Genomic DNA, 47,239 nt, shown 5'->3' with positions numbered 1-47,239 from the left:
CGGTCACTGACATTCAGTGTCAAGCTCTTCCGTAATCTGGAAGCGAAGCGCTCCGTAACCCAAAACAACAAGCGTCAAACTCACCATTAAACACAGTAGTTTCAACAACTTAACCAAGAACCCAGGGCCTTTCTTTTCCCTAGGACCTTCTCTGTATTCTAGAAGCGTAGCGCTCCGTATTCCCAAACCAAAAGTGCCAAACTTCCCCGTTTGGCACAATAGTTTCAACAACCTCATCTAGGACCTAGGACCTTTCTTTTACCTAGAACCTAACATCCCTAGGTCCTATATTCCTATTCCGTTCCACCTACCGTCAACGAGTCTAGCTTCAACGTTGGCTGGCCTACGCCAACAGGGACACTTTGCCCTGCTTTGCCACACACTCCGACGCCTTTATCAATGCTGAGGTCATTGCCGACCATAGAGACTTGCTGCATCGCTTCAATACCCGAGCCTATCAGTGTTGCACCTTTGACTGGGCGGGTGATTTTGCCATTTTCAATCAAGTAAGCTTCTGAAGCCGAAAACACAAACTTGCCTGAAGTGATATCCACCTGACCACCACCGAAGTTTGGCGCATACAACCCCTTTTCAACCGTAGAAATGATCTCTTCTGGCGTATGCTCACCCGGAAGCATGTAGGTATTGGTCATACGCGGCATCGGCAAGTGTGCGTAAGATTCACGACGACCGTTACCGGTTGGGTTAACGCCCATTAAACGCGCGTTCAGCTTATCTTGCATGTACCCTTTCAGCACACCATTTTCGATAAGCGTGTTGTATTGACCGTTCACACCTTCGTCGTCCACGTTAAGTGAGCCACGAAGATCTTTTAATGTACCATCATCGACGATCGTACATAGTGAAGACGTAACTTGTTGACCCATTTTGCCAGAAAAAACAGATGACTCCTTACGATTGAAGTCCCCCTCCAGGCCATGACCAACAGCCTCATGCAGCAACACACCAGGCCAGCCTGAACCTAGCACCACGGGCATCATACCCGCAGGAGCAGCTTCGGCTTGTAAGTTCACTAACGCCATACGAATCGCTTCATCAGCGTAATGAAACGCTTGCTTCACACCTTCCGTTTCAGACAAGAAAAAGTCGTAGCCAAAGCGGCCACCGCCACCAGCGCTACCGCGCTCACGACGTTCGCCTTTTTGTGCAAGCACACTAATAGACAAACGCACCAGAGGACGAACATCACCCGCATAGGTACCATCGGTTGCTGCAACTAGCATTTGTTCATATACGCCGCTGATACTGATCGAGACTTCTTTGACAAGTGGCTCTTTGGTACGGATATACGCATCAAGAGACTTAAGTAATTCGGTTTTTTGCTGCTTTTCCCACTCTGCTAACGGGTTAACATCAGCGTAGTAAGCTTGGTTGTCGGTGCGCTTAAACGCTTGAACTTTGCCACTTTGCCCTTTTTGAGCAATACCACGCGCAGCCATTGCACTCTGCTTCAGCCTTCCGGCTGGATTTGATCAGAGTAAGCGAAACCTGTTTTCTCACCAGTTATCGCACGTACACCAACACCACAATCAATGTTAAAAGAGCCATCTTTGATGATGCTGTCTTCTAGAACCAGAGACTCGTGCCAGCTGGACTGAAAGTAAATGTCCGCATAATCGATCTGGCGTGTCGCGATGCTGGCAAGAGTGTCAGCAATATCTTGTTCTGTCAGACCATTGGGGGCAAGGAGTGCCTGTTCTATTTGGTTTGTGCTCATAGTTAGCTCTTTTATTTCCGTCTCATTTCGTTGTGAAAGCGACTGTGTTGAGTCAGCGGCATATTCTGCCTTACTTGCTGGCATTGTGACAAATCTATATCAGCAACCAACAAACCCGTTTGGTCTGCCAACTGGCTGTGGATTCGTCCCCATAGGTCAATCACCATCGAATGTCCCCAGGTTTTGCGACCACAAGGATGAGTGCCAGTTTGATTACTGGCCAGCACCCAACACTGGGTTTCAATTGCACGGGCACGCAGCAGGACTTCCCAGTGTGCTTCACCAGTAACAGCAGTAAACGCGGCGGGTACTACAATGATGGTCGCCCCCTCCAAACGCAGTTGTTTGTATAATTCAGGAAAACGCAGGTCATAGCAAATACTCAATCCCACACTGCCGATATCGGTTTCGGTCACCACCATTTGATTGCCTGGCGTAAACGTATCAGACTCTCGGTAGCTACCATGTCCATCAGCAACCTCAACGTCAAACATATGCAGTTTTTCATAGTGGGCAATGCACTTACCATGGGGGGATAACACCAACGTCGTTGTCGTCACGCCTCGCGCGGTTTGGATCGGCATGCTACCGACAATCAGCGTGATTTGATACTGTTTGGCAATCTTGGCTAAACGCTGCTGAATCGCGCCACTCCCTAACGGCTCTGCATAGTGATGATACGCGTCACGGTCGGCAAACAGCACCGAGTTTTCAGGGGTCAAAACTAGCTTCACGCCTTGCTGCGCAGCTTGGGCACACTGTTTATCGATAAACTCCAGGTTCGTTTCAACATCCGGACCCGATGTCATTTGAATAATGCCAACACGCTCCATGTGTTTCTCCTTTATTCTGTTGTCGCTGATAGAGTGAATTATTTCGCCTGTTCACGCAGCTTTTCTGGCAACTTATACTCGCCTTTGCTTCGTGAAATTTCTTTGACCGTTGGGGCATCTAATGGGCCTTTCACTTCATAGTTAACTTGCGTAAAGACCTCAACCACAGGAGAAATCACCGTCGAAATCGCTAGCACATACAATGCGGCTTGCGGAGCAACCGCGAATGCTGTCAACATGGGCAACCCAGAGGTAATATCTGGTGTGAATCGCACCTCAGCATCCACGAGTCGCGTATTAATATTGGCGATACCACGTAAACGCATTTCCCCAGCTAACGCATCCATAACGATGTCATTGGTAATGAATACGCCATCTTGAATCTTGCCCGTTCCCTTAATCGAGTTAAAGGCCATACCCTTGTCAAATACGTCGGTAAAATCGAGCTGCATTTTACGAATGATCGAGTCCAAGCTGAACAAACCTAACAATCGAGCAGCACCACTAACTTGACTGACGACGCCTTTGCCAAACTCAGTGGAGAGCTCACCTTGAAGTGTGTGAGTTTTCATAGACCAAGGTGCACCATCCCACTCTGCGCTGGTGTTAATTTCAAATGGTGCCTGCTGAATGCCTGACGTAACACCAAAACGCTCCATCAAGTCAGTGTTGTTCTCACCGCTCATTTTTATGCTGACTGCAGAATGACTGCATTCTTTTGTCAACGCCCACCATCCGCTCATATTAATGCGGTTTTTTCCGCTGCTGAAGGTAACGTCATCCCATACCAGTCGGTTATCTTGCCGCTGCAGATCAACGTTGACCTTACCCACTTTGTAACCTTGCAACCAAAAATCGTCGATATTGAGTGTTAAGTTTGGCATCTGTGCGTGAAGCTGACGATCAAAGTCGGTGATCAATGGTGCACTTTGATCATCACGAATGAACAGTGAGCTACGCTGGTCTGGGGCTTGTTCTAAGTCTGGAAGATAAAGGTGCAGATTGTCCAGTGAGATCGATAAGCGATCTGGCTGAGCATAGGTGGCCTTACCCTTCGCCTCCTGGCTATTGATGTCAACTTGCCAGCTACGCGCTTTTTTATTCACTTTCACATCAACATCATGAAACTCGATATTTCCGAGTTTGAGCGTTTGTACCCCCACGTCAACCTTAGTAGGCAGTGGGACGCTTGGTACTTTCATTCCAGCCAGTGCTGATGACTTGTCATCACTTGGCGGCACTTTGATCAAGTCAATCCAGCGCCCAATATCAAATTCATCAAGTCGAATCGATGCATCATGACCAACGATAGGGCTCATTTTGAATCCTCCCGACCCCACCGCCAAATGAGTAGCACTTAATACAGGAGTATCTCCAGAGATATCGATTTCAGCTTGATATTTAGCATTGGGGATTTGGAGTTGCGCGGAGATACTCTCCTGATTTCCTGAAGCCTGCAGCTTCGCTTGTCCTGCTTCACCCACTTTTTTATCTAACGGGTAAGGATACTGACTCTCAACGCGATTTAACTGAGCTAAAACGTCGACTTGGTAGGTAAAGCCCACATCATTAAGTTGCAGATCAATGTCCATCTGCCACGGCGCATGTCCGGATAATAGCCCTAACCAACGTTCGCCAACATAAGGTTTGAGTGGCTCTACGTCCCAATCGCCTAACGTATCAATGGTCACGTTGTAGCCTTGTTCGGCACTTTCCCCGCTAAAGTCGAGCGAAATGGGTTGGCCTAACAATTCTGCGGCAAGCCCAGATGTTGCCACCACATCGTTATCAAACGTAATCCGCCCCGTGGCTTTTTCCAACGTCATCGGCGGAGCATCGATATCGACACGATTATCGTTGAGTTCTGCAAATCCCCATGCTCGCGATGTTTTGTCTGAGTCGAACGGGATAGTAAGCTGAAACTCAGAATAAACAGGCCCACTGACCTGAAGCGCAGTCAATACGGCGCCAACAGAGTCAACTAAGGGAGTCGACATCATATAATCACGCACTTCATTACCTGGCGCGCTGGCTTTGGCTTCAATTTCGATGTGTCCATCTTCTGCCAGTTGAGGAATTCGTCCCGTGATGCGCTCCGCTTTTACGCCATTGAGAATGGCGGATTTAGAGTCCAAGTACATGGCGTCATTTTCAAATAGGAGATCAAGCTGTAGATCAGTAATGGTAGGCCAAGAGGTTTCAAAGCTAAATTTGGCGTCTTTTAATCCAACCCACGCTTGGAACATGCCGTTGTGTTGTTGGTAAGGAAAGTCATTTAATGCACCATACCAAAGCAATTTCGCGGTATTGACTTTACCGCCTTGAATTGCAGCAGAAAGATAGTCGGTCAGGTCTTGCCCTAACGCCAGTGTCGGCAAATATCGCCACGTTTCGCCTGCGTTGTAGAGATCCGCTTCGGCATAAAAGGACAAGAATGGACTTTGGTTTTTAGGAAAATCTAAACGAAATGCACCTAACACTTGTAGATCAGGCGTTGCAACCGTCACTTTATCAGCCCACAAACGCCAGCCGAGTTCGTCTTGCTGCCAGACAATATCGACTTCACCTTGCTTGATGTTTAATGGCGCTTGAAAGACATCACCGTAAGGAAGAATCTCGTCAATGACTGTTACTTTGGCTTTCGCTTGGTGGATATTGCCAGAAACGCGCCCTTGAACATGTTGGAAGCCCGGCAAAAGTTGCCATTGCGTTAATCCCAATTCAGTCAATTCCGCTGAATAACGTAGAGATTCCCACTCACCGTTCATCGACAAGCGCATGTCTTCGATTCGACCTTGCGGTTCAAGCTTAGTAAGCAACTCCGTCGTGTTTTCGGACTCCGGAGCCAATTTGATTAAGGGAATTAACGCTGCGATATCTAGCTGAGAAAGGTTCAACCGCCATCCAGAGTCTTGCCAATCTAAGGCAACATCCAGTTCAGGCCAGAGCTGATTATCAGTACGAACAGTCAGTGAGTGACCATTTACTTTCCAGCCTTGATTGTCTGGTTGTAACTTCAAAATGCCCGACTCAATAAACAGTGTATGACGGCCCTCTTCATTCCACACGAGTTCAGAAGGCTGAAGCTGTACATAAGCCTCTTCTGGCCGGCTGTGTTCCAGGTTTAGCCAGGTGTTTACGCTCACTTTCCCTGATTCAATCCCCGACTCTCTTTTGATATCAGCGGTAAGCCAAGGGGCAACAGAGACGTCTTGAGCGCTGACATAAAATTCTCCCGATACATCTCGCAGAGAGCCGTGGTCAATAAAGTCAGCGCTTACTAACAATGAGTTGAGGCTAGCATCGGCAATACTGACTGTGCCTTGCGCTAAATGTCGTTGACCTTGATTACTCCAACGCAGTTGCTCGATGTCGAGTCGACGAGTTTCACCGGATACCGATTTATACCAAATACGTGAGTTGGTAATCGTGAAGTCTTCAAACTGGCGTAGGAACAATGAGTCCAACTGGTCAATCAGTTCAACTTCATTGCTTTCTGCTCGAGGGGCATGTTCTTCACTACTGGACGTCGGCATCAGATCCAAAGAACGCATATCCAGTGCTAGATTGTGGATTGTGAGGTCCGCGACGACCGGTTTGAACTGGAGAATAGACTGGATTAAATCAAATTCAATTTGCAGCTTTTCGACCGCAAATCGCACGTCCTGGTTGTTGGGTAAGTTTGCCTCTAATCCTGTTAAATCTATGGATGGATGACTGTTACGCCATGCTCCAGCAACGCTGGTAATAGAAAAATCAAAACCTGTGTCTTGTTTAACCCAAGTTTTGATTTCATCTTGGAAGTGGTCAAGTTGTGGCAATGTGATGCGTAAAGTCGTGACCATGATGGCGACAACCACCAATACAATCGCTAAGCTCCACGCACAACAACGCCAAAAACGGTTAAAACCTGAAATCACAAATGTTCCACTTACATCATCACAACGTCAAACTGCTCCTGAATATATAGGGGCTCAGCCTGAATACGCACTTGCTTTCCAATAAAGACTTCGAGTTCCGCCATCGCATGCGACTCATCGTCTAACAATGCAGCCGCGACAAACGGTGATGCATAAACGACGAAGTTATCGGCATCGTAGGCGCGGTTCACTCGAGTGATCTCACGCAGAATCTCAAAGCACACCGTTTCGACCGTTTTCACTGTGCCTCGTCCTTCACAGGTAGGACAGCTAGAACAAAGAATATGCTCAATGCTCTCTCGAGTACGCTTACGAGTCATCTCAACTAACCCCAACTGGGTGAAGCCGTTGATGTTGGTTTTCACTCGATCTTTTGACAACGCACCTTCTAGTGACGTGAGTACTCGCTTACGATGTTCTTCAGACGACATATCGATAAAGTCGATAATGATAATCCCACCTAAATTACGTAAGCGAAGCTGGCGAGCAATCGCTTGTGTCGCTTCCACGTTGGTATTAAAGATCGTCTCTTCTAAATTACGACGGCCAACAAACGCTCCCGTGTTAATGTCGATCGTAGTCATCGCTTCGGTTTGGTCGATAATCAGATAACCACCAGACTTGAGTTCGACCTTACGCTCCAAAGAACGTTGAATTTCGTTCTCCGTGTCGTACATATCAAAGATCGGTTTGTCGCCTTCATAAAGCTCAAGTTTATCCGTCAATTCAGGAACAAATTCAGAAGTAAATTCATGCAAAGTATCGAACACGAGGCGCGAGTCGACCATGATTTTATCCAACTCAGTACCAACAAAATCACGCAGAATACGCTGTGCAAGCCCCAGCTCACCATACAGCGTAGAGCGCGTTTTATACTTACTGCGACGCTCCATGATTTTTATCCACAAACGCTTCAGAAACGCAGCGTCTTGAGCCAGTTCTTTCTCATCCGCCCCTTCTGCGGCAGTACGAATGATAAAGCCACCATTTTCGTCACAGTATTGATTGACGACTTTTTTTAGTCGATCGCGTTCGCATTCACTCTCGATACGCTGAGAAACGCCGACATGACTTGCGCCAGGCATAAAAACTAAGTATCGAGAAGGGAGGGTAATATCGGTCGTTAAGCGTGCGCCTTTTGTACCCAGCGGGTCTTTAACGACTTGAACAACAATGTCTTGCCCCTGGCGAACCAGTTCAGAAATATCACGTACCTGAAATTGCTGCTTCTCGTTTTCCGCAACACACTCGGTATGCGGAACAATATCAGACGCATGCAGGAATGCCGCTTTGTCCAAACCGATGTCAACAAAAGCCGCTTGCATGCCGGGTAGCACACGACTCACTTTACCTTTGTATATATTACCTACAATCCCACGACGGGACTCACGTTCTATATGGACTTCTTGTAGTACTCCACCTTCAATCATGGCCACACGAGTTTCACTCGGGGTCACGTTTAACAGCAACTCTGCACTCATGTGCGCACCTCAAAACAAATTATAAGAATTCTTGAATTAGCTGATCGGTTTCGAACAAAGGTAAGCCTACAACGGCGTGATAACTGCCTTCGATTCGGGTGACGAAACGCCCTCCGAGTCCTTGAATACCATAACTTCCAGCTTTATCGCATGGCTCTCCTGAATGCCAGTATTGCTCGATTTCCTCGAGAGTCAGTTGCTTGAACCAGACGTCGGTAGTCACCACAATTGAGCGCTGCTGCTGCGATGACACAACACTGACCGCGTCATCACTTGATGACGACGACTAGATAACTTGGTCAACATGCGCTTGGAATCTTCAAAACAGAGTGGCTTTTCTAGCACCTGTTCATCGCAAACAACGACTGTGTCAGAGCCCAATACAACGGAGTCAGGCTTAGCCATTGCTAAGCCTGCCTGAGCTTTTTCCAAAGAAAGGCGCAACACATAATCTTGCGCGCGCTCATGATCTTGCTTGGCTTCTTCAATATCGGGTAAAACAATATCAAAACGATAGCCAAGCTGGGTCAGCAACTCTTTCCTTCTCGGTGAACCCGAGGCTAGAACGAGCGGTAAGTATTGATTCATCCGCTTACCTGACGTGCCATGCGCGACGTATTCGTCGCATCAGTAAAAACATCCATGGCCAAAGTATACAGTTTATTGCCGCCGTCCACAGGGATAATGGATTAAATACTACGTCTTGGTTCAAATATTCCCCACAGAATATCAAAAGCTCCAATAACACGGTAAAAAAGGCAATTAAAATCGCCTGTTGCCACAAGGCCATATTACGAATTAACAAAAAGTTCAACGCAACGAGATAAATCACAATCGACATCATCATCCCGCGGATACCCAGCGTCGAGCCAATCAGAATATCCCATATCAAGCCCAGAATTAACGCCGAGCCGACATTAACTCGATTCGGTAGCGCCAACACCCAGTAGCACGTTACCAAGAACAGCCAAGACGGACGAAACAACTCTAAAACACCTGGCCACGGAATGGTTTGCAATACCAGCGCGACAAAGAATGTCACGGCGATTACCATTCTGCTGCGCAATACACTACTGGCCATCCGCTACCTCTTGTTCCTGTTGCACCTCTATTCCTTCTTCAGAATTAGACTGTTGTACTTTTTGTTGGCGATCTTCATTCGGCCAAATTAACAACAAGTATCGTAAACGCTCAAACTCCACCACAGGCTCTGCTTTGATGGCGGCAAACTCCTGGTGAGTGTCGTGCTCAACTGACGTGACATTCGCCACCGGATAGCCCTCAGGGTAGATACCACCAAGCCCTGATGTCACCAGTAGATCACCGACAACAATATCAGTGCTGGTTGGGATGTACTCGAGCTGAATTTCATCCATTTCACCATTTCCAGAAGCAATAACGCGGATATCATTACGGATAACCTGAACGGGAATGGCATTTTTAGCGTCGGTAAGCAGCAGCACACGAGCATTATGAGCGGCCACGAAGGTGACTTGACCCACGATACCTTTCTCGTTAATCACTGGCTGCCCCACATACACACCATCGATTTTGCCTTTATCGATGACAACTTGGTGACGATACGGCGACGTGTCCACTGCCATGACTTCCGTCACGACTTTTTTCTCGTCACGGACAAAAGATGACCCCAAGAGCTTACGTAAGCGTTGGTTTTCTTCTTTGTATTGATCGAGCAAGATCATTTCGCTTTTTAAGCGCAGGACTTCTCGCTTTAAATTACGATTTCCCTCAACTAAAGTTTGATGAGTATTAAAACGCTCAAAGGCGTCATCAAACAAGCTGCGGGGTAAGTTAGCTGCGTACTGAATCGGCGCAACCATACTGTTTAAAAGATATCGGACGTTGGAAAACGTATCTAGACGACTATCAGCCAGCATCAAGCTCGCTGATACAATGACAGCAAAAAACAGACGTAATTGCAGAGATGGGCCTCTGCCAAAAATCGGATTCATCTTGTTTTTGACCTGATTGCTTCCATGATTGTTACCCTTACTTGGCAACCTGCCATCTGTCCAGAGAGCAGATTCAGATATGGAGCATAATTTGAAATTACAGAGAGAGCAGAAATGAAGGTGAAGCTCAACTTGAGCCTCACCTTACGCAACGTTTATTCTTCAGAGAAGAGATCGCCACCGTGCATGTCGATCATCTCGAGTGCTTTACCACCACCACGAGCCACACAAGTCAGCGGATCTTCAGCGATGACAACCGGGATGCCCGTTTCTTCCATCAATAGACGATCAAGATCTTTCAGTAGTGCACCACCGCCTGTCAGTACCATGCCGTTTTCAGAAATGTCTGAAGCAAGCTCTGGCGGACACTGCTCAAGCGCAACCATAACCGCAGAAACAATGCCTGATAGCGGTTCTTGCAACGCTTCTAGGATTTCATTGGAGTTTAAGCTAAAGCTGCGCGGCACGCCTTCGGCAAGGTTACGACCACGAACTTCAATTTCCATCACCTCGTCACCTGGGTAAGCAGAGCCGATTTCGTGTTTGATTTTTTCAGCCGTCGCTTCACCGATCAAGCTGCCGTAGTTACGACGCACATAATTAATGACCGCTTCATCAAAACGGTCACCACCAATGCGGACAGACGATGAATAAACCACGCCGTTTAGTGAGATAACCGCCACTTCCGTCGTACCACCACCGATATCGACCACCATTGATCCCGTAGGCTCTGAAACGCGCAGACCTGCACCGATTGCCGCCGCCATCGGCTCATCAATCAGATACACTTCACGTGCGCCAGCACCCAGTGCCGATTCACGAATCGCGCGGCGCTCAACTTGCGTTGAACCACAAGGTACGCAAACCAATACACGAGGGCTTGGTTTTAAGATGCTGTTATCGTGCACTTGCTTAATAAAGTGCTGAAGCATTTTTTCGGTGACGTAAAAGTCAGCAATCACGCCGTCTTTCATCGGACGAATCGCAGAGATATTCCCCGGTGTACGACCAAGCATTTGCTTTGCTGCGTGACCGACGGCAGCAACGCTTTTTGCAGAACCTACACGATCTTGACGAATAGCAACTACAGAAGGTTCATCAAGGACAATGCCTTGCCCTTTTACGTAAATTAGTGTGTTGGCAGTACCCAAATCGATAGATAGGTCATTAGAAAACATGCCACGAAGTTTTTTAAACATATTCTTCGTTCATCCTGCAAAAATATAGAAGACAAAAATTGTCCTAAATGTACCAACGCCTCGCGGTCACAGCAAGCTATTGGTACATAAACATGGGCGGAAAGCCCCAATTTCTTGCAGTTTCTTAACTTAAGCCCAAAAACCGACGACAGTTACTGCCCAGTAAGTCCCGGCTCACCGCGATAAATCACCCGATCGTTACCACGATGAATACCAAAGGTAACCACAGAAGATGGGTTTTCTTCCGAACCATCATTGTCCCAATCGTATTTGAGCCAAGGTAAACCATTTTCAGAGTCATCAAGATCTAACCAAACTTGTGATTGCTGTCGAACTTCATTATCACAACCTTGTACAGCGGTTAAACGCTCTCTATTTGCATTTGGTAATATGCCCCCGGTAACTTTAGCACTGGATGTTTCATTGTCTGCTGAATCAAGAATTTGAATATTGATATCACAGGCAGTAACACCATCTGGACTGCTCCAAATCAGTTTATCATCGCCTTGCTCTACAGCAGAAACGGCCGTTCGGTTGTCCTTAGAATTGACAACAAATCGGTTCTTACTCCAGTACTCAACTTTAAGAGGAATGCTGAGTGTATCCCCTTGTCTTCCGCCAATATCATCTAAAACCATACGCCCATACCTGACATCAGGTTGCGATAGTAGCTGTTGCGAAACCACTCTCTCTTCAGTGCCATCGGACTGTTCATCTAAGAACATAGTAGGGTCAACATAGCCAGATATTTTCGTTCCATCATTATTTAATGAAAGCGAAATAAACGTTTCGGTGGAATTATCTTTGTCTGACGGTGCTTTTGAATTAAATGGACCATCTGGACGCGACAGAGGTAAATCTTTGCCCCAATTAACAGAGTCCACCCAGGTTTTGCTCCATACAGCTCCCGACCAATTGTTGCTCGTCAAATCGGAATCTGAAATGCTAAGTCTATCTGAGTAACTCCCCGCCAAGTGTAAGTTTGCTTTCAATTGATCCAAAAAATCGCCATAGTTTTGAGTTGCCCCGCCTACCGCGTTGTACGCTGTTACTTCAAAGTTAACAGACTCAAACTTCTGTCCCATGTACACTGAATCATTTTGATTATCAGGGTAGAGCCATTCAGTACCCGTTACTTTAAAATAATCAGGATAAAAACGGCCAACCGTCAGATTACCATCTTTGATTTTAAACGCGCTGCTACCAAGGTACACAGATGTGCCTAAATCACCGCCATTCGCATCCGCTGCAATCGGTGCGCTCGCCTTCAACTCAAAAGCTCCCACTTCAGATACTGACTGCTTGAATTCAACACGACCACTAGACCAATGACTCGAATCAGGTACCTTATCATTCAAAAGTTGGGCTGATGCTCCAGTTGATGGGTACTTAACCTTGTTGCTGATTGCAATCGTCTGTTCTTGGTAGTTTTTCGCTAGAGAGCCATCATCTTGATAAGCGGTAATGGTCATATCAAACTCTTCACCCGCAGCTACAAATCCTACTGAACAGCCATCATCACTGTTGTTGCAAGTGCCATCTTTGGCAGTAGTACTAGTTGCAGCCACTTCAAGGTAAGCTGGGAAGCTAACAAAATTATTTTCACCCTTGGAGTCATTATCGCCCTGAAGCTGGGCACGAAACTTAACCTTACCTACCTCTGGATAACGTAGATTAAACAAAGCTTTACCATCGTTATCAAAATAAACATTATCTACATCGACAGTAGCGCTAGGAGCGATTGCAACTTCATTACTAAACGCACCAGATTGCTGTTTGAATGCCACATAAACCGGAACATTCACGTCAGGCGCAAGTGGATCTACGTGCTCCATCGACAGTGTAATGTTACGAGTCTCTCCGGTATCGCCGGCTTGTTTTGTGCTCGTCGCACCACAAAAATCTAAATATGGAAGCGTACTATAACCAGAATTCAGCTGACTCTGACTGTCCAAGAAAGGTCTACCCGCGATTTTATCTGGCGTGTTGACACCCAACGCAGCGGAGTTAAACGTAATATTGCAGTTCTCTTCCGTTAAATCGCCACCCGAAATACGGCATCGCGTGCCAGTAAACCCAAATTGCGTTACCGAACTGCTTGCGATCCCCAATTTGGCTGAACCCGATTGATTAGCACGTAATTTCAACGCAACTGAATCAGAGAAGGTCACGCTGTCGCCATCTTCCCAAGTGACAGCAGAAGATGATACAGGCAGTAGTGATACCGTTACTGGGTCAAGACTTGAACCTGACGTGCCACCCGTTATCGAAGATGGATAAGTTTCAGTACACGATTCATTCATACAAGCTCTTAACGTCACATCAGAGGCCTGACAAATGCTCCCGGTTCCCGCGTAATCAAATTCAAAGTGGTGAATCCCTTCCGTGATTTTTTGATATTTGTCCGCGCAGACTTGGAAGTTATCAATGTCATGCGTATTGGTAAGCATACCTGTGGATGCCGTTACCGACAGACGGAAGTTATCTGGAATATAGTTAAAACCACCTTTTTTCAAAACGTTAAACTCTTCGATAACAGGATTCCATCCGCCATTTTTTCCGACTTTTCGAAATACAGCCAGCGTTATCGTATCGGCGTTGCGCGAATTTAAAACTACTTTATAACGATGCAGTTTCTCTTTACCTTTTCGATTATCCAACGAGCTGCTGTATTTTTTACCAGTGATATACGGATAACCTTTCAACCACTTACCATTCGCATCTTTGACGCCCTGTCCACGCACCCCAACATTATCAGCAACACTATTTGAAACGATTTTCTCGCTCCCTTCACGAATGTAGTTACCAAACTCATCTATACCAATACCTAGCCAACCACCAGCAAAGCCTTCTACATCTTTAGAGACTTCAGGGTAGTGATTCTTTAGAAGCTTCATCCCGTAACCAAGCGGACCACCAAATGCCCCGGTTTGAGGAGGGACACTCGCATCAGAAATCACCAGCGCAACACCGTCAGCACCATTCCCACCATATGCATTGTGATCAAACTCAATCTCTAAATAGTTCTGATCTGACGGAAAAATATAGTTATATGCAGAGGCTGTTGCCTGCTCTGGTTTATTTGAGTTTAAGATGAAACGTCCATCAGAGATATGGGGCTCGTCACTGGTACCAAAGCCCATCACCGACCAGTTTGACAATGAACCTGAATTGAAGTTTTCTTCTGGTAATAGTGAACATTGCTGTGTTGGCGGAATAACAGGAACTAATTCAGGACAAAGTGAGGCTACAGCCTCTATTGGGCACTCTCCGGTCTGGGGGGGCTGACAGTTGGGATCATCAACTCCACAATAAATGGCACTGTCATTGAAATCGTAAGAATTTGATAGCGAGTTAACTGAACCACAGACGGTTGAGCTTTTTACTGTGGCTTTCCCGTGGGACTGAATCGCTTCACTAAGAGTATAAACACCTCGATTTTGATCGAGTTTAGAGTTAGTCAACGATACTTCGCTACCTGTTGATTCTACCCGGCCACAAACCAATGAGTTTTTAATATCGACTTTATGTAGAGCGAGAATATTTCCGTGTACTTGGTTATTGGCTTCTAAAATAACCTCTAAGCCCTTACTGGTAACGTCACCCGTAACCTTTGTTTCATTTAATGTAACCCGGCTTGATGCAGAAATATTACCTTGAATTTCATTCCCGCTTTGCTCAGTTTTCACCTCACCACCGATACTTGTCACGCTACCTTCGACATGGGTTTGCTTCAATGTAACCGTTCCAGCAGCTTCAACGTTACCGCGAATGATATTGTCGCTTTGTTCGGTTTTTATCGTGCTCGTTTTACTCGTAACATTTCCTTCAATAACCGCTTGAGAAAGAATAACCTCCCCATGCGTGGACAAGATCGAACCATAAACATGCGATCGGTTCTTAAGTTGAATTTTACCGTGCGACTCAATATCACCATAAATATCATAGCCACCGTTATCTCCGATAACATCGCTGGTCTCGTTAATAAGGTCAATATGAGCATTAGATTTACCGATCTGGTTGTTGCCAGCGAGTTGAATAGTACCTCGTACACGAATCGTCATTTTACTATCAGACACAATAGTATCGCCGTTTTTCAACGTGAGTCCGTTCGGGCATACGTAAGTTGTAGGCACAGGGTTCTCAGAGTCCTTACCCTCTAGGTAGCCGTTATTACATAAATTATCCGCATTTTTCGGAGTCCATCCATCAAAATATTTAACAATCCACCACCTGCTGTAATTTGCTTCCGGCGTAATATCGTACTCTTTTGCTAGGACGGTCGCCGTACTCATCATCCATATCAAGGCTAAGAAAATCAGTTTTTTCATTCTTGTTATTACTCCCGAACCCAAATCTCTTGCTGGCGCTGAACTTTTGATAAGCCCGAGCCACAAACGGCCGTAGCTTGCACCCTAAATAATGACTCTGCTGCAGACGTATCTTTGTTCAGAGTTCCTAAATCTACACAACTCATTGATTTAAGCGTGCATCCTGTCCCTTGTGTGACATTTGGCATTGCACCACTTACCTCGTCAGTACAGAGCGTCGAAACGCTATCACTCGAACCATTGAGTGGATATAACTTGGTCAGTGCCCATTCATTCGCAGATTGAGCAACAAACCAAGCTTGTGTACCCAAAAATTCGCGGGTGACGCCACTTTGGTTGGACCAAGTCACGCGCATTAGTGACGCAGCTAAATACCCCATCACAACGATGACGAACAACACAATGATTAAAACGTTTCCTTGTTGCTGTTTTTTACGGAACATTCAGCACCTGCACGTCTTGTTGGTAAGCACTGCGCTCTCCATCTTGTTCAAACACAAAGTCCATATGGACAATGCCACCCGATTGAAGGGCACGAAGCTGAAATTCAAAGGCAGCTGAGCTAACGTTGGCTGAAATGGTTTTCACATCGACCATATCATCATGACTGCTAACAGATATGTTGCCCCGCTCAATCACTTTATTTTGTTCTTTCCAACAGTAACGAACACCAAGGTTTGGATGGAACAAATAAAAACGAGAACTAACAGAATCACTACTGAATGCGCTTCCTTTGTTAATAGTAAATACATCAGTTGAACTGTTTTTTTCTTCCCCGCCAACATCCATATCACTCGTAGAGTTATAAAAGTCATCAGCGTAGGAAGGATTGATAATCATTCTTAAATCATCAGGAACTCTATCGTAAGAAGAGTTATCTGCTTTTATATTTCCGATGAGAAATTCAATAGTGTCAACGCCTTGTCTACTATAGAAGCCAGCTAGTGAGGTAGGAAAAAAAGAAAGACAACGGCCTCCTTGTGTCACCTCAAAACTATTCGGCACCGCATGGCGAATCTCTCGCGACATTTTCTCAATAACAAACTGAGCCTGAGTTTGTAATCGCTGTCTATCAATGGTATCTGAGTAACCTTTAAAGCCAAGGCGTACATAACCTGCAATACCGAGCATAATCACACTACCAATCACGATAGTAATGATCATTTCCATTAAGGTAAAACCACGTATTTTCATTAGTAGTTTCCTTTGATGGCAGAAAGTTTCAATGATTGCGTTCGCCCTGCGTGAATGGTCAGAGTGACACGTTTATAGTCTTCAATGTCGTTTGACACTGAACCACTCTCGTTAACATACACGACATCCACTTCAACTCTGAAGTTGGTGTAATCACTTTCAATCGACGTTCCAAGAACATTACTCAGTTCGTACTGTGGCGTGGAATTACAACTGGTCTGTGTACTTTGGGTATACCAACAGCCAATATAATCATCAACGTCATCAAAGCTTGCAATCGACCCCTCTTCTGCACCTAAACTACCGCTTACGGTACATGTTTCTTGCTCACTACCCACTACCCCCTCACCACATCGGGTCTCGCCACCAGCCAAATCACTATTTTCATCAAAACCACGCGCTAGAATTTGCGACATAAAGCTTTGGCTCAGTGCTGCGGCACGGGTTTGGTAGTGAGACGTTGCTGAATCTCTTAACTGTGGGACTAAAAAAGAGGTGAAAGCGACCATCGCAATCCCCATCAAGACGATCGCGATGATCATTTCTATTAAGGTCATGCCTCGGATCTTGTTCATGAGCACGATCCTTTGGAAACATAGCCTTGGTTGTTGATCGCTACTCGGCATTGGCTTTGACCATTAACGTCTTGAATCAATATAGAAACGCCTGAGGAGACCGCATCTTTGGGGTTACCCAGCAGATCAAAACTTATTGGGCTGGTTACTCCGACGACACTGAAGATGGCAGAAGAATCAACAACACGATCACTTCGAGTACTATCACTTAAGGCGCATGCTGCCACTGAGCCAATACAATCACCAGAAACTTGCAAACGAAAATCATCACCTAAATTTGCTTCATCAATGTTCGATTGCATGCGGTTAACCTGCACTTGGCGAATCACAGAAATCACTTGGTCTTGAAGGACGTAGGCAGAGAAGCTGCTCTTACCGATAAATCGACTGGCGGCAAACAGAGAGAGAATGGAAAGGAGAACAATCACCAGGATCAGCTCCATTAACGTGAATCCTAATGCAGAGCTGCGAATTTTCATAACCCAACCTTAGGCTTCTGTAAGCAAAACAAAAACATGATGCAATGATGAGAATAATGATAGAGTTATCGCGCTAATTAGCCAACCAAAAGTAGCAGACCATATGCAAACTTATTGACGATCTTCGCCTTTTGAACGTTCTAGTTCTTCTTCAATCCGATCGTAGGTGGCTTTATTGCTCAGTGACTCAGAAACATGTTCCGCTTTCTGCTTAGTTTCTTGCCACGTGGCTTCGTAGGTTTCTGGCTCAAAGCTGATAAATCTTGGTAATACCACATAACCGACAACACCAAGGATGATAAGAACAATAACCAATTCAATTGAACTAAGACCTTGTGATTTACGCATAGGAAGCATTCCGAGATTGACCAAAAGCGAGGCTTACAAAAAGAGATAAAAGCCAGACAGACTGGCTTTTAGTAGCTAATTAACAGTCAGTATCCACGACTGTTGTTGTAGGTTCAGCTGCTGATGTCGCTTCTGTGTATCTCACAAAACAGTTACCACCTGTAATATCAGTAGCTGTGTTGGCAGCATCAAGACCAGGCTGTAAATCACCACTGATAAACGTCGCAACCAATGTTTCAGGAGTATTACCTTCGTTCGCAAGTGCCCAATCAGCGCTTAAACCTGTAACAGCATTTTCTAAACCGTTTTCCGCAGCTACTGGGTAACCGAAACCTACAAGAATATCGTCAACTAAAACTGTAGCGCCTGGTGCTGTGTTTTCAATGCCGTTAATCGCAGCTTTACCATAAGTAATGCCAGCAGCTCCTTCAATAGCGCCTTTAAGCCCCTGCAGAGAAGAAGCGCGAGCATCAGATTGCAAGTTCAAGAAACGTGGTGCTGCCGTTACGGCTAGAATGCCTAGAATAACAATAACCACAACCAATTCGATAAGGGTGAAGCCACCTTGTCTTTTCATTATTAACTCTCTCTATTGTAAATATGCAGCCGTACTGCACGGTTTCATTTGGCACACGGCCATTGTATTTTAGCTAAGCGATAGAAGACGATAACCCAACAAAAATATAGTGTGTCATGGTGATCGCATCAAACGTTTAAGTGGAATAGTGATTAGCCAGTATGGGTTTGGGCTGTATTAGTAATAGCATGAATATGCTTACGTTTTTTTACAACCTTTGGCCTATGATATTGTACGCATTATACTGACTTTTCATTATATATGTAATAGTTGGTGTCAAATATTTTTGTGTCACTTTGTCGAGAATTTGACGATAATTTCAGTCTGCTCTGCCGTCATATTAACAACAATTTCCTGCCCATTTTTATAGATGTAGTGGCATATTCTATGTTTAGCTTGCATCGTACCATCTATATCGATCAATGCACTGCCCATGATATTTCGCTGCGGATAGTGCACCGCCAGCCAGTAACCGCAATCCAGTTGGCCATGCGAGTTAAACGGGGAGACTAAGCCTCCCTGCGTCATCTTAAGATCAAACCCATCCATGGTGATGTGTTCTGGCTCACCATGGGTTAACCAGATTTGGCGATAGCGTTGCACACTGTCAAGCATCCACACCTTCGCAAGTTTAGCGCCTGTTGTTTGCGCCTCTTCACTTACGGGCTGCAGTGAAATGGCCAAGGCAATACACACAATAATAGCCACAAGGCCAACAAGAATAAGCCGTGCAACGCTTTGATTTTCAACCACGAGTTAGCCGCCTTTGATGATATCCAGCATGCCCCACATTGGCAGGAAAATACCAAGGGCAAGCACCATCACCATACCCGCAACAATGACCAACAATAACGGTTCAATTCTCGCTGTCAGCGTTTTTAAATCGTAATCCACTTCGCGGTCATAGAAATCAGAGACTTCCAACAACAGTTCGTCAATTCGACCGGTCTCTTCACCTACCGCGATCATTTGTATGACCAACGGGGTAAAAATCTTACTGTTAATCGCGGTGACAGAAATGGTACTCCCCGCTTCGATGGCCGACTTCATCTCTATGATCCGGTTTTCCAAAAACCGGTTTCCCAAGGCTTCGCCCGCCAGTGCCAATGATTGGTTAAGCGGCACACCCGACTTAAGCATCAGAGAAAACGTTCTGGCAAAACGGGACAACTGAGCACGGTTAACGATATCACCGACGATAGGTAACCTTAATCGAAACTTGTCGAATTTCTCTCGACCATCGGCCGTGGCCACCCACGCTCTAAAGGCAAAGAAGGCGCCGATCATCGCGACGATCAACAATACCCAATAATTGACAAAGAAATTCGACGTAGCGATCAATATACGAGTTGGCAACGGCAGCTCCACCCCAAAGCGCGTGAACATCGAAGCGAACTCTGGGATCACCAACACATTCAGAATAAACATGGCAATCGTGATAAAAACGATAACAAACGTCGGATAACGCATGGCCGCTTTGATGCGCTTGCGCGTTTCCAACTCTTGCTCGTAATAATTGGCCAGTTGCAGCAACGCCTGATCAAGACGACCCGTGTTCTCGCCCACGCTAATCATAGAAACGAACAGCGGACTAAACACCTTGGAATGTTGCTGCATGGCAGAGGATAGACCTCGGCCATTACTCAACTCCGCTACCACATCTTCCAGCGCGTCTCTGAGTTGCTTGTTCTCACAGTTTTGCAGCAAGCCACGCATTGAGCGCAACAACGGTACACCCGCTTTGGTTAAACTAAACAGCTGACGAGAAAAAAGAATAATGACTTCGAGAGGGATAGCCGGAACCAACAACTTAGTGAGACTAAATTGATTTTTTACCCCTTCTTTTTCTAGACGAATATTAAGCGGGATCACCCCTTTGTTCATCAGCGCTTCCGCAGCCGACTCTGAGTTAACCGCTTCGATTTTGCCGCTGGTGGAGGAACCTTCTAACGTTCGCCCTTGATAACGAAAAGTTGGCATTCACTTACCTACATAAAAATTGGATCAGCTTTTCCAGAAGCATCGCCCTCTCCAAGCGCCATCACTTCATCTAAGCTTACTGTACCGTGCAGTGCGAGTTCCATCGCAGAGGCAAGGAGTGGCTTATAACTGTCGGAACGTCGAGCGGCTTGTGCGAAACCAACGGCGTCATTAGCACGCAGTTTGTCCATCATCTCATCCTCTAGTTCCAGCATTTCAAACACACCAACTCGGCCGCGATATCCGGTTAAATTGCAGGTCTGACAGCCTGTGCCTTTATAAAAAGTGGCGCTAACTTGATTCGGGAAACGTCCTGCCAACCACTGTCGAGTCGATTCATCCAACGTATGTTCCGTTTTGCACTCTGGGCAGATTCGTCGTACAAGGCGCTGCGCCACCACAGCTCGCACCGCACTGGCAACCAAATAACCCGGTGCGCCCATATCAATCATGCGCAACGCACTATCAACGGCATCGTTGGTGTGTAACGTACTAAGAACCAAGTGACCAGTGAGAGCAGCCCGCAAACCTATTTCTACGGTTTCTTGGTCACGCATCTCCCCGACTAGAATGATATCCGGGTCTTGACGCAAAAACGTCCGTAAAACTCGAGCAAACGTCAGGTCTATTCGGCTGTTGATTTGCACCTGGGTAATACGAGGCAGGCGGTACTCGACTGGATCTTCTGCGGTAATGATCTTTTTACTCGAGTCGTTCAGCTCACTCAATGCGCCGTATAGCGTGGTGGTTTTACCCGAACCCGTTGGTCCCGTCACCAAAATCATGCCATGTGGCCGCGAAAGCTGACGACGTAAACGGGCAAGCAGCTCAGGCGGTAAACCAGACTTTTCCAACGGGCGCAAACCAGCTGATTGGTTGAGCAAGCGCATCACGACGGACTCACCGTATTGGGTCGGTAACGTCGACATACGAATATCAATCGATTGACCACGTACTTTGATATTAAAACGACCATCCTGCGGGAGACGTTTTTCAGAAATATCCAGTTGCGCCATAAGCTTAAGACGCAACACCAGCGCGGAGGCAATATTGACTTCATTTAACAGCGTTTCATGCAACACACCATCAATACGCTGGCGCAAACGTAAAACTTTGTCATCCGGCTCAATATGGATGTCGGATGCGTTGACTTGTACCGCATCTTCAAACATCGAGTTAATGAGTTTGACTACCGTCACTTCTTCGCTGTCGGCTTCGTCAATGCCGTATTCGAAGCTTTGCACGTCCTGGTGTTCCGCCTGTAGCTGCTCAGCAAAAGAAGCGATTTCTTTGGTGCGTCGGTAATAGCGGTCAAAGCTTTCGATCAACTGACGCTCAGAAGCAATGATGAACTCTAGATTGTATTCACCAAGCAAGTTCATCAGCGACTCTTGCGTGAATAAGTCGGCGGGATCACTCATTGCTACACGTAATGTATCACCACTTCTCGCAACGACCATCGCACGCAAGCGACGCGCATGCACCTCTGGAAGAATTTGCACCGCGTCAGCATCGACAGGCGCTCGACCCAGATCAATCAAAGGCAACCCAAGCTGATGGGATAAGAATTCCAGCATTTGCTTCTCGGTAATGAAGCCGAGATCGATCAGCGCATCGCCTAACTTTTGACCGGTATTACGCTGTGTATTCAACGCCTGTTGAATTTGCTCTTCCGATACGATCCCCTCTTCAACGAGTAGATCCCCAAGACGTTTTCTTAATTTAATTTTCATTGCGCTTCCTCCAGTTGCTCAAGAAGCGTTAGACGATCGCGAATAAAGGCCTGAGATTGATTCGAGATACCCACTTTGCTAGATGCGTTTTGGTAAGAACGGATCGCGGCGGTAAAATTCAGTGCGCGTTCTTGCTGAATCGCCAAACCTAACCACCAGCGCGCATTTTCCGGATCGCGCTGCGTCAACAACTGATAACTTTCTAAAGCAATGTCATTCTGTTTTTGCTTTTGTGCCAAAGCGGCTCGCATCGCCAAATACTCACGACTTGGCATCGGCGGTAAATGCACCAGCGGACTTAATGCTGCGTTAGGCTGTTCGGCTTTGACCAACAATTTAGACAACGCCAATCGTAACGTCTGATTATTAGTATCAAGACTAATCCCTTCTTGAATAATCTCGTACGCTTTTCGGGTATCCCCTTTACCAAAATACAATGCCGCCAGTTTTTGGCGAGTTTCGGTATTTCTTGAGTCATAGCGCAATGCTTCACGATAAGCGGAAAGTGCACGTTCAATATCGTTCGCTTCAATCGCCTTTTCAGCACGACTTATTGCTTTGCCAGCGAGCTGTTGGTGAGTCAACTCGACCTGTTCGACTCGCATGGAGCTCTCTGACTCCGAAGCACTCAATGGTTGATTTGGCACGCTTGTCACTTGTGCAATCAGAATGGGTTCATCCGTCATTGAGTCAGGTTCTGCTGACTCTACCCCCCGACGCAGTTGTCTTGCTGTTGTACTCACCATCTCCGTGTTCACTTCACCAACGTTATCAGCATGAACTTGGCCAACCAGCAAAGACGTTTGGCTTTGTTGTGAACCTGCATTCTCTGTAGGGTTCTTGATAGCAGGCTTGGTATAAACCACTCGATGGGTTTCTGGTGTGGTTTTATTGGTCGGAGAGTGAACGACTTGCCCCTCACTTTTCTTAGCGACAAGCGTGTTAACGTTGGATAAGGCTTGTCCGGTTTCTTCCGGCAATGCTGGTGCCTGAGAGACAGCCCATCCTCCGACAGCAAGGCTCAATGAGAATCCCGTCATTAACCATAACCAAGGCTTACTGCGAGAAACGTGGGGCACCTCCGCCTTGGTTAATTCACTAGGCGAGTTTTTTTTAGCAATGTCTGATAATGCTTTATTGATGGCACTCAAGCTTGACTCCATCCCCAGAAAACGGGCGTTTTAAATTTTGGTTTACGGGCATCAAATGTGTCGTGAATGGCCACATAAACATGATGATTTTTCAGTATGGTGCAACGGTCATTAAATGCGGCTAACAGTGCTTTATGGCTGATTTGATTGATTAACCTTGGGATACCCATCGCAGAACGCCAAATGGCTTTTTTCTGCTCAACCGAAAAGATATGTTCGCCATTTCCGGCTTTATTCAAACGATTGTTGATGTAGGCAACCCCTTCATCCATCGACAATGGTCGCAGTGCACAATTGAACGTAACTCGCTGACGAAACTGTCTTAATTCATGGCTGGCTAGGCGTTCATCCAACTCAGGCTGACCAAAAAGAACCAGTTGAATCAGCTTACTCTGCTCGGTTTCTAAATTACCGAACAAGCGCAAGGTTTCGAGAGCGGGAAGAGAAAGCGCCTGAGCTTCATCGACAATCAATACGGTTTGTTTACCAGTAGCATGCACTTGGATTAAATGTTCTTGGATCAGAGAGACGATACTGAGCGGATCATCACTTTGAATGCCAAGCTCTCGCGCAACCGCTAACTGCAATTGTTCGCCATTTAGGATTGGATTGGGCAAATAAACCAACTCGACCTGTGATTCGATTTGTTCAATCAGCTTTCGACATACCATGGTTTTTCCGGTACCGACTTCGCCCGTCACCTTGATCACGCCCTCTCCCATTTGAATAGCGGCCAAAATGGTTTGAATCGCTTCATAATGGGGAACTAACCCCAAAAACATATCGGTGTTTGGGGTCAGTGAAAAGGGTTGAACTCGAAATCCAAAATGTGACAAATACATATCGAATCACAAACTCTCTGAGAAACTCATACTCTCCCAGATATTATTGCTCATCTGGGAACCACTCTTGCAGTAGATCACGAGAACGCTCGAGCTCTTTCTGCCAAGAGTTTACGCCAACAACCGTCGGCTTCAATAGAATCACCAATTCCGTTTTTTGCGTTACGTTGTTCACATTACGGAATAAGTGTCCAAGCGCCGGGATGTCACCTAGAAATGGAACTTTTGACACCTGCTCGGAGTTTTGCTGTTTCATCAAGCCGCCAATCACAACCACATCGCCGTCTCGAGCACGAATGACCGAATCAGACTCACGAATTGAGCTTTTCGCCAATGGCAGCGCTACATCTTCAAAATCACCGCCCAGATTGAGTTGCTTAATTTCTTCTTCCACTTCAATCACTGCTGGATGAACGTGAAGGAACACATTGCCGGTGTTATCAATTTGCGGTGTTACGTCAAGTGAGATGCCGGAGAAGAAAGGCGTCAATTCGACTTCTGGTACCGCATTTGAATTGTCACTACTGCCGACATTACTTGAAAGCTCGGTAACAAAATACTGATCAGTACCTACTTTAATCACTGACTTTTGGTTATTCGCAGCGGTAATCCGTGGACTCGATAACACATTAAGGTCGCCCTGTGTCGACATAAAGTTTAACACGGCATCAAAGTTACCATCCGAGATCGTCACATTCGTCTGACCGCCCAATAAGGTGCCAATGGCATCTAGCTGGTAGGCTTGATCCGGGACGGTTAACAACAACACTGCCAGAGTTACCAATCGATGCGGTTAAATTCGACCAATTAATGCCCTGCTGATAACCATCGCTCAGTGTGACTTCAAGAATTTTCGCTTCTAAGATAACCTGACGCTGCATACGCTCTTGGGATGTACCTAAAAACTCTCTCACTTCACGAATATCATCCGGGAATGCGCGTACGGTAATCACGCCGGCTTGTGGCGTCACCACAACGCTTTGTCCCTGACCTGAGCCAATTAAGCTGGTTACCGCCTGTTGTAACAACGGCCAAAAGTCGCTTTCTGTCACCGTCTCAATACGCGTGCCTCCCGTTGAAGAGGTAGCGCTGTTTTCATTGTCACGATTATTGCTTCTAGAATCAGAATCGTTAGACGAGCCGCCAGAGTTAGACGGTCCCGCCGCCGTGACAGAGCCAGTGCTAATGCTGGTCAAAGAGCGACCTGTTCGTTTGAACTGCAAATAGTCGACTGGGATGGTAACCGTGCGCATACCAGCCGGATACACCTGAATGACCTTGCCGGATTTCGTCACATCATAGCCATACATATCCTGCACGACGTTGAGTACTTCATCTAATGTTACGTCCGATAAATTCACCGTAATATTACCTTGTACCGCTGGGTGAATCGCGACGCTATACTCCGTTCCTTTCACTAACGAGGCAAAAAAGCTTCTTGCTTCAACTTCGTTGGCTTGAATACGGAAACGCTTCGATGTGGCTTGCTCTGACGACACACTTGTATTGAGGTCCGGCATCAAGTCTTCTTCAACGGACAATGGAATCTCTTCCAACGTACGGCTATTCGCTTGATTGATAGATTCATTAAGTGCTTGTTTCACTTCAACAGGATCACGATGCCCCATGGAGCACCCCATTAATGAAGCGATGGTTATTCCTACAACTAATTTGCGCATATCTGATCAGGCTCTGACTATTATTTTTTTACATTCAAACCAAAAAGCGCCAGTTTCCACACACGGTTACCACGCTTTAACGTTACAAAATCACTGGTTATTCTAGCGACACGATACCCTTCTACCCGCTCACCCTGCTCAACAATGTGATTATTCAAGATTGCGATACATCGAGCATTAGGCTTGCAGACAATGCTATTCAGAGTCGGCACTGGATATTGCTTCACTTGTGGTGTAGCACTCGAATCTGTTGCGGGTGCTTGCCAATCAAATGGGGCAGTCGGATCTTGGTTGGCCCAAGCCGTTCCTGCCGCTACCACTAAAAACATTGAGATAATGAGTTGCTTAACCACCAATAAACTCCTCTCGAGATCCCAAGGTGTACACTTCCAACACCAAGTGTGCTTTTGGGTAGTCTTCAACTTTGTAGCTAAAGCTACGCCAGTAATAGCTTGCCGGCAAGCTTTCTAATTTATTCAAGTAGTTAGCAATAGAGAAGTAGTCTCCCGTTAGCTCCATTCGGACAGGATGCACATAATATCCCGAGTATTGAGATGCATCTTTGTTCTCTGAAATGGGTTCCGAAGGCAACGTTTGCATCGATAGCAAATGAATACCGTCTTGCTGCGCTAACACACTCTCCAATAGTTCCGCCATTTGTGAAGGGCTAATCAGGTGCTCAATGATCTCGGATAACTGTGTAGAAAGGTGCTGACTTTCCGCTAAAAGGTTAGAAATCTCCGAGTCAATTTGAGCGTTAGGATCTTTATTCAATTGCGCTTGAATACGTAAAATACTGGCTTCAGTTTTCTGGTTCTCTAACTTTAAGTTAGTGAGTTGCTTTTCGTTGCGAGCTATCTCATTAAACTTAGGTTCAAGAACTAAGGTAAAGAGCAGCATCACAATTGTCACCAATCCACATACAGCAACGAGCACCTTTTCACGTGCACTCATTTCGCCAAAACGCTCTTCTAATGAAAGCCAAAACTCATTCATTTATCTTTACCCTCGTGCGTTTTTAGTTCAAACGTCACAATACCTGCCTCATTACGACCGATTTTGACTTCATCAAAGGTTCGCCCAACCAAACTGACCTCATGCTTAAATTGGTTTACCCAACTCGGCACGGCACTCGGTGTTTTTGCTAACCCTTTTAAATCCAACGTATTTTGGTTGATACGAATTTCAGATAACGCGATCTGTTTATTACTCAACTTAGCCAGTGACTGCATCACACCTGAATAACCTGCTTGCTGAGAGGCATCATACTTTCCAACCGCTCTTAATGAATCACGCTTGGCTTTGACTTCACGCTCTAGACGCGCTTTTGCGGCGATCTTATTGTTGTCCGGTTGATGTTTACGCAACTGGACTTGGTAACGGTCAAGCTCAGACTTCATAATACTGCCTTTGCTTTTTAAAATAGCGACATCATTTTCTATTCCTTCACTTTGCCAAGTTTCATACCCATACAGCAACATAAGTGCCGCGGCGGCAACGCCCCAAGATATGACGACATTTTTTAAGCTAAGATGCTCTTTTTTTGGCTTTAAATGATCGGGATAGAGATTGATCTTTCGCTCGTTTAACGCCGCAGCGCTATCCGCTAACACATGCCCCGACAGCTCTCGCTCAGTATCGAACAATGGAGAAACTTTGGTGCTCAATCGGTAGTTAAGTGATTGAACTAGCTCGTTTTCGTCTTCTTCATCACAGCACACTTTAAGTTGGTGCAACTGAACATTTCGTAACTGAGAAGAGAGGTAGTCTATCGAGCGCTGCAACTCCAACGACAAACTGTCCATTTGAAGTTCTGTGGATGGCACACCCGTTAACGGTGGCGTTACGCTACGAATAGAGCGGTGAAAAGCGACGGTATGCCCAACAAATGCACTGATACGGAAATGTCCGCGTACACTACGCTGCAAGAGTAAAAAGTTGCCAAGCTCTCCGGCCGTATAACCCCAAACATCGTCTTCTGGAATGATGCTCTCTAACGTCAGTTGAGCTCGATTGGCCAACTGTAAGATTTTATCAAGCACTTTTCTTGATAAAACATAAGCTTGCACTTTGTTTGAATTGGGTAGCTCTACTGCATCTGCGACAATATCGATGGCTCGCTCAGAAATCAGCTCTTTTAACAAAAATGGCAATGCAGCTGGCCACTCCTGACGAGGCATTGCGGGTTTGTCAATTTGATACATCTGATAGTAGTTATGTGACAGCACAACTGTCAGCGAGTCACTTGAACTCGCAGCAACACCTAAAGCTTGTTCTAAGGCTTTTTCCCAGTTTGATTCAGAGATTTCAAACTGCGCAGGGCGCCCATTCTTTGTTGGAGAGGACAAGTAAACAGCATCTGGCTGAACCACCAAGAAGCCAGTGCGACCACCGTTTTTAGATGGCATAAACTTGTCAAACAATGTTTTTAAATCCATGTTTATTATCTTTATTTTTTCCGCCATCGATTCCGCTTGCCCAGTTTTACTTGAGGCTCTTGACGAGGGCTTTTGACGCTCTGAGGACGAGGGAGATATTGCCTCTCGGGAGAGAAGAAACGCCCCTGCCCACCATACACACCTAATTCAGTTAATGTGTTTAACTCATGTCGGTTCTCAATGCCCACTGCGATGACTTGGGTTTTGCTGTTTTCCGCAGCACCGAGCATGCTACGAATAAATAACTGGTTCTCAGGTCGCTGGTCTATTTTGGTGACCAAACTGCGATGAAGCTTAAGATAACGAATATCTACCTCTTTCAAGTAGTGAGTACTGACGATCGTACGCCCCGCTTGCGCGATCATGATATGGCACCCTAAACCAGTCAGCATCTTAGCGACAGGCCGCATAAAGTCTAAATGTTTGACAAATTGCGCTTCTACAAACTCAAAGCTCAGACAGGCTCTTTGCGCATGTGACAATTGTAGAAGTTCATAACGAAACCATTTGAAGTAGTCTCGATTAGAGAATGGCACCACGTTCAAGTTTAACGCATAACATACCGATGGCTTATTTTCGCCTTTAAAAAACGTTAAGAATTTATTAACAACCGCTCTGTCCATTTGCGCTTCATAACCGACTTGGCGGATAGCAGAAATGAACCGAGAAGCTTTCACAATGCCATTTTCAGGATCGCGAATACGACACATCAATTCTTGGTACAAAGGCTTATCATTGGTAAAGTTTGCAATGACATACACCGACTGTGCGTAGAGTATCACATTTTCAGATGTCAGCACTTTGTCAAATAATGTGCGCCACCTCACACTTCCTCGAGATTCTTCATCATGATTCCATTTTTTGAAACGACTCCAGTTATTGTTGCCCTGTAATTGAGCACTTCTCCACTTCTCAACGCGGTTTCTGCTTCATCAATAATTTGACTGTGCCGTTCGCCTTCTTTATACATGGTAATGCCAATGTGGCACCAATCTTCTGGATCCAAAGGTTCTGGCGGCATGAGCTTTTCAAGTTGACGAATACATTGAGAAGCAAGATTTGCCACATCTTTTGAACTTTGGTGCGGTAAAAACAGCGCAAAATCGGCATCATAATAACGAGAAAAAACCACATCAGGGTAACGTTGCACTAAGTTGGAAAGTAAACTCCCAACCTCAACGATAAACTCGTCACACGACTGCTTGTCTTGAACCTCTTCAACTGACTTCCAGTCGTGAATACGTACCAATAGCACCGCACCACGCGATCCACTCTCCAGAAGCGCCGATTCCAGTTTGCTGTCAAACAGCACTCGGTTTGCCGTTCCGGTCAGTTTATCAAGAAAGGTTTGCGTGCGAATGAACGTGTCGAACCGGCTTCGTTCTTGGCGCGCATCCTGTAATTCTTCAATCAGCACATCGAGCGCTTCACTTGCTGTATATGGCCACTCTTTTTCATCACCTTTCGCGTATTGTTCAACACGCCCTGCAAGGATCATCCGCCCCCGCTCTTCCAGCATTTCAGATCCGAGTAATTGCTCTTTTAACCAAGCAACACCTCGCATTAAGCAAAAAATAATCAAAATAACCGCAAGCGTGATCGACCAAAGAGCATGCAACGAGTAGCTATAACCTAAATAAGGCGGCAATGCTTTAAAGTGAATGACATAGTCTTGGTTGTGCGCCAGAGGATATTCTTTTTCAAATAAAAGCGACGCATCCAACTTATGTGAAGTATCTTTGAAACGATAAACAACCGCATTGTCGGTCGATAGGGTCATTTCAACAATATTACTGGCCTGGAGCATCTTAGGCATCCAACGTTGCATTGAATACGCAGCGTCTGGGTCGACCATTTCCTTGTCGACGACTTCTACAATTCCCTCTAAATAATGGTTGAGATACTCCTGCCCAAGCCGTTTAAAGGAAAGAGTGCCACCGACAAACAAGATAAACATCGCACAGATGACGATCATAGTGACAAAAGCCACCAGCCGTGTGCTCAGTTTCAAGGTTGGGGTATACCTCATGAATACTAAATCCTTTTTCTATTCACTATATCCAAATGATTCAAAATGCGAGGGGCTGAGATCATACTAATCACACGAAGAAAACCGTGCATAATACGCAACTTGATTAACGCAACTGCACGTCAAATAGCATGGTGACGTCATACAAAAGAGCGAGATAAAACCAGCATTTCAAGGTTATTTGGGCATATACCTTATTGGAGTACTTATACTGGATTAGTTCGCGCTAAACAATCGTATTAGCTTGATAGTGAGAGGCTTCGGCATATATCTCTTGCCACAAATTGGAAGAAATAAAAAAGCCGCGAGTTCTCGCGGCTTCTTAAACGACTATACAACTAAAGTGCGACCTTGAGATCAGAACGGAATGTCGTCGTCAAAATCCATCGGTGGCTCATTGTATTGCTGCTGAGGTTGCTGCGGAGCCTGTTGTTGAGGTTGCTGTTGCTGAGGCGCGTTGTATTGTTGCTGCTGGGCCGGTTGTTGAGGTTGTCCCCAGCCACCTTGTTGCTGTTGACCACCTGTAGCAGGTGCGCCACCTTGCGAACGACCACCAAGCATTTGCATCACGCCATTGAAGCCTTGTACCACAACTTCCGTTGAGTAACGGTCTTGACCACTTTGGTCTTGCCATTTACGGGTTTGTAGTTGACCTTCAATGTAAACTTGTGAGCCTTTACGTAGATACTCACCAGCCACTTCCGCAAGCTTGCCGAACAACACTACACGATGCCATTCTGTCTTTTCGCGCTGCTCGCCAGTCGCTTTATCACGCCATGAATCAGAGGTTGCAATAGTAATATTTGCTACTGCACCGCCATTCGGCATGTAACGAATTTCAGGGTCGTTACCTAAATTTCCCACCAAAATAACTTTGTTAATTCCACGGCTGGCCATGATGTGCTCCGTTTCACTCTGGATATATAAAATTTTAGCGCACTAGAATAGCACGCTTTAATCGTTGGATTAAACCCTAAGCCAAAATAACCTCAAGATGCTTGATTTGAGAAGCGCAATCTCGCCGCAAGTTAAACGTGTAGCATTTTTGATTCTATTTGCAGAAAATTTATCGTGTTCCTTTGAATCTGAACGCATTTATTCGCTAAAGCGGTAGCTCTTGCTGATCTTTAATGCCAGTTTACGGCCTTGGTTGAACATAAGGAGGTAGGCACACGTGAAAAAATCAGCTTATGCCAGAAAGCTTTTTCTTATCAGTATGAAAGAGAACACAGGCCAAACAGTTGCTGCTCTGGAAAAGTTAGCCGACATGAATATTCCGGTTATCTCAACAGAGGATTTAATGGAAGCGAAGCCGGAATACCGTAACAAAATTCTGCTCCTTGATTTTAATGAGCACAAATGTCTCGTCCAATCGATCAAGAATTTACCACTCGTATGGAAAAACTTTGAGACGATCATTTTCAACGTTCCTAAGCGCCTGACCACGGATGAGCTACTCTCATTTGGTCAACTCAAAGGCGTGTTCTACCAAGATGACTCCGCGGAACAAATTGCTGAAGGACTAAAGGGAATTGTTAATGGGCAAAACTGGCTGCCACGCAACGTAACAAGCCAGCTTTTGCATTACTACCGCAATGTCATCAATACTCACACAGCACCGGCCACCGTAGATCTTACAATTAGAGAATTGCAAGTCTTACGCTGCCTACAAGCAGGCGCATCGAATAGCCAAATGGCAGAAGAATTATTTGTCAGTGAGTTTACGATCAAATCGCACTTGTACCAGATTTTTAAGAAGCTCTCGGTGAAAAACCGCGTACAAGCAATCGCTTGGGCAGATCAGAACCTAATATCATAAAGAAACCTATTAATGGTTCTCGGTACCCGATTCGTCATCGCTCATGCTTTTTCCGTTTATTTCTCACCTTTTTTCCTACTTTATTCATGATTCGTTCGCACCTCTCATGTTAAAGTGTTGAGCAAATTCTTGATAATAACGACGAGAAAGGATAATCCCCCAATGATTAAGAAATGTCTGTTCCCTGCTGCAGGCTATGGTACACGCTTCCTACCTGCGACCAAGTCTATGCCTAAAGAGATGATGCCAGTAGTGAACAAACCGTTGATTGAATACGGTGTAGAAGAGGCAATCCAAGCTGGTATGGACGGCATGTGTATTGTTACTGGCCGTGGCAAACACTCAATCATGGATCACTTCGACAAAAACTATGAACTTGAACATCAAATCAGTGGCACAAACAAAGAAGAGCTGCTGGTAGATATTCGTGAAATCATCGACTCTGCAAACTTTACTTACATTCGCCAACGCGAAATGAAAGGTTTGGGTCACGCGATTCTAACTGGCCGTGAACTGGTTGGTGACGAACCTTTCGCCGTAGTATTGGCCGATGACTTGTGCGTGAATGAAGAAGGGGATGGCGTACTGGCTCAAATGGTTGCGCTCTTTAAACAGTTCCGTTGTTCAATCGTTGCAGTACAAGAAGTGCCAGAAGAAGAAACGCACAAATACGGTGTGATTGCTGGTGAGATGATTAAAGATGACATCTTCCGCGTTGATAACATGGTAGAAAAGCCAGAACAAGGCACGGCACCAAGTAACCTAGCGATCATCGGACGGTATATTCTAACTCCAGATATCTTTGACCTTATTGAAAGCACAGAACCTGGCAAAGGTGGTGAGATTCAAATCACCGATGCGTTGCTAAAACAAGCTAAAGCAGGTTGTGTTCTGGCGTATAAATTTAAAGGTCAACGTTTTGACTGCGGTAGTGTCGAGGGCTATATCGAAGCGACTAACTACTGTTTCGAAAATCTGTACCTAAAAGATGAGAAAAAATCAGAACTCGGTAAACACGCAACGCAACGTTCTGCGTAAGCTTGTTAAGCCACTCCTATTATAAGCTATGAAGCCCAGCACTTTGCTGGGCTTTTCTTTACTGTTTTTTTGTCCAGTATTTCTTTGCACATTTCTCACACTATGTAATACTTGCCCCACTTGGTTATACATAGAGCAAATACGATGGATAAAATAGAAGTTCGCGGTGCCCGAACCCATAACCTCAAAGATATTAACCTTACCATTCCTCGCGATAAGCTGACTGTTATCACCGGGTTAAGTGGCTCTGGTAAGTCTTCTCTCGCATTCGATACCTTATATGCAGAAGGACAGCGACGCTATGTAGAATCACTTTCTGCTTACGCTCGTCAGTTTTTGTCTCTGATGGAAAAGCCCGATGTCGATCATATCGAAGGGCTATCACCCGCTATTTCTATTGAACAAAAATCCACTTCTCATAACCCGCGCTCGACGGTCGGCACAATTACTGAAGTTTACGATTACTTACGCCTGCTATATGCCCGTGTAGGTGAGCCGAGATGTCCAACCCATCACGTTCCGCTTGCGGCTCAGACCATTAGCCAAATGGTAGACAAAGTCTTGGAACTGCCTGAGGGAAGCAAGATGATGTTGCTCGCCCCCATTGTTAAAGAACGTAAAGGCGAGCACGTCAAAACCTTAGAAAACCTTGCTGCACAGGGTTTTATCCGTGCCCGTATTGACGGTGAAACCTGCGATTTATCCGATCCCCCAACGTTAGAGCTACATAAAAAACATACGATTGAAGTGGTGGTAGATCGCTTCAAAGTACGCCCAGATTTACAGCAACGTTTAGCGGAATCTTTCGAAACAACCTTGGAGCTGTCTGGTGGTATCGCTGTTGTCGCTCCAATGGACGGAGAAGACGAAGAAATCATCTTCTCTGCCAACTTCGCTTGCCCTAAATGTGGTTACAGTATGCAAGAGCTGGAACCAAGATTGTTCTCATTCAATAACCCTGCTGGGGCTTGCGGCACGTGTGATGGTTTAGGTGTTCAACAGTATTTCGATCCTAGTCGTGTCATTCAGGATGATTCGCTCAGCCTGGCGCAAGGTGCGATTCGTGGCTGGGACCAAAAGAACTATTACTATTTCCAAATGTTGACCTCTCTTGCGGATCACTACGGATTTGACTTACACGCGCCGTTCAACTCATTGTCGAAAAAAATACAAGATGTGATTTTAAAAGGCTCTGGCCGCACCGAAGTTGAGTTTAAGTACATCAATGATCGTGGTGACATCCGTGTAAAACGTCACCCATTCGAAGGAATTCTCAATACCCTTGAGCGACGCTATCGCGATACAGAATCTAACTCGGTACGAGAAGACCTCGCTAAGTATATCTCCACTAAATCATGCTCAAGCTGTGGCGGTACACGCCTTCGCTTAGAAGCCAGAAACGTCTTTATTGCCGATACCACATTGCCTGAAATTGTTGAACTAAGCATCGCTGATGCGTTAGCTTTTTTTGAAACGTTGAAATTGGAAGGCCAACGAGCGCAAATTGCCGAAAAGGTCATGAAAGAGATAAATGATCGTTTGCAGTTTTTAGTCAACGTTGGCTTGAATTATCTCAACCTATCGAGAAGTGCTGAAACCTTATCTGGCGGTGAAGCACAGCGTATCCGTTTGGCAAGCCAAATCGGAGCAGGGCTCGTTGGTGTAATGTATGTACTGGATGAGCCCTCAATAGGTCTCCACCAGCGTGATAATGAGCGACTGCTAAAGACCCTAACTCACCTGCGTGATTTAGGTAATACCGTTTTGGTTGTTGAGCATGATGAAGATGCCATTCGTTGTGCTGACCACGTGATTGATATTGGCCCTGGCGCAGGGGTTCATGGTGGTAATGTGGTCGCAGAAGGAACCATGGCAGAGATTATTGCTAACCCTAACTCACTGACCGGACAATATTTAAGTGGTGCGAAAGAAATCGCCGTGCCAAAAGAACGCACCCCTCGCGATCCTAAAAAGACGGTGGAGCTGATTGGCGCAACGGGTAATAACCTGAATAACGTCAATTTATCATTACCTGTTGGTTTATTTAGCTGTATCACCGGTGTATCTGGCTCAGGTAAGTCGACTCTGATTAACGATACGTTCTTCAAAATTGCACATACTCAACTGAATGGAGCAACAACGGCTCATCCATCGCCTTACAAGTCGATCAAGGGTCTGGAACACTTTGATAAAGTGATCGACATTGATCAAAGCCCTATTGGTCGAACCCCTCGTTCTAACCCTGCAACCTACACTGGCATCTTTACTCCGATCCGTGAACTGTTTGCAGGTACTCAGGAATCACGCTCACGAGGCTATAAGCCAGGTCGCTTCAGTTTTAATGTGCGCGGTGGTCGCTGTGAAGCTTGTCAGGGCGATGGCGTGATCAAGGTAGAAATGCACTTCCTACCCGATGTTTACGTCCCATGTGATGTCTGTAAAGGAAAACGCTATAACCGCGAAACCTTAGAAGTTCGCTACAAAGGCAAAACCATTGATGAAGTGCTCGAAATGACGGTCGAAGATGCACACGTGTTCTTTGAGCCGGTTCCTGCAATAGCACGTAAACTCCAAACCTTAATGGATGTCGGCTTGTCCTACATTCGCCTTGGGCAAGCCGCCACCACGTTATCTGGTGGTGAAGCGCAACGAGTAAAGCTGGCAAGAGAGTTGTCCAAGCGAGACACAGGGAAAACGCTCTACATTTTGGATGAACCAACCACTGGCTTGCATTTCCATGATATTCAACAATTGTTATCGGTTCTCCACCGACTACGTGACCATGGCAATACGGTAGTGGTGATTGAACACAATCTTGATGTCATAAAAACGGCGGACTGGATTGTCGACTTAGGTCCAGAAGGAGGTCAAGGTGGTGGTGAAATTATCGCTCAAGGAACACCTGAAGATGTGTCCCAGATCGAAGGTTCGCACACAGCCCACTTCCTTAAGCCTATGTTGAAATAAAAAAAACAGGTAAAGTACAAAGACCAGTAGATACTGGTCTTTTTTAATTCAAATCATGCAAATATTAAAAGCAATGCAATATCTATGGCCACTATACACGTAAGTGGAACCAAACTTTCGCCTAAGAAAGCTCAGGTCCCTCTCAATCGCAAGTTTCTCATCGCTTTGGCAGTTCTGTTTATACTGGCGATGCACTTTTTTATGCCTAACCCTGGCGGTGCAGGGCTAGCCTTATCATTCAATGCGACCACTTGGATTGTATTTAGTTTTGCACTGGGTATCGGCTTTTATCATCTTGCCCGCAATCAGACTTTAAGGTTTTCTAAATTAACCATCGGCTTGTTTATCAGTGCTGGCATTATGACGGTGCCCATACTGTATCCAAACGCAAATATTGAGTTAGCAACAAATAAACTCATTGGCCTTTGGTGTGGCTTCTTGTTTTTTGTGGTTTTGCAACAATTTCATTTTAGTAATAAGCATCGACAACGACTGCTGTGGTTTATCGTGTTAGCGGTGATCATCGAAGCCATTTTTGGTCTGATACAGTACCTATACCTCAAGCCTGGTAACCCGTTCGGCTATAACACCGTGGCGAATAGACCGTATGGTATTTTTCAACAGCCAAACGTTATGGCAAGCTTTCTTGCGACCGGTTTGGTCATCGCGAGCTACTTACTCGCCCGACAGCCGTATAAATACTCACGCAAACTTAGCGATATTTACTTACTGTATGCCGTGCCAGTTTTAACGCTCCCCTTGCTTGTTGCTTTGGCGTCAAGGACAGGCTGGTTAGCGTCTATAATTGCAGTGTTGCTGGTCATTCCATACATGTACCGCTACACGACCAAAAAGCGATTTACACATTGGGTTAGCTCCATCGTCGCAGGACTAATGCTATCTGTTGTTGTGATGTATATTGCTTTCCCCGATGGTGGTGGCTTAGCGGCAGAAAAAGTGAATATGGAGTCAGCTCGCACTTATACTTTTCCACAAACTTTGGATATGGTCATCGAAAAGCCGTTTACAGGTTATGGTTATGGTAAGTTTGAGTCTGCCTATATGCTTTACACCGCTAGACAGCATGCACTCAATACTAACTACCCTGCTGGCTTACCTTCGATGGATCATCCCCACAATGAGTTGCTTTATTGGGGGGTTGAGGGTGGTTTATTACCAATACTCGGCATCTTTTTAGCATGGCACTGGTGCTGCACCGCATTTATCAAGCTAAACGAGGGACTCGTCTGGCATTGCTCGGACTCTTTATTCCAATAGTGTTGCACTCGCAATTGGAATACCCGTTTTATCACTCGCTGGCGCACTGGCTGACTTTCATTATTCTACTTTACTGGGTTGATCAGAGAGTCTCTCGCTATCGGCAAGTAGGATTTACGAACATCACCAAAGCGTTATTGCGCGTCTTAAGCTTGATCTTTCCAATTATATTGACGTTCTACATGGTCAGTGCGCTACACACTAACTATATTCTGACTAAGTTCGAATCCACGCGCCCAACCAACCCAGACATTTTAAATCAAGTGAGTAATCCGGTGGTGTGGAAAGATAGGTTTGACTGGGATGTGTATAGCACCTTCCTCAATATTGGTTTATACAAGCAAGATCCAAGCTTAATTCAACCATATATCGATTGGTCGCTTAAGATCATCAAAGACAAACCACGGCCTGCTTTTTATAATAACTTGATTCTTGCTTACCAAGGATTGGATGACAGCAGCAAAGCAGAACAAATACGCGCTGAGGCACAATTCTTATTCCCTAACATTGATTTTAGTGACGTCAATTACCAACCGCCGTCACATGCGCAGCCAGCTTCGCCAGCACAATCAATGACACAACCAACAACGAAGTAAAAACAAAAAAGCGAAGAGCACCGCCTTCGCTTTTTTGTACAACCGACCTTATAGAGTTGCTCGGTATAGCATGCAGTTATTGAGTCAGGGACTCTTCCAACGCTTTTAGACATAAAGCCACATTTTCAGCACGTGCCCCGTAGCCCATCAACCCAATTCGCCATGCTTTCCCAGCCAAGGTGCCTAGTCCTGCCCCAATCTCTAGGTTATACGTTGTTAACAAATGCGTGCGAACTTTCGCTTCATCAATACCTTCTGGCACATAAATCGCGTTCAGTTGAGGTAAACGGTACGCTTCTTCAACGACGAACTCAAAGCCCAGTTTTTGTAAACCTGTTTTAAGCTTTTCATGCATTTTCTGATGACGTGCCCATGCATTTTCAAGCCCCTCATTTTTTAGTATCAATAGAGCTTCATGTAAAGCATAAAGGCTGTTAACAGGCGCAGTATGGTGATAGCTGCGCTTTCCTTCACCGCTCCAGTAACCTAGTACCAAACTTTGATCGAGGAACCAACTTTGTACTGGTGTGGTTCTCGATTGAATTTTCTCTATTGCAGCCGCCGAGAAAGTCACAGGGGATAAACCTGGCACACATGACAAACACTTCTGGCTCCCCGAGTAAACGGCATCCAACTGCCACTCATCCACTTTTAGTGGCACACCACCCAATGACGTAACCGCATCAACAATGGATAGAGCGTTGTACTGCTTCGCTAGTTGGCCAAGAGCTTGTGCATCACTGACGGCCCCTGTTGACGTTTCTGCATGAACAAATGCTAAGATTTTGGTATCAGGATGCTGCTGAAGGGCTTGATCGACTTTATCGACTGAAACGGGATTCCCCCACTCGTCGTCAACCACTACCACCTCACCTCCCGCACGAATGACGTTTTCACGCATACGATCACCAAACACACCATTGCGGCATACGATGACCTTATCACCTTTTTCAATCAAGTTAACGAAGCACGCTTCCATCCCGGCACTACCTGGGGCAGAAACTGCAATGGTAAAATCATTTTCTGTTTGAAATGCGTATTTTAATAACTGCTTGAGCTCATCCATCATGCAATAAAGAGTGGGTCTAAATGTCCCACCGTTGGCCGACTTAAAGCTTGCAGAACCTGCGGGTAGATATCGGAAGGACCTGGTCCCATTAAGATACGGTGAGGGGGAATAAAGCTTTGGATCGTCATAGCAGCTCCTTGTTTGACGTCATTTGGGCCCGAACGAGAACAATTATTTTTTAGAATTTAGATGAGGTATCGGGCATTAAAACTCACACTAATGGATTTTTCAGAACTCGGCAATTAGCCGTAAGTATAGAAGTCGGACCAGCATCACAGATTCATAAACAAAAAACACTAAGAAAGGGCGAAATAGTGATTGACATTGAACACCTAAAACCGTTCAATGTTTGAGCTTTATGTAGAAGAGGAGCACTACCCAGGTAGATGATTTGTGGAACCGCAATTCCCATACCAATCATTCAGGGGGAGTAGTGCCGAGGTAAGCCAAAGTTGTGGTTTTGGCTTGTCGGTTGACTTGGGTTGAATCCCATCAACTGTCATCAGTGCCGTCTGGTGAAGAGCTTCTGAGGGTACATTTTTTATATACCATTCTAAATTCCTCTCTTTTTGCTCTGTTCCTTTCCTCACATACATTGGACGTGTGTATTATTTTTATTAGGAAGTCGTGGGAGAACATAGTGAGCGCATTTAATGTAGCTAAATTTGGTGGAACCAGTGTTGCTAATTTCGAAGCAATGAGCCGTTGTGCCGCCGTTATTGAAAACAATCCAGATACTCGCCTTGTCGTTAGCAGTGCTTGCTCTGGTGTCACTAACTTGCTTGTAGCGTTAGCGAATGGTGTTCAAGATCAAGAGAAGCGCACAGAGTTGCTACAACAACTTGCAAGCATTCATGACGCGATTCTTTCACAACTAAAAGACTCTGCACAGACCTCTTCTGAGGTGTATGCCATTTTAGATACGGTCACTAGCCTTGCGGAAGCTGCTTCAATTCAAGCAAGCAACAAATTAACGGATCACTTAGTGGCATGTGGTGAGCTGATGTCAACGCACATTCTTGCTCAACTAATGCGTGAGCGCGGCATTAATGCTGTGCGTTTTGACATACGCGATGTGTTAAGAACAGATGATAACTTTGGCCGAGCTGAGCCCGATGTAGAATCTATTGCTCAGTTAGCGCAAGAAAAACTTGTCCCACTATGTCAGCAGTCAGTTGTGGTTACACAAGGCTTTATCGGTTCCGATGTATCAGGAAACACGACAACCTTGGGACGTGGTGGCAGTGATTATAGTGCCGCACTGATTGCAGAAGGTGTGAAAGCTTCAGGTCTGGAAATTTGGACGGATGTTCCGGGTATCTATACTACCGATCCTCGCATTGCACCCAAAGCATCCCCCATCCCAGAAATCAGCTTTAGCGAAGCGTCAGAAATGGCGAACTTTGGTGCGAAGATCCTGCATCCTTCGACATTGGTGCCTGCACTTCGTCACGATATTCCGGTCTTTGTGGGCTCTTCAAAAGAACCCGAAAAAGGTGGTACCTGGATACGTCATGAAGTAGAAAGTTCACCATTATTTCGTGCTTTGGCTTTACGTTGTAATCAAACCATGGTGACATTGCGCAGTGCAAATATGTTCCAAGCGTACGGCTTTTTGGCCAAAGTCTTCGAAATTTTGGCAAAATACAAAATCTCTGTGGATCTGATTACGACATCAGAAATCAGTGTTTCTCTAACATTGGATCAAACCGATACTGCAGGCGGAGCACCGCAATTACCTCAAGCAGCAAGAGAAGAGCTAGAAACGTTGTGTACGGTTAAAGTCGAACATGATCTTTGCCTTGTCGCTCTAATCGGCAATAACATGAGCGATACTAAAGGTTACGCGAAACAAGTATTCAGCACCTTAGATGACTTTAATCTACGTATGATTTGTTACGGAGCGAGCCACCACAACCTATGCTTCTTGGTCAGCAGTTCAGATTCAAAACAAGTCATTCAAAAATTACATTCTGAGCTATTTGAGCAATAATTTAGATAAACAAAGGGCTGCACATTGGCAGCCCATTTCATTCCGATCGCTTGTTTACAGTGATTGAGATTAGCCGTTGATGTTCGGCCCCAACCATTTTTCTGCTTCAAGCCTATCCCAACCTTTTCGCTCTGCGTAGCTTTCCAGTTGATCTTCTTGGATCTGGGCGATCGCAAAGTAACGCGAGTCAGGATGAGAGAAATACCACCCAGAGACAGAAGCACCTGGATACATGGCATAGCTTGATGTAAGAGACATACCAATACTCTCTTCTACATTAAGCAGTTCCCATAAAGGGCCTTTTTCGGTATGTTCGGGACAAGCAGGGTAACCCGGAGCAGGACGTATGCCTTGGTATTTTTCACGAATTAGCTCTTCATTTGACAAGCTTTCATCCACTGCATAGCCCCAAATCTCTTTACGCACTCGCTCATGCAGGTATTCAGCAAAGGCTTCCGCTAAACGATCGGCAACGGCTTGGATCATGATCGCATTGTAATCATCACCTTTTGCTTTAAATTCGTCGGCCAATTCACGTTCACCAATTCCACCGGTAACGGCAAACGCACCGATCCAGTCTCTCTTACCAGACGCTTTTGGCGCGATGTAATCTGAAAGGCAGTAGTTAAACCCTTTCGGTTTCTCGGTTTGCTGACGAAGGTTACGTAGAACTTTTGCTACGTTCGAACGAGACTCATCCGTATAGACTTCAATATCGTCGTCTACGCTAGCGGCAGGGAAAAGGCCACACATCCCTCTTGCTTTCATTAAGCCTTCTCGCTCAACACGATCAAGGAGCTCATTGGCATCATGGAAAAGACGCTTCGCTTCTTCTCCGACCTCTTCATGCTCGAAGATAGTTGGGTATTTGCCCACAAGCGACCAGGTCATAAAAAATGGTGTCCAATCGATGTAGCTACGTAACGTTGCCACATCGAAATCATCAAATACATGAATACCTGGTTTTGCGGGAGCAGGAGGTGTATACGCATCCCAATCGATAACGACTTTGTTTGCTCGTGCTTGTTCAAGCGTGACAGGCTTCGTTCTAGGCTTTTTACGGCTATGCTGGTCACGCACGCGGTCATAATCCGCCTCCAGCTTTTCGACAAACGCAGGACGGCGCTCATCTGATAACAGTGAAGTACATACACCAACAGCCCGAGAGGCATTGTTAACATAAACCACTGGGTGCTTGTAATTCTGTTCTATCTTAACCGCAGTATGTGCTTTGGATGTCGTCGCGCCACCAATCAAAAGCGGCAGGTTGAAATCCAGCCGTTCCATTTCTTTAGCCACATGGACCATTTCATCAAGTGAAGGGGTGATCAGGCCGGAAAGACCAATAATGTCGACGTTTTCTTCCTGCGCAACTTTCAGAATCTTTTCACATGGAACCATGACACCAAGGTCGATGATTTCGTAGTTGTTACATTGGAGTACAACACCAACGATATTTTTACCGATATCGTGTACGTCACCTTTCACGGTAGCTAATAGGATTTTACCGTTTGTCTGACCAACTTGCTTTTCAGCATTAATATAAGGTTCTAAGTGAGCAACGGCTTGTTTCATAACTCGCGCTGATTTGACTACCTGTGGCAAGAACATCTTACCTTCACCAAACAAGTCACCAACCACATTCATACCGTCCATGAGCGGGCCTTCAATCACTTCCAATGGCTTGGAAGCTTTAACGCGAGCTTCTTCTGTATCATCAACAATAAACTCGGTTATCCCCTTAACTAAGGCGTGCTCCAAACGCTTTTCTACAGGCCATGTACGCCATTCTAACGCGGAGGCATCTTCTTCTTTTCCAACACCTTTATCGGCATATTCAGAAGCGATATCCAACAATCTTTCAGTGGCATCATTACGACGGTTTAGAACCACATCCTCTACCGCCTCTCGAAGCTTTTCAGGAACGTTGTCGTAGATTTCTAACTGACCTGCGTTGACGATCCCCATATCCATGCCGTTCTTGAAACAGTGATAGAGAAATACAGCATGGATCGCTTCTCGTACATAGTTATTGCCACGGAAGGAGAATGATACGTTGGAAACGCCACCAGAAATCATCGCGTGAGGTAAATCTCGCTTGATATCCGCTACCGCGTTAATAAAGTCAACAGCATAGTTATTGTGCTCGTCAATACCTGTCGCGACAGCGAAGATATTTGGATCAAAAATCACGTCTTCCGGCGGGAAACCTACCTCATCAACCAATATTCGGTAAGCATTGGTACAAATTTCTAATTTGCGTTCTCGCGTATCCGCCTGGCCCACTTCATCAAACGCCATAACTATCACTGCAGCGCCATAACGACGGATCAGCTTCGCTTGCTGAATGAATTTCTCTTTTCCTTCTTTAAGCGAGATAGAGTTAACAATGCCTTTACCCTGGATACACTTAAGGCCAGCCTCGATAACTTCCCACTTGGATGAGTCAACCATGATTGGCACTTTGGATATTTCGGGCTCAGATGCGCACAAGTTCAAGAACCGAACCATACATGCCTCTGCATCAAGCATCCCCTCATCCATGTTGATATCGATGATTTGCGCACCATTCTCAACTTGCTGACGGGCAACATCCAGCGCCTCGTCGTACAGTTCTTCTTTAATCAATCGCTTAAAGCGAGCAGAACCTGTTACATTGGTACGCTCACCAACGTTAATAAACAGTGATTCCTTTTCGATAGTCAGAGGTTCTAAGCCAGAAAGGCGACATGCAACGGGCAGTTCTGGTAGTCGACGAGGAGTAACACCTTCAACTGCTTCAGCCATGTGTCGAATGTGCTCTGGCGTTGTACCACAACAGCCACCAATTAAGTTGAGGAAGCCACTTTCAGCCCACTCTTTTACATGTACGGCCATATCTTCTGGAGACAGATCGTATTCACCAAAAGCATTAGGTAGGCCCGCATTAGGGTGAGTAGAAATAAAAGATTCAGAGATACGAGACAACTCTTCTACGTATGGTCGAAGCTCATCGGGACCGAGTGCACAGTTCAAGCCAAAGGATATCGGCTTGACGTGTCTTAACGAGTTGTAAAAGGCCTCGGTGGTTTGTCCGGATAATGTACGTCCAGAAGCGTCTGTGATCGTGCCAGAGATCATGACTGGCAATGTCATACCAAGTTCTTCGAATACACTTTCAACGGCAAAAGAACACGCTTTCGCGTTCAACGTATCAAAGATGGTTTCGATTAGGATGAGATCGCAGCCACCTTTAATTAACGCGCGAGTCGACTCTGAGTACGCTTCGACTAGTTCATCGAAGGATACATTACGGTAACCGGGATCATTAACATCAGGGGAGATAGAACATGTGCGGTTAGTAGGCCCAAGCACGCCAGCAACATAACGCGGTTTATTTGGCGTTTTTGCCGTCCATTCATCCGCCACTTCACGAGCTAACTGAGCAGCAGTAAAGTTAATTTCTTCACTAATGCTCTCCATTTCATAGTCAGCCATCGCAATCGTGGTTGCGTTAAATGTATTGGTTTCGAGGATATCGGCGCCTGCTTCTAGATAAGCGCTATGAATCTCCATAATCAACTGAGGTTGAGTCAGAACCAACAAATCGTTGTTACCCTTTAGGTCACATTGCCAGTCAGCAAAACGTTCTCCGCGATAGTCTTGCTCTTCAAGCTTATGACCCTGAATCATGGTGCCCATGCCGCCATCGATCAGAAGAATACGTTGCTTTAATTGCGCTTCAATCTGTTGTCTTAAATTACTTCCCACAGTACAACCTCGTTCCTTTAGTTATGTCCACATCCTATCACACAAACTAAAGGAGTCTAGACGTCTAAATATCGAATTATCGATTATTTTATCCCCAGCCTTACTAATGAAAATAATCAACAAAAAATGTTTGCTATTTAATCAACATCAACCGAAAATTCCATTCACAAATTATTACAAATAGAGAGCTCTATGTCGGTATACCATACTTTATGTTTTCTCTCCGCAGCAGCGATGCTGATTGCTTTTGTAAATAGCAAGATAGGAAAGATGCAAACGACCATCGCCATTACTGCTGGCTCAATGGTACTTTCGCTCCTGATTCTGATAGCAGGTCAAAACAACTGGTTTCACCTCACCGAAATTGCAACGGAGACGGTAACTAGAATCAACTTTGAAGATTTTCTACTTAAAGGGATACTCGGCTTTTTACTTTTTGCTGGTGGCTTGGGCATTAAACTCCCTCACCTAAAAGATCAAAAGTGGGAAATCACAACATTAGCGTTAGGTGCGACCCTATTCTCGACCTTCTTTATAGGTTTTGCATTATATGGACTCTGTCAGCTAATAGGCATACAGTTTGATTTAGTTTACTGCTTACTCTTTGGTGCCTTAATCTCTCCCACAGACCCGATCGCCGTTCTTGCCATTGTCAAAAAACTAGATGCACCAGAGCGCATTTCTACTCAAATCGAGGGTGAGTCATTATTTAATGATGGTTTTGGTCTGGTTATTTTTGTCACTCTTTTTACTATTGCTTTTGGTACCGAAACACCGACAGTGGGAAGTGTCACACTTCTGTTTATCCAAGAAGCGATGGGCGGAATTATCTATGGCCTCTTACTCGGCTTACTTTTCCATTATTTGATCAGCGCGACAAATGATCACTCAATGGAGTTGTTATTAACTATCGGTGTTCCTACAGCCGGATATGCGTTTGCAGAATACATTCATGTCTCAGGCCCATTAGCGATGGTGGTCTCAGGGATTATGATTGGTAACTGGACTCGTTTTATCGGGTTTTCGAAAGAAAGCGAAGATCACCTTGATCACTTCTGGGAACTCGTCGATGAATTCTTAAACGGCGTCCTGTTCTTGCTCATCGGTATGTCAATGCTGCTATTTGAATTCCATGAGGAAGACTGGATCATGATGGCCATTGCGGTACCTCTTGTACTAGCAGCTCGCTATCTAAGTGTATTCTTCTCCTATATTGGTTTTAAACGCTACCGTAGATACAACTCATGGTCAGTAAAAATACTAACTTGGGGTGGATTACGTGGTGGTCTTGCGCTAGCGATGGCACTTTCAATTCCATCAGGGATATGGGTTATCCAAGATAAATTGATTGACGTAAAAGAAATTATTCTAGTGATGACATACGCTGTCGTGGTCTTTTCTATCCTGATTCAAGCTCTACCATCACTCCAATGATTGAAAAAGCCAAAACCGAGGAAAAGAAATTAAAGCAAGAGCGAGAAGTTTCATTGAATGACGCTCAAAAAGAGCAAGTCGAATCGTAATAAATTAACGACTCTTTTATATTGAAAGCAGCCTGATGGCTGCTTTTTTTATGCGAATGACCCAAAGGAAGTAACTCAGCGAAGTAGCGAGCCTTTTCAAAGTTAACTGACGCTAAAATAGGGATAAGGAATACATACTGAAAAAGGTGGGATGGCCTAGCTCACTTTCCTAGTGGGCATTAAGGTTACAAGCCAGTTCTGCTAAATCAAGTACCTTGATAAAAATTGGATATTGAGTGAACTATCCTTCTATAACATCAAATAGAATAAGATAACACTAGCACAGCGAGCGATATGGGCCACAATAGGGCAACTCGGATATCAGTAGCTTTAACCATCAAGAATGAACAAGCGCTTAAATATTTATACCAATCACAGTAAATAAGTGATCAGAAATAGCGTAGGAAAAATGCTTGAGAACAAGGCGTAATTTTTCGATAAGTAGTTATTCTACAATCAACCTACTTTATAAACGAAAAGGCAACGAAGTTATCGAGTATTTTAGCAAGCTAGAATGACCAGTTATTTACTACGATTGGTATTAGATTATCCTTTTAACGCAAAAAAGCCCCAGTCTTTCGACAGAGGCTTCATATAAGTGGCGGAGTGGCTGGGGTTGCACACAACCGAGACTCATTCGCCCGAAAGGCGAAACATGCTCATATAAACGCAAAAAAGCCTCAGTCTTTCGACTGAGGCTTCGTAT

At 45.4% G+C, this 47,239-nt stretch carries 27 protein-coding genes, 7 pseudogenes and 1 riboswitch; of the genes and pseudogenes, 6 read left to right on the top strand and 28 right to left on the bottom strand.

The genetic code is table 11. The annotated features are described in order from the left end of the window. Nucleotides 1-293 precede the first annotated feature (293 nt). The 26 genes and pseudogenes from tldD to SU60_RS20755 all read right to left on the bottom strand — a co-directional run bounded on the left by tldD (nt 294) and on the right by SU60_RS20755 (nt 31,397). A pseudogene (tldD, locus tag SU60_RS20880) lies at nt 294-1,738 on the bottom strand (metalloprotease TldD). 11 nt (nt 1,739-1,749) lie between these two features. Then, the gene (locus SU60_RS20875; protein ID WP_041157213.1) at nt 1,750-2,571 is read right to left on the bottom strand and encodes a carbon-nitrogen hydrolase family protein; all 822 of its coding nucleotides are present in this window, start codon (nt 2,569-2,571) and stop codon (nt 1,750-1,752) included. A 38-nt stretch (nt 2,572-2,609) separates the two neighbouring features. Next, entirely contained in the window at nt 2,610-6,491 is a 3,882-nt protein-coding gene (locus SU60_RS20870; protein ID WP_041157212.1) for a YhdP family protein, read from the bottom strand. A gap of 11 nt (nt 6,492-6,502) precedes the next feature. Continuing rightward, nucleotides 6,503-7,972: a ribonuclease G gene (gene rng, locus SU60_RS20865; RefSeq protein WP_041157211.1), complete on the bottom strand. Its 1,470-nt coding sequence runs from the start codon at nt 7,970-7,972 to the stop codon at nt 6,503-6,505. Nucleotides 7,973-7,991: 19 nt separating this feature from the next. Continuing rightward, nucleotides 7,992-8,560 (bottom strand): annotated as a pseudogene (locus SU60_RS20860) (Maf family protein). 4 nt (nt 8,561-8,564) lie between these two features. Then, nucleotides 8,565-9,053 carry a rod shape-determining protein MreD gene (gene mreD / locus SU60_RS20855; protein WP_041157210.1) on the bottom strand — a complete coding sequence of 163 codons (489 nt, stop codon included), beginning with the start codon at nt 9,051-9,053 and terminating at the stop codon, nt 8,565-8,567. Next, on the bottom strand, nt 9,043-9,945 hold the full coding sequence (gene mreC / locus SU60_RS20850) for a rod shape-determining protein MreC (RefSeq protein WP_041157209.1): 903 nt from the start codon (nt 9,943-9,945) through the stop codon (nt 9,043-9,045). Before mreC ends, mreD begins: the two co-directional genes overlap by 11 nt. A gap of 155 nt (nt 9,946-10,100) precedes the next feature. Next, a complete protein-coding gene (locus tag SU60_RS20845; protein ID WP_041157208.1) occupies nt 10,101-11,144 on the bottom strand; it encodes a rod shape-determining protein in 1,044 nt (347 codons plus the stop codon). Nucleotides 11,145-11,296: 152 nt separating this feature from the next. Beyond that, the gene (locus SU60_RS20840; protein WP_041157207.1) at nt 11,297-15,475 is read right to left on the bottom strand and encodes a DUF6701 domain-containing protein; all 4,179 of its coding nucleotides are present in this window, start codon (nt 15,473-15,475) and stop codon (nt 11,297-11,299) included. Between the two features lie 8 nt (nt 15,476-15,483). Then, complete coding sequence (locus SU60_RS20835) at nt 15,484-15,918, bottom strand: MSHA biogenesis protein MshP (RefSeq protein WP_041157206.1); 435 nt, start codon at nt 15,916-15,918, stop codon at nt 15,484-15,486. Further along, a complete protein-coding gene (locus SU60_RS20830; RefSeq protein WP_041157205.1) occupies nt 15,908-16,669 on the bottom strand; it encodes a PilW family protein in 762 nt (253 codons plus the stop codon). Before SU60_RS20830 ends, SU60_RS20835 begins: the two co-directional genes overlap by 11 nt. Beyond that, nucleotides 16,669-17,244 carry a prepilin-type N-terminal cleavage/methylation domain-containing protein gene (locus tag SU60_RS20825; protein ID WP_041157204.1) on the bottom strand — a complete coding sequence of 192 codons (576 nt, stop codon included), beginning with the start codon at nt 17,242-17,244 and terminating at the stop codon, nt 16,669-16,671. The genes SU60_RS20830 and SU60_RS20825 overlap by 1 nt, the downstream gene beginning before the upstream one ends. Beyond that, a complete protein-coding gene (locus SU60_RS20820; RefSeq protein WP_041157203.1) occupies nt 17,241-17,723 on the bottom strand; it encodes a type II secretion system protein in 483 nt (160 codons plus the stop codon). The genes SU60_RS20825 and SU60_RS20820 overlap by 4 nt, the downstream gene beginning before the upstream one ends. 111 nt (nt 17,724-17,834) lie before the next feature. Then, complete coding sequence (locus SU60_RS20815; RefSeq protein WP_041157202.1) at nt 17,835-18,071, bottom strand: pilus assembly FimT family protein; 237 nt, start codon at nt 18,069-18,071, stop codon at nt 17,835-17,837. Between the two features lie 79 nt (nt 18,072-18,150). Then, nucleotides 18,151-18,648, bottom strand: a complete 498-nt coding sequence (locus SU60_RS20810) for a type II secretion system protein (protein ID WP_041157201.1) — start codon at nt 18,646-18,648, stop codon at nt 18,151-18,153. Between the two features lie 291 nt (nt 18,649-18,939). Then, on the bottom strand, nt 18,940-19,401 hold the full coding sequence (locus SU60_RS20805; RefSeq protein ID WP_041157200.1) for a hypothetical protein: 462 nt from the start codon (nt 19,399-19,401) through the stop codon (nt 18,940-18,942). Nucleotides 19,402-19,404: 3 nt separating this feature from the next. Next, a complete protein-coding gene (locus SU60_RS20800) occupies nt 19,405-20,628 on the bottom strand; it encodes a type II secretion system F family protein (protein ID WP_041157199.1) in 1,224 nt (407 codons plus the stop codon). 8 nt (nt 20,629-20,636) lie between these two features. After that, on the bottom strand, nt 20,637-22,361 hold the full coding sequence (mshE, locus tag SU60_RS20795; RefSeq protein WP_041157198.1) for an MSHA fimbrial ATPase MshE: 1,725 nt from the start codon (nt 22,359-22,361) through the stop codon (nt 20,637-20,639). Continuing rightward, nucleotides 22,358-23,512, bottom strand: coding sequence for a tetratricopeptide repeat protein (locus SU60_RS20790; RefSeq protein WP_041157197.1), 1,155 nt, complete (start codon nt 23,510-23,512; stop codon nt 22,358-22,360). The genes mshE and SU60_RS20790 overlap by 4 nt, the downstream gene beginning before the upstream one ends. Beyond that, nucleotides 23,509-24,354 carry an ExeA family protein gene (locus tag SU60_RS20785; RefSeq protein ID WP_041157196.1) on the bottom strand — a complete coding sequence of 282 codons (846 nt, stop codon included), beginning with the start codon at nt 24,352-24,354 and terminating at the stop codon, nt 23,509-23,511. The genes SU60_RS20790 and SU60_RS20785 overlap by 4 nt, the downstream gene beginning before the upstream one ends. Nucleotides 24,355-24,397: 43 nt before the next feature. Continuing rightward, nucleotides 24,398-26,033, bottom strand: a pseudogene (mshL, locus tag SU60_RS20780) (pilus (MSHA type) biogenesis protein MshL). 20 nt (nt 26,034-26,053) lie between these two features. Further along, a complete protein-coding gene (locus SU60_RS20775; protein ID WP_041157195.1) occupies nt 26,054-26,386 on the bottom strand; it encodes a hypothetical protein in 333 nt (110 codons plus the stop codon). Next, nucleotides 26,379-27,029, bottom strand: a complete 651-nt coding sequence (gene gspM, locus SU60_RS20770; protein ID WP_041157194.1) for a type II secretion system protein GspM — start codon at nt 27,027-27,029, stop codon at nt 26,379-26,381. The genes SU60_RS20775 and gspM overlap by 8 nt, the downstream gene beginning before the upstream one ends. Continuing rightward, nucleotides 27,026-28,471: an MSHA biogenesis protein MshI gene (locus SU60_RS20765; protein ID WP_041157193.1), complete on the bottom strand. Its 1,446-nt coding sequence runs from the start codon at nt 28,469-28,471 to the stop codon at nt 27,026-27,028. The genes gspM and SU60_RS20765 overlap by 4 nt, the downstream gene beginning before the upstream one ends. A gap of 11 nt (nt 28,472-28,482) precedes the next feature. After that, nucleotides 28,483-30,500 (bottom strand): annotated as a pseudogene (gene csrD, locus SU60_RS20760) (RNase E specificity factor CsrD). 357 nt (nt 30,501-30,857) lie between these two features. Further along, the gene (locus SU60_RS20755; RefSeq protein WP_041157192.1) at nt 30,858-31,397 is read right to left on the bottom strand and encodes a single-stranded DNA-binding protein; all 540 of its coding nucleotides are present in this window, start codon (nt 31,395-31,397) and stop codon (nt 30,858-30,860) included. A gap of 277 nt (nt 31,398-31,674) precedes the next feature. Here SU60_RS20755 and SU60_RS20750 point away from each other — a divergent pair, with 277 nt between their 5' ends. From SU60_RS20750 to SU60_RS20735, 4 genes and pseudogenes are all read left to right on the top strand, one after another. After that, nucleotides 31,675-32,319 carry a LuxR C-terminal-related transcriptional regulator gene (locus SU60_RS20750; protein WP_041157191.1) on the top strand — a complete coding sequence of 215 codons (645 nt, stop codon included), beginning with the start codon at nt 31,675-31,677 and terminating at the stop codon, nt 32,317-32,319. A gap of 162 nt (nt 32,320-32,481) precedes the next feature. After that, nucleotides 32,482-33,357 (top strand): UTP--glucose-1-phosphate uridylyltransferase GalU, encoded by an 876-nt coding sequence (galU, locus tag SU60_RS20745; RefSeq protein ID WP_041157190.1) that lies wholly within the window; start codon nt 32,482-32,484, stop codon nt 33,355-33,357. Between the two features lie 144 nt (nt 33,358-33,501). Then, nucleotides 33,502-36,324, top strand: a complete 2,823-nt coding sequence (gene uvrA, locus SU60_RS20740; RefSeq protein ID WP_041157189.1) for an excinuclease ABC subunit UvrA — start codon at nt 33,502-33,504, stop codon at nt 36,322-36,324. An 84-nt stretch (nt 36,325-36,408) separates the two neighbouring features. Continuing rightward, nucleotides 36,409-38,198 (top strand): annotated as a pseudogene (locus SU60_RS20735) (PglL family O-oligosaccharyltransferase). 76 nt (nt 38,199-38,274) lie between these two features. On the opposite strand, the pseudogene SU60_RS20730 reads toward SU60_RS20735, so the two are convergent. After that, a pseudogene (locus tag SU60_RS20730) lies at nt 38,275-39,395 on the bottom strand (pyridoxal-phosphate-dependent aminotransferase family protein). 228 nt (nt 39,396-39,623) lie between these two features. Continuing rightward, nucleotides 39,624-39,801: riboswitch (Lysine riboswitch) on the top strand. Nucleotides 39,802-39,907: 106 nt separating this feature from the next. On the opposite strand from SU60_RS20730, the gene lysC reads away from it, so the two are divergent. Next, the gene (gene lysC / locus SU60_RS20725; RefSeq protein ID WP_041157188.1) at nt 39,908-41,260 is read left to right on the top strand and encodes a lysine-sensitive aspartokinase 3; all 1,353 of its coding nucleotides are present in this window, start codon (nt 39,908-39,910) and stop codon (nt 41,258-41,260) included. A gap of 69 nt (nt 41,261-41,329) precedes the next feature. Here lysC and metH read toward each other — a convergent pair whose 3' ends face one another. After that, nucleotides 41,330-45,010 (bottom strand): methionine synthase, encoded by a 3,681-nt coding sequence (gene metH / locus SU60_RS20720; protein ID WP_041157187.1) that lies wholly within the window; start codon nt 45,008-45,010, stop codon nt 41,330-41,332. Between the two features lie 192 nt (nt 45,011-45,202). Between metH and SU60_RS20715 the strand changes: the two are divergent. Next, nucleotides 45,203-46,533: pseudogene (locus SU60_RS20715) on the top strand (cation:proton antiporter). Nucleotides 46,534-47,239: the final 706 nt, after the last annotated feature.

The organism is Vibrio mytili, from assembly GCF_000830505.1.
GTDB lineage: Bacteria > Pseudomonadota > Gammaproteobacteria > Enterobacterales > Vibrionaceae > Vibrio > Vibrio mytili.
This window is presented reverse-complemented; position numbering and strand designations above follow the sequence as displayed.

Excerpts from the sequence above, each read along its gene's own strand:
- SU60_RS20875 (WP_041157213.1), bottom strand. The coding sequence starts at position 2,571 with ATGGAGCGTGTTGGCATTATTCAAATGACATCGGGTCCGGATGTTGAA.
- rng (WP_041157211.1), bottom strand. The coding sequence starts at position 7,972 with ATGAGTGCAGAGTTGCTGTTAAACGTGACCCCGAGTGAAACTCGTGTG.
- mreD (WP_041157210.1), bottom strand. The coding sequence starts at position 9,053 with ATGGCCAGTAGTGTATTGCGCAGCAGAATGGTAATCGCCGTGACATTC.
- mreC (WP_041157209.1), bottom strand. The coding sequence starts at position 9,945 with ATGAATCCGATTTTTGGCAGAGGCCCATCTCTGCAATTACGTCTGTTT.
- SU60_RS20845 (WP_041157208.1), bottom strand. The coding sequence starts at position 11,144 with ATGTTTAAAAAACTTCGTGGCATGTTTTCTAATGACCTATCTATCGAT.
- SU60_RS20840 (WP_041157207.1), bottom strand. The coding sequence starts at position 15,475 with ATGAAAAAACTGATTTTCTTAGCCTTGATATGGATGATGAGTACGGCG.
- SU60_RS20835 (WP_041157206.1), bottom strand. The coding sequence starts at position 15,918 with ATGTTCCGTAAAAAACAGCAACAAGGAAACGTTTTAATCATTGTGTTG.
- SU60_RS20830 (WP_041157205.1), bottom strand. The coding sequence starts at position 16,669 with ATGAAAATACGTGGTTTTACCTTAATGGAAATGATCATTACTATCGTG.
- SU60_RS20825 (WP_041157204.1), bottom strand. The coding sequence starts at position 17,244 with ATGAACAAGATCCGAGGCATGACCTTAATAGAAATGATCATCGCGATC.
- SU60_RS20820 (WP_041157203.1), bottom strand. The coding sequence starts at position 17,723 with ATGAAAATTCGCAGCTCTGCATTAGGATTCACGTTAATGGAGCTGATC.
- SU60_RS20815 (WP_041157202.1), bottom strand. The coding sequence starts at position 18,071 with ATGCGTAAATCACAAGGTCTTAGTTCAATTGAATTGGTTATTGTTCTT.
- SU60_RS20810 (WP_041157201.1), bottom strand. The coding sequence starts at position 18,648 with ATGAAAAGACAAGGTGGCTTCACCCTTATCGAATTGGTTGTGGTTATT.
- SU60_RS20800 (WP_041157199.1), bottom strand. The coding sequence starts at position 20,628 with ATGCCAACTTTTCGTTATCAAGGGCGAACGTTAGAAGGTTCCTCCACC.
- mshE (WP_041157198.1), bottom strand. The coding sequence starts at position 22,361 with ATGAAAATTAAATTAAGAAAACGTCTTGGGGATCTACTCGTTGAAGAG.
- SU60_RS20785 (WP_041157196.1), bottom strand. The coding sequence starts at position 24,354 with ATGTATTTGTCACATTTTGGATTTCGAGTTCAACCCTTTTCACTGACC.
- gspM (WP_041157194.1), bottom strand. The coding sequence starts at position 27,029 with ATGAATGAGTTTTGGCTTTCATTAGAAGAGCGTTTTGGCGAAATGAGT.
- SU60_RS20765 (WP_041157193.1), bottom strand. The coding sequence starts at position 28,471 with ATGGATTTAAAAACATTGTTTGACAAGTTTATGCCATCTAAAAACGGT.
- SU60_RS20755 (WP_041157192.1), bottom strand. The coding sequence starts at position 31,397 with ATGGCCAGCCGTGGAATTAACAAAGTTATTTTGGTGGGAAATTTAGGT.
- galU (WP_041157190.1), top strand. The coding sequence starts at position 32,482 with ATGATTAAGAAATGTCTGTTCCCTGCTGCAGGCTATGGTACACGCTTC.
- uvrA (WP_041157189.1), top strand. The coding sequence starts at position 33,502 with ATGGATAAAATAGAAGTTCGCGGTGCCCGAACCCATAACCTCAAAGAT.